Below are 54,656 nucleotides of genomic sequence, written 5' to 3' on the forward strand. Positions count from 1 at the left end.
ACCGCAGCAAAGACGCGGGCTTGATGATCTTGTTTTTGGCTGATCGAGCGCGGTGGTGCGAGCCGGGGATGCGTGGGGTATTCCTGGCGCAGGCGAGGACTGTCCGAGCCCGAAGGGTGAGTTCCGCAGCCTGCAGAAGGAATGCCCCATGCAGCCACGGCGGCGTCTTCTCGCGTGGCTGCAGGAGCGGACACCCGCGGTGGCGATCGGTGCGATGTTGCGCTGTGTGATCACCATCCGCATGCTCCCTTTAGACCAGTCTTACTTCCCGCCCTTGGCCCACGAATCCTTCAGCGTGACCGTGCGGTTGAACACCGGCGCGCCGGGTTTCGAGTCCACGCGGTCGGCGACGAAGTAGCCGTGGCGTTCGAACTGGAAGCGGTCCTCGGCGCGGGCGTCCTTGAGCGCGGGCTCGAGGTAGGCGGTGATGACGCGCTTGCTGTCCGGGTTGATGTCGTCGAGGAAGTCGCGCTCGGCGTCCGGCGCGTCGCCCTCGCGGCGCTGGCCGGGATGGGGATGGGCGAAGAGGCGGTCGTAGATGCGGACCTCGGCTTCGTAGCCGTGCGCCACCGACACCCAGTGCAGGTTGCCCTTGACCTTGTAGTTGTCGGCGCCGGGAGTGCCGGACTTGGAGTCGGGCATGTGTTCGGCCAGCACCGCGGTGATGTTGCCCGCAGCATCCTTCTCGCATCCGGTGCATTTCACCACGAAGCCGTAGCGCAGCCGCACCATGTTGCCCGGGTAGAGGCGGTGGAAGCCCTTGACCGGCTCCTCCATGAAGTCCTCGCGCTCGATCCACAGCTCGCGGCCGAAGGGCATGTCGCGCTTGCCCAGTTCGGGCTTGAGCGGATGGTTAGGCGCCTGGCACAGCTCGGAGGCGCCTTCGGCGTAGTTGGTGATGACGAGCTTCAACGGGTCGAGCACCGCGACGCGGCGTTCGGCGGCTTCGTTGAGGTCGTCGCGCATGCATTCTTCCAGCACGCTCATGTCGATCCACGAGTCGGCCTTGGAGACGCCGATGCGTTCGGCGAAGCGGCGGAAACCGGCGGCGGTGAAGCCGCGGCGGCGGGCGCCGACAAGGGTGGGCAGGCGCGGGTCGTCCCAGCCGGCGACGTGGCCTTCATTGACGAGCTGGATCAGCTTGCGCTTGGAGAGCACCACGTAGGTGAGGTTGAGGCGGGCGAACTCGATCTGCTGCGGCAGCGGGCGCGGGAAGTGGCCCTCGGTGGCGAGCGCATCCAGCAGCCAGTCGTAGAACGGACGCTGATCCTCGAACTCCAGTGTGCACACCGAGTGGGTGATGTTCTCGATCGCATCCTCGATCGGATGGGCGAAGGTGTACATCGGGTAGATGCACCAGGCGTCGCCCGTGCGATGGTGCGCAGCGTGGCGGATGCGGTAAATGGCCGGGTCGCGCAGGTTGATGTTGGGGCTCGCCATGTCGATCCTGGCACGCAGGATGTGCGTGCCCTCGGCGAACTCGCCGGCGCGCATGCGGGCGAAGAGGTCGAGGTTCTCCTCGACGCTGCGATTGCGATACGGGCTGTCCTTGCCCGGCTCGGTCAGCGTGCCGCGGTTGGCGCGCATTTCCTCGGCCGACTGCGAGTCGACATAGGCCTTGCCGGCCTTGATCAGGCTGACCGCGCAGGCATGCATGCGGTCGAAATAGTCGGAGGCGAAGTAAAGGTGTTCGCCCCACTCGAAGCCGAGCCACTTCACCGCCTCGAGGATAGCATCGACGTACTCCTGCTCTTCCTTCTCGGGGTTGGTGTCGTCGAAGCGCATGTGGCAGACGCCGCCATAGGCTTCGGCGAGACCGAAGTTCAGGCAGATCGACTTGGCGTGGCCATAGTGCAGGTAGCCGTTGGGCTCGGGCGGGAAGCGCGTCTCGACGCGACCGCCCCATTTCGCCGTGCGGATGTCCTCGTCAATGATGTTGCGGATGAAGTTGGAGGCGACGGGGGCTTCGGTGGCGGAGTTCTTTTCGGATTTCATCGGGCGGAGATCTGCGTGGGCCACGGACGGGCCGGTTTTCAATTGGCGCGATTGTAGCCGATCCCGGTCATGCGCCTTGCTTGCCGAGGCCATGGGCGCAGGGCAATCCGCGAACAGCCGCCACGCCTCGGCCGGTAGAATCGGGGGCTGCCGAACCAACGAGAGGATGCCGATGCCCGATACGGAAGCGCTTGACTGGGTGGAACCGATGCTCGACCGCATGACCGGCGGGGACCACACGCTGACGTTGATCCTGCAACTCTTTCTCGTCGTGCTGGCGGTTGTTGTCACCAATTTCTTTCTGCGCCGCACGCTGGCCAGGCTCGAGGCGCGCACGCGCAACACGCCGACGCCGTGGGACTTCGCGCTGGTGTCCGCGGCGCGCAAGCCGCTGACAGTGGTGGCGTGGCTTGTCGGCCTCACTTTCGCGGCGCGAATCCTGCAGACGGAAACTGAGACAGACGCCGCCCTGTTCGAGGCCATCGAACCGGTCCGCACCGTGGGCGTGATTGCCTGTCTGGCGTGGTTCCTGGTGCGCTTCGTCGGCAATGTCCAGGACGGGATCATGGCGCAGCGCCTGCGTCGGGGCGAGTCGATCGATCGCACCACTGTCGATGCAATTGGAAAGCTGCTGCGGGTGTCGGTGATCATCACGGCAGTGCTGGTCGCCTTGCAGAGCCTGGGATTCTCGATCTCCGGCGTGCTCGCCTTCGGCGGCATCGGCGGCATTGCGGTCGGTTTTGCCGCGAAGGACCTGCTCGCCAACTTCTTTGGCGGACTGATGGTGTACCTCGACCGGCCTTTCGTCGTCGGTGACTGGGTGCGGTCGCCCGACAAGCAGATCGAAGGCACTGTGGAGGAGATCGGCTGGCGCCTCACACGCATCCGCACCTTCGACAAACGACCCTTGTACGTGCCCAATGCGGTATTCACGCAGATCACGGTGGAGAATCCGTCGCGCATGACGAACCGGCGCATCAACGAGGTGGTCGGCGTGCGCTACGATGACGTCGGAAAGGTGGCTGCGATCGTCGATGACATCAAGGCGATGCTGCGCGGGCACGAGGAAATCGACCAGGATCAGACCATGATCGTCAATCTCAACCAGTTCGGTCCGTCCTCCCTCGACATCATGATCTACACCTTCACCCGCACTACCGCCTGGGTGCGCTTCCACGAGATCAAGCAAGACGTGATGCTTAAGGTGGCCGACATTGTCGCGTCGCATGGGGCCGAGATCGCGTTTCCGACGCGGACACTGCATCTTGCCGGCGCCGCACAGGCGCCCGGGCACGAGCATGTATTGGAGGGCGCAGCGCAATGAATCTTGCGGCGTTCGTGGCCGTGGGGGCCGGGGCAGCGTGCGGGGCCTGGCTACGCTGGGGTCTGGGGCTGTGGCTCAACCCGGCCTTCGTCTTCGTGCCATTGGGGACGCTGGTTGCCAACCTGGTGGGCGGCTTGCTGATGGGGCTTGCGCTTGCGCTGATCCAGGCCTGGCCGGCGATGAGCCCGGCCCTGAAGCTGCTGCTGACCACAGGGCTGTTGGGTGGGCTGACGACCTTCTCGACCTTTTCGGCGGAGGCTTTCCATCTGCTGCAGCGCGGTGCGCTGGGCTGGCTGACGCTGCACCTCACCCTCCACGTCGGCGGATCGGTGTTGATGACCTGGGCGGGTTACTCGATCTTCAACGCGCTGCGCGGCTGATCGCGTTATCCCTGATCGGCCGTCGTCATGCTTTGTTGCACACTGCCACAGGCGTGGAGTTGGGGCTCGCGCCCATAATCGACTGGCCTGTTACAAATCCGGAGGCTGAGAACCATGAACAAGATCGTCGTTTCCCTGACTGCGCTTACCGTTGCCGCGAGCGGCCTGGTGGGCTGCGCGAACATGAGCGAGACCCAGCGCGACACGAGTATCGGTGCCGGCATCGGTGCCGTGACGGGTGCGGTCATCGGCCGTGCGACTGCGGGCGGCAACAAGACCAAGAGCACGGCGACGGGCGCTGCCGTCGGTGCCGCGATCGGTGCGGCGGGCGGCTACCTGTGGTCGCAGAACATGCAGAAGCAGAAGGCCGAGATGGAGCAGGCCACGGCGGGCACCGGCATCGGCGTCAGCCAGACCGCCGACAACCAGTTGAAGGTCGATATTCCGAGCGACATCTCCTTCGATACCGGCCGTTACGACATCAAGCCGAACATGCGCCCGGTACTCGACAGCCTGGCGAGCAGCCTCAACCAGCATCCGGTCACGACGATCACCATCATCGGTCACACCGACAGCACGGGCACCGACGCGATCAACAACCCGCTGTCGGTCAACCGCGCCGCCGCGGTACGCGACTATCTGGTGGCGCGCGGCGTGTCCTCGCAGCGCATCGCCATCGACGGCCGCGGCTCGCGCCAGCCGATCGCCGACAACGCGACTGCGTCGGGCCGCGCGATGAACCGCCGCGTCGAAATTTTCGTCGCGGAACAGGCGCGCTGAGTCCCGTCTGAACCGGCCGGCATCGCCGTCGGCCTTCGCAGAAAAACGCCCGCCGGGATGCCATCCCGGCGGGCGTTTTGTCATCCGGCTGTTGCAGGGGTCAGACGTTGCGATAGACCTCGGCGCCGCTCTTCACGAACTCCACCGCCTTCACCTCCATGCCCTTCCTCAGCGCCTCGGCTTCATCCAGGCCCTGCTGCGCGGCGAAGTCGCGCACGTCCTGGGTGATCTTCATCGAGCAGAAATGCGGGCCGCACATCGAGCAGAAGTGGGCGACCTTGGCGGAGTCCTTGGGTAGGGTCTCGTCGTGGAATTCCTTGGCCTTGTCCGGGTCGAGACCGAGGTTGAACTGGTCTTCCCAGCGGAACTCGAAGCGCGCCTTGGAGAGCGCGTTGTCTCGGATCTGGGCGCCCGGGTGGCCCTTGGCGAGGTCGGCGGCGTGCGCGGCCAGCTTGTAGGTGATGATGCCTTCCTTGACGTCCTGCTTGTTGGGCAGGCCCAGATGTTCCTTGGGCGTGACGTAGCACAGCATCGCGGTGCCGTACCAGCCGATGGTGGCCGCGCCGATGCCGCTGGTGATGTGGTCGTAGCCCGGGGCGATGTCGGTGGTGAGCGGCCCCAGGGTGTAGAAGGGCGCTTCCTTGCATTGCTCGAGCTGCAGGTCCATGTTCTCGCGGATCATGTGCAGCGGCACGTGGCCGGGGCCTTCGATCATCACCTGCACGTCGTGCTTCCAGGCGATATCGGTGAGTTCGCCCAGGGTCTTCAGCTCGCCCAGTTGTGCCTCGTCGTTGGCGTCGTAGATCGAACCGGGACGCAGGCCGTCACCCAGGCTGAAGGCCACATCGTAGGCCTTCATGATTTCGCAGATGTCCTCGAAGTGAGTGTAGAGGAAGCTCTCCTTGTGATGCGCCAGGCACCACTTGGCCATGATCGAGCCGCCACGGCTGACGATGCCGGTCATGCGGTTGGCGGTCAGCGGGACGTAGCGCAGCAGCACGCCGGCGTGAATGGTGAAGTAGTCCACGCCCTGCTCGGCCTGTTCGATCAGGGTGTCGCGGAAGATCTCCCAGGTGAGTTCCTCGGCCTTGCCGTCGACCTTTTCCAGCGCCTGATAGATCGGCACCGTGCCGATCGGCACCGGGCTGTTGCGGATGATCCATTCGCGCGTCTCGTGGATGTTCTTGCCGGTCGACAGGTCCATCACCGTGTCGCCGCCCCAGCGGATCGACCAGGTCATCTTGTCGACCTCCTCGGAGATCGAGGAGGTGACCGCGGAGTTGCCGATGTTGGCGTTGATCTTCACCAGGAAGTTGCGGCCGATGATCATCGGCTCGGATTCGGGGTGGTTGATGTTGTTCGGGATGATGGCGCGGCCGCGGGCGACCTCGTCACGCACGAACTCCGGGGTGATCACCGCCGGCAGGCTGGCGCCGAAGCTCTGGCCGGGGTGCTGGCGCAGCATCATGTCGGCCATCTTCTGGCCCCTGGGGCCGGTGGCGCGCAGCGACTCGATGTACTTCTCGCGGTTCAGGTTCTCGCGGATGGCGATGTATTCCATCTCGGGCGTGATGATGCCGCGGCGCGCGTAGTGCATCTGGGTCACGTTCATGCCCGCCTTGGCGCGGCGCGGCTTGCGGTGCAGGCCGGGGAAGCGCAGTTCGTCGAGCGCCTTGTCGGCGGCGCGCTGGCGGCCGTATTCGGACGACAGGCCGGGCAGCACCTCGGTGTCGCTGCGCTCCTCGATCCAGCGCTGGCGCAGCGCCGGCAGGCCGGAGCGGATGTCGATCTTCGTCGCGGGGTCGGTGTAGGGGCCCGAACAGTCATAGACGAAGATCGGCGGGTTGGGCTCGGCGCCGAAGGAGGCCGGGGTGTCCGACTGGGTGATCTCGCGCATCGGCACGCGGATGTCGGGGCGCGAACCCTCGACGTAGATCTTGCGCGAGTTGGGCAGCGGGGCGATCGCGGCTTCATCGACCTGTGCCTTGGCGGCGATGAATTTCTCGTTGGCGTTCATGGGCTGTGTCTCCTGGGGGCAGATGTGCTTATGCGTGAGCGGGCGAAGGCCGCGCCAGGTTGGGGCGGCCGCGGAAGGGGGTCAGGACGACGCCTGCGGGCGCCGCCACAGGGCGTGGAAATGATGGATCGGTCCGTGACCGCTGCCGACGCCGAGTTCGCCCGAATGCGCGATGGCGCCCAGCAGCCACTGGCGTGCCTCGCGCACGGCCGACTCGACCGGGCGGAAGCCGCCTGCCCGCTGCGGTAGCAGGGCGGCGATGGCGGACGACAGGCTGCAGCCGGTGCCGTGCGTGTTCCTGGTTTCGATGCGCGGCGCCGGCAGTTCGACCATGCGGTCACCATCGAACAGCAGGTCGACCAGATCGTTGCCCGGGAGGTGGCCGCCCTTGAGCAGCACCCAGCGCTCGCTCGATGTCGGCAGCAGTTCGCGCAGACGTTCGGCGGCGCGGTACATCTCCTTGACCGTATCGGGCGCGCGCTGCTCGAGCAGTACGCCCGCCTCGGGCAGGTTGGGCGTGATCAGGAAGGCCTGGGGGAACAGGGCCTCGCGCATCATCGAGATCGCGCTCTTCGCCAGCAGGCTGTCACCGCTCTTGGCGACCATCACCGGGTCGAGCACGACGTTGGCCGCCTTCCAGTGGGCCAGGCGGTCGGCCACGGTGGCGGTGACTTCGGCGCTGCCGAGCATGCCGATCTTGGTCGCGTGGATCGCGACGTCGGCGAACAGAGTGTCGATCTGCAGGCGCAGGAAATCGGTCGGCGGTACATGCACGCCGGTGACTCCCCGGGTGTTCTGGGCCGTCAGTGCGGCGATGACGCCGCAGCCATAGGCGCCGAGCGCGGAGAAGGCCTTGAGGTCGGCAAGCACGCCAGCGCCACCACTCGGATCTACGCCGGCGATCGAGACTACATTGGCAATACGGGACTCGCTGCCGGTGGCGGCAGCGGATGAAGCGGTCGAACTCATGTTTACGTTTCCCTACGCCGGTGCGAGCCGGATCAGGTTCCAAGGGTCTTTCTCAGCCCGTGCGCGGCGGGCACCCCCAACGAGAACTGCGGACGATACTGGATGCCCCCGTGCGTGGCAAGGTGCTCAAGATTTCCGCGCGCACGCCGTATAGGATTCCATTACCGCCCCGTTTCCCGAGCCGATGAGACTCTCCCGCCTGGCCCTTGTGGCCCTGATGATCGCAAGCCCGCTGCAGGTCGCGCTCGCCGCCGACTGGCAGCTGGTGCTGAGCGATCGCAACCGCCGGGTGGAGATCGACCGCGGCAGCATCCTGACCTCGGACCGCGGCACCAAGGTGTCGTGGGGGCGGGTGGTGTTGGCCAACAACGAAGTCGCTGCAGCAGGTTACGCGACGATCAAGGCGCTGAACCGTTACGACTGCCAGAACCGGACCTTCTCCACCATCAAGCGTGTCTATCTGGATGCGGATGAGAATCTGGTGCGCGAGGAAACCGTCGAGGACCAGACCCCGCTGCGGGTGACGCCGAACTCGGTCGACGAGCGCATGTGGCGCGAGGTGTGCGGCCCGCCGTCGGTGGCCGACCTGCAGAAGGTGGCGGACGAAGTGCAGAAGCTGGCCGATACGATGCAGCCCAAGCTGGAAGCCGCCGCGCCCGCAGCGCCCAGGGTGCCCGCACCGGCCCCGGCGAAGACCGAGCCGCCCTCGAAACCGGCGGCAGCCCAGCCGGCCCGCCCGGCGCCGATCGAAACCGGCCCGGCTGCGGCGCAGGCTGTGCGGGCCGCAGAGCCGCCCAAGTCGGCGGATGGGGCGCCTGCGAAAGACGCAGCGGAAAATGGCGGCAAGAAGCTCGCCCTGCCGCCGCTTCCCAACATCCGGCCCGCCAAGCCCGATCCCGAGACGGTCGAGCGTGAGGCGCCCAAGCCCGGACCTGCCGAGCCGGCGCGCAAGGCCGAGAAAGCGCCGCCGCCGGCGCGGACGAGCCCGGCGCGCAGGTCGGAACCGCCGCGTGCCGTCGTGCGTGAGACGCCGCGGCCGCAGCCCCCGGCCCCTGTGGCCCTGGCCCGACCGCAGGTCAAGGCTCCGGCAGCGCCGGCGGCTCAGGCCGCGGTCGATCCCGTCGAGGCGCTGCTTCGCGCCAAACGCGACAACCCGTTCGACCCCGGCTGGCGCTATGAAGGGGAACTGGGGCCGGATGCCTGGGGACGCCTGCGTCCCGACTGGCGTCTGTGCAGCGAGGGCACACGCCAGTCGCCGATCGACCTCCGCGACGGCGTGGCGGTGGACCTGGCGCCGGTCAAGTTCCATTACCGCAGCACCGGTTTTCGCATCCGCGACACCGGCAACACACTGCAGATCGACGTCGGCGAAGGCATGGGGGTCGAGATCCGCAGCACGCGCTACGAACTCGAACGCTTCACCCTGCATCGTCCATCGCAGGAGCGTGTCGGCGGCATGGCCTATGACATGGCCGCCTATCTCGAACACCGCAGCGCCGACGGCCGGACGGCGATCGTCTCGATCCTGCTCCAGGCGGGCGGCGCGCCGAACGCCTTGCTGCAGACCTTGTGGAACAACCTGCCGCTCGATCGCGGGCGCGAGTTCGTTCCGGATGCCGTGATCGACCTGCGCGGTTTTGTCCCCGACAATCCGGCGCACTTCCTCTATCTCGGCTCGCTGCCGGTGCCACCCTGCACCGAGGACGTCACCTGGGTGGTGATGAAGACACCGGTGCCGATGGCCGACGACCAGTTGGCCGTGTTCGGGCGCCTCTATCCGCGCAACACCCGCCCGATCCAGCCGGCCAACGGTCGCCTGGTGCTCGAGTCGCGCTGACCCCCGAACTCCCTTGCGGCCTGGTCCGCCCTCATGTGCGAGCCCCCGGCGCACCGCCGGTTCGCGCACGCGGATGCGGTTGCTCGCCATCCTCGCTTCCCCCGTTCACAGGCACCGCGTCGCGCCATCGCAGCGCAGCAACTGCGCTAGAATGACGCGGTTTTGCCGTAACGGACGACGCTATTAATTAGCGTGTGCTAATATTTCGCCAGGAGCTCCTGATGAATTTCGAGAAAGCGCGCTTCAACATGGTCGAGCAACAGATCCGCCCCTGGGAGGTGCTGGATCAGAACGTGCTCGACCTCCTGATGACCGTCAAGCGCGAGGAGTTCGTGCCCGCGAGCGCGCGGGCGCTGGCTTTCGCCGACGTCGAGATCCCGATCGGCTGCGGTCAGGTGATGCTGAAGCCGGTCATCGAGGGCAAGGTGCTGCAGGCTCTGCAAGTGGCGAAGTCCGATTCCGTGCTCGAGATCGGCACCGGTTCCGGCTTCTTCGCCGCGCTGCTGGCGGCGCGCGCGGAGTGGGTGCGTACGATGGAAATCGAGTCCGAACTGGTGAAATTCGCCTCGGACAACCTGGCGCGCAACGGTGTCGAGAACGTCGTGGTGGCGCAGGGTGACGGCATGGCTGGCTGGGCCGAGCGTGCGCCGTACGACGTCATCGTGCTGTCGGGGAGCGTGCCCTTCGTGCCGCAGGAACTGCTCGAGCAGCTCAAGGTGGGTGGTCGTCTGTTCGCCTTCGTGGGCGAGGCGCCGGTCATGAAGGCGCGCCTGATCACCTGCGAGGCCGAGGGGCGTTTCCGCACCGAGGATATCTTCGAGACCGTCGTGCCCATGCTGCGCAACGCGCCGCGCCACGACGCGTTCAGCTTCTGAGCGGACGACGATGCGCCAGATCAGCCCTCGCGAGCTTGCCGACCGCCTGAACGACGCCGGAGGCGACAAGCCCTTGCTGCTTGACGTGCGCGAACCCTGGGAGTTCGGGATCTGTCACATCGACGGTTCGGTGCCGATGCCCATGGGCAGCGTCCCCGCGCGCTACACGGAACTCGACCGCAAAGCCGAGATCGTGGTGGTCTGCCACCATGGCGGGCGCAGCGCGCAGGTCTGCATGTTCCTTGAGCATCAGGGCTTCGGTAACGTGATCAATCTGGCCGGCGGCGTCGCCGGCTGGGCGGCGCAGGTCGACCCGAAGATGCCGCAGTACTGACGCGGCAGCATTTCCCGGAGGACGTAATGAAGCGAGCGATAGCACTCTGTGTGGCAGGCCTGTTCTCGAGCGGCGCGTGGGCTGCCGACCTGATGCAGGTCTATCAGGAGGCGCTCGCGAACGATGCGAAGTTCTCCGCGGCACGGGCCGAGTTCGAGGCCGGCCAGGAAAAAGTGGTGCAAGGGCGTTCCGGCCTGCTGCCGCAGATCGGACTGAGCGCGGAAACGCGCTGGAACGACACGGAAGTGCGGATGAGCTCCAGTCCGCGCCCGCAGGATTACTCCTACAACAGCAATGGCTACGGCGTGCAGCTGACTCAGCCGCTGTTCCGCTGGCAGAACTGGGTGCAGTTCAAGCAGGGTGAACTGCAGACCGCGCTGGCCGAGGCGCAGTTCGGCGTGGCGCGGCAGGATCTGGTGCTGCGGGTCGCCGAGGCCTATTTCAACGTCCTCAACGCGCAGGACGCGCTCGAGGCGGTCACGCAGCTGCGCACGGCGGCCGGCGAGCAGCTCGAGCTGGCGAAGACCAGTTTCGAGGTCGGGACTGTCACGATCACCGACGTGCATGAGGCTCAGTCGCGCTTCGACCTGGCCTCGGCGCAGGAGATCGCGGCACAGAACCAACTCGAGGTTGCGCGCCAGACGCTGGCGCAGATCATCGGCAAGCAGCCCGAAGCGCTGGCCGGCCTGCGCGAAGGGGTGCAGCTGCAACGCCCGCAACCGGACAACATCGCGGACTGGGTGACTGCGGCCGAGGCGGGCAGTTTCGGCGTGCAGGCGCAGCAGCTCGCGCGCGAGATCGCCGCGCGCGAGGTCGAGCGTGCGCGAGCGGGTCACCTGCCGACAGTCGACATCGTCGCGACGCATGGCGTGAACAACCGGCCGCAGGTGGCGACCGACCGCAGCGAGGCGACGACGATCGGCCTGCAGCTCAATCTGCCGCTTTATGCGGGTGGGCGTGTTTCCTCTGTGTCGCGTGAAGCCGCGGCGCTGCGCATGAAGGCCGATGCCGATCTCGAGGATGCGCGTCGCAATGCGGCGCTGGCGGCGCGCCAGTCATGGCTGGGCGTGACCAGCGGCATGGCGCAGGTGAAGGCGCTGGAGGCGGCGAAGGTGTCTTCGACCTCCGCGCTCGAAGCCAACAAGCTCGGCTATGAAGTGGGCGTGCGCATCAACATCGACGTGCTCAATGCCCAGACGCAGCTGGCCGACACGCTGCAGCAGCTGTCGCGTGCGCGCTACGACACCCTGCTGGCCCAGCTGCGCCTGAAGGCCGCTGCCGGCACGCTCGGCGAGAGCGACGTGCGCGAGATCAACGCGCTGCTGGCGCCCTGAGCGCGATTCCTTCCAGCAGTTCCAGCGTCCGCGCGGTGGCGCCGCGGTCGGCTTCGGCGAAGCGCCGACCGGCCTCGGCCATGTCGCCGTGGCGCCTTGAGTCCTCCAGCAGTTCCAGGGCGGCGCCAACGCCCGCGTCGACAGTCTCGACCCGCAGTGCCGCGCCCGCCGCGACAGCTTGTTCCGCCACCGCGGCGAAGTTGAAGGTGTGGGGGCCGACCACCACCGGCGTGCCGACCGCGCACGCCTCGATCAGGTTCTGGCCGCCGAAGGGCAACCAGCTGCCGCCGATCAGCGCCACGTCGGCGCTGGCGTAGTAGGAGAACATCTCCCCCATCGAATCCCCGAGCCAGACGCGGGTCTGCGCCGCGACCCGCTGATCGTCCGAGCGGCGCTGCAACGTGAGGCCCCGTGCCGCGACGAGCCTGGCCACCTCGTCGAAGCGCTGGGGGTGGCGCGGTACCAGGGCGAGCATGACCTCGGGTGGTGCGAGGCGGGCGAAGGCGTCGAGCAGCAGGGCCTCTTCGCCATCACGGGTGCTGGCCGCAAGCAGCACCTTGCGCGGGCCGATGTGTGCCCGGAACAGGCTGGCGCGGGCCTCGGTGTCCTCGGGGGGCGCGATGTCGAACTTGATGTTGCCGGTAACCATCACCCGGCGCGCGCCGAGCGCCGACAGCCGTGCCGCGTCGGCCGCGGTCTGCGCGCCGATGGCGCTCAGCGCGCCCATCGTCAATGCGGTCAATGCCGGCAGGCGGGCATAGCGTCGCGCCGAGCGCTCCGACAGGCGCGCGTTGGCCAGCATCACCGGCACGCCGCGCCGGCGGCAGGCTGCGAGCAGGTTCGGCCACAGCTCCGTCTCCATGATCACGCCGAACTGCGGGCGGAAGTGACGCAGGAAGGCGCCCGCGAAGCAGCCGAGGTCGTAGGGCAGGTAGCAGCGCAGCACGCGCGAGTCGCCGTTGAACAGCGCCTTCGAGGTCTCGCGGCCGGTGGGCGTCATGTGCGTGAGCAGGACCGTGTGTTCGGGCCAGCGCTTCAGCAAGGCCTTGACCAGCGGTTCGGCGGCGCGGGTCTCGCCTACGGACACCGCATGCACCCAGATGACCCGCACCGGTGCGCGCATCCGGTAGCGGCCGAAGCGCTCGCCGAGGTGTTTCAGGTAGCCCGGCTGGCGTCGTCCGCGCCACAGCAGGCGCAACACGACGAAGGGCAGGGCGAAGATCCACAACAGGGTGTAGGGCAGGCGGGTGAGCATCAAGGCGGATCAGCGGGCGACCGCGCAAGTATAAGCAAGGATCGAAGGGGTGGGACTGTCATACGCCGCCGGTGCTCGCATGCGATAATCCGGCGTCTTCGATTCTCCCAACCCGACATCGTCATGAAAATCCTCGTCACTGGCGCCGCCGGCTTCATCGGCATGCATACGTCCCAACGTCTCCTCGCGCGCGGGGACCAGGTGGTCGGTCTCGACAATCTCAATGACTACTACGACCCGACGCTGAAGGAAGCACGCCTGGCGCGGCTGACGCCGCATGAGGGCTTCCGCTTCGTGAAGATGGATGTCGCCGACCGTGCCGGCATGGAGCGTCTGTTCGCCGAGGAAAAGTTCGACCGCGTCATTCATCTGGCGGCGCAGGCCGGGGTGCGCTACTCGCTGCAGAACCCGCATGCCTACATCGACAGCAACCTGGTCGGTTTCATGAATATCCTGGAAGGTTGCCGGCACGCGAAGGTGCAGCATCTGGTGTATGCGTCGAGCTCCAGCGTGTATGGCGGCAACACCAAGATGCCGTTCTCGGAGCGCGACAGCGTCGATCACCCGGTGAGCATCTACGCCGCGACGAAGAAGGCGAACGAACTGATGGCGCACACCTACAGCCATCTCTACGGCCTGCCGACGACCGGCCTGCGCTTCTTCACCGTGTATGGCCCCTGGGGGCGGCCGGACATGGCGTTGTTCCTGTTCACCAAGGCCATCCTCGAAGGGCGCCCGATCGACGTCTTCAACCATGGCAAGATGAAGCGCGACTTCACCTTCGTGGATGACATCGTCGAAGGCGTGATCCGCACGCTCGACCGCACGGCGGCGCCCGATGCCGCCTTCGATTCGGACAACCCCGATCCCGGCCGCAGCAATGCGCCCTACCGTGTGTTCAACATCGGCAACCACAACCCGGTGGAGTTGATGGCTTTCGTGTCGGCTATCGAGGAAACCCTGGGTGTGACCGCGCAGAAGAACTTCATGCCGCTGCAGGATGGCGACGTACCGGCGACCTACGCCGATACCGAGGCGTTGAACGCCTGGACCGGCTTTGCGCCGGCAACCAGCGTGAAGGACGGCGTCGCGCGCTTCGTCGCCTGGTATCGCGACTACTACCGCGTCTGAGCGCGGCGGACGCCCCCGCGCGCGGCGGCGGGGGCGGTTCCGATAGGGCTTACTTGCTCTTGATCATCGTGCCGACGCCGTGGTCGGTGAGGATCTCGAGCAACAGGCAGTGTTCGACGCGGCCGTCGATGATGTGCACCGACTTCACGCCGTTACGTGCGGCGTCCAGCGCCGAACCGATCTTGGGCAGCATGCCGCCTGACAGTGTGCCGTCGGCGACCAGTTCGTCGATCTCGCGCGGGGTGAGGCCAGTGAGCAGCTTGCCGGACTTGTCCAGCACGCCCGGTGTGTTGGTCAGCAGCACGAGCTTCTCCGCCTTCAGGATCTCGGCCAGCTTTCCGGCGACGACATCGGCGTTGATGTTGTAGGTCTCGCCGTCCTCGCCCACGCCGATCGGCGCGATCACCGGGATGAAGTCGCCCTTGTCAAGGAAGGCGATCAGGCTGGGGTCGATGCTGGTGATCTCGCCCACCTGGCCGACGTCGATCAGATCGCCCGCCGGCGCGTCGAGCTTCTGCATCAGCAGCTTCTTGGCGCGAATGAAGCTCGCGTCCTTACCGGTGAGGCCCACGGCCTTGCCGCCCGCCTGGTTGATCAGGTTCACGATTTCCTTGTTCACCTGGCCGCCGAGCACCATTTCAACCACTTCCATTGTCTCGGCATCGGTGACGCGCATGCCTTGGATGAACTCGCCCTTCTTGCCGACGCGCGTCAGCAGGGTCTCGATCTGCGGGCCGCCGCCATGCACGACCACCGGGTTGAGGCCGACCAGCTTGAGCAGTACGACGTCGCGTGCGAAGCAGTCCTTCAGGTGCGGGTCGGTCATCGCGTTGCCGCCGTACTTGATGACGATGGTCTTGTCGAAGAAACGCTTGATATAGGGCAGGGCCTCGGCCAGGATCTCGGCCTTGCGGGCAGGCGTGACGGCGTCGGCGGGGCGGGTGTCGGTCATGGGGTGTCCTTTGTTGCGGTGCGGATAGACAGCGCGCAGTTTACTGCGAGCGTCCCGGTTGTGGGCGTATTGCCGTCCCGTGATTCTGTCACCGGGCATGTTACGGTCCGCCGCGCACGAAAAAGCCCGCATCCTGCAAGCAGGCATGCGGGCTGGTATGTGTGTGCGCGATCGATCAGTCGATCGTCAGGCGCTTGGCCTGGGCTTCGGCCTTTTTCGGCAGGGACAGCTCGAGCACGCCGTCCTTGAATTTGGCGGCCGCCTTGGCTTCGTCGATTTCCTGGCCGAGCTGGAAGCTGCGCGACACCTTGCCGAAGTAGCGCTCGGTGCGCAGCACCTTTTCGCCGTCCTTCACTTCCCTTTCCTGCTTGCGCTCGGCACTGATCGACACCACCGGGCCGTCGATGTGGACGTGGATGTCCTCCTTCTTCATGCCGGGCAACTCGGCATGGACTTCATAGCCTTCGCTGGTTTCCTTGACGTCGACACGCATCTGCGGGGCCTCGGCGCCGACACTGGCAAGCGGACCGCCACCGAAGTCCACGGGGCGTACGAAGAAGCCGCGGAAGAAGTCATCCAGGGGGTCGGTACGACGGGTGAGATTGTTGCTCATGTCCTGATCTCCTCTTGTCCAAAGCCTGCCGGCAGGAATCCGGCCTCAGACAAAATATAGGTCCGGCAGGCGGGGATTCAAGGGCAAGGCCGCAGGCGTCTATCATCGGGGGCTCCACAATCGAGGAAACCGACCCATCATGAACCCGTCAGTGCCGGATGTGACTCCGACCAACTTCTGTCCGCGCTGCGGCGTCGCCTTCACCTGTGGCATGCGGGCCGGCGAGGCGGCCTGCTGGTGCGCCGCGTACCCGGCCGCCTTCGCCGTGCCGGCAGCGGAATCCGTGCCCGACAGCGGGGCGTGTTACTGCCCGACGTGCCTCGCCGAACTCATTGAGGCACGTCGCGCGGCGAGCGGTCGCTAGCGGAAGGCATGGCGTCTTCCATGACCTCGACGCTGAAACCGATGCCAGCCTCTGCCCAGCAGTGGCGGGCGTCGTCGAGGATGTCGAGTGTGGTGGCCAGTACGTCCGGGTGCATCGTCCACAGGGCCGACGGGTTGCACAGGAGCACGCGGTAGGCTGGCGCAGGCAGCCACGACAGATCCGTGAGGCAGTCGGCCAGGGCATCCCAGTTGTGTCCGAACCAGTCCGGAAAGCGGAAGGCCTCGGCGAAACGCCTGAGCAGTTCGGCCTTGTCGGTGCAGTCGGCGAGTTCGACGCGCACGTCCAGGGTGGAATTGGAAGGGCTCGGGTTCATCGGCGTGGCTCCACCTGGCGAAAGCTCCGGTAGTGGTCGTGGGTGTAGTAGAAGACCTCGGGCGGCTTGCCGCCGGTGACGATGCGGCGCGCGCCACGGTCGCGTGAGCCGGGCGTCGGTACCGTGTATTCGCGGTAGTAGCCGCGCGGCTTCTGTGGCAGCAGGCCCTCGCGGTTCTGGAACACCGTGCCGTCCTTGCGGTAAGGGAAAGGCCCGCCCTTCTGGATCAGGGCGATGGTTTCGATTGCCTCGGGCGGCAGACCGGCGAGCGAGTCATGTTCCGGGTCGGCCGGTGTGCAGCCGGCAAGCAGGACGACGACGAGCGTTAGGCGGAACAGCAGGGCGCGAAACATAGCGGCGATCAAGCGCGTTCAGAAGGTCCGTACGGGGCGGGCCATGACCTTTTCCGGGCGGATGCCGTAGCGCTTGATGAGCGCGTGCATGAATTCGGTGATCGCGGCCAGCCGCGGATTGGCGGGAGACAGGCGTTGGGCGCGCTGGATCAGGCCGTGCGCCTGGGAGGCAAAGGCGTCGTTCCAGCCCCGGTTCTCGATGTGGCGCAGCAGGGCGAGGGCAGCGTTGAACAGCACGTGAGGATTGCCCGGGAGCTTGCGTGCCGCGCTCATCATCTCGGCCACGGCGCCGTCGAAGTCGCCCGCGCGGGCTTTCTCGGCGCCGGTGGTGACGAGCGACTTGACCTCGGTCTGGATGCGCGCCTCGATCTGTTCGGACAGGTGCCCGAGTCCGCGCTGGTCGAGCACCGCGCGCGTGGTCTCGATGGTGCGTTCGTCAGCCGAACTGCGCAGCAAGTCGGTGACGAGCTCGCTCGCCTGCTCCTGCATGTCCTGGTCGAAGCAGGCCTTGATCAGGTCCTGGCGCAGTCCGACCGAGAGCTCGCGCACGGTACCGCCGGCCTGCGCCGCAGCCTTCAGCGCGGCCTGTGCGCGGGCGCGATCATTATTGTGGGCGTGCACCAGGGCCGAGCAGACAGCCTTGCAGACTTCGCCCTTGGGCTGTCGTCCCATGCTGCGGTCGAGGTCGGCGATGGTGCCCTGGGCGTCCTGCACCTTGTCCTGCGCAAGCTGCGCCTGCACGAGGCGGACGTGGTCTTCAGGGTCGCGGAACTCGGAGTACTTTCCTTTGCGGACGACCTCGGCAAGTGCCTCTTCCGCGCCGGCAGGGTTGCCAATGGCGAGCGAAAGCGTACCGAGGTGCCTCAGGCGCGCCACACGGTGCGGCGATTTCTCCGCTGCGGCGTCGAGGGTGGCGCAGGCTTCGTCCGGTCGCCCGGTTTCCTCGCGCAGCTGGGCAAGCAATTCATAGGCGGCGATGAAGCGCTCATGGCGCGCAACCAGGCCCACCAGGATGTCCTCGGCGTCGACGTAACGCTTCTTGAGCACCAGCAGGCGTGCAAGCTCGAGTTCGGCCCAAGGGATGCTGCGCGACCCGAGGATCTCACGATAGAGCGACTCCGCCTCGTCGAGCTGGCCGATGCTCGCATGCAGCTGCGCCTGCAGTCGCAGCAGGTCGGTCAGGTGTTGCGGGTTCTCGTCACGCGCAATGCGGCAATACTCGATGGCGCCTACCGGGTCGCCAAGCCGCATCAGTTGCCATGCCGGCAGGAAGATGTCGCGCTTCTGGAAGGCGCGCAGCAGTCGCACGCGCAGCGTCTCGGCGTTGAGCGGCTTGAGGATGTAGTCGTTGGGCGAGAGCTCGCAGGCGCTGGTGACGCGTTCGTAGTTGCGTTCGGCTGTGATCATCACGAACACGGTATCGAGCGGGATGATGCCGTGCGCGTGCAGGTCCTCGAGCAGGTGCTGGCCGTCCTGCCCTTCGCCGAGGTTGTATTCGCACAGGATCAGGTCGTAGCGATGCTCGCGCAGTCGCTTCATCGCGGCAGTGGCGGAAACAGCGTACTGGGCGTTCTCGATGCCGATCGAGGCCAGCATCGTGCGCAGTTGCGCACGCATGTTGGACTGGCTTTCGACGACGAGGACTTCAAGCTCGTTCGGCAGGAGCATCTGTGATGGCGCCATATGCACGCAGGGGCGTGCCTCAGGAGAAGATTACGGCATCCCGATCGAAATCTGAAAGGGGAGCGCCCGGCTCGCTTCGAACCCCAAACGATTCGGGCTTCACGGCACCCGCACATCCAAACGGATGCGGGGCGCGGTGAAGCCCGTTCGCGAGCGGTGGTTTAGGCTCAGGCCTTGCCGACTTCGACCTGGGTCTCGACCTTCTGGCGCAGGCGGATGTGCAGTTCGCGCAGCTGCTTCTCGTCCACTTCACCCGGGGCGTTGGTCAGCAGGCACTGGGCGCGTTGGGTCTTGGGGAAGGCGATGACGTCGCGGATCGACTCGGCGCCAGTCATCATGGTGACGATGCGGTCGAGGCCGAAGGCCAGGCCGCCGTGCGGCGGGGCACCGTACTTCAGTGCGTCGAGCAGGAAGCCAAACTTCAGTTGCTGCTCCTCGGGGCCGATGTTGAGCGCATCGAACACCTTGGCCTGCACGTCGGCGCGGTGGATACGCACCGAGCCGCCGCCGATCTCCCAGCCGTTCAGCGCCAGGTCGTAGGCCTTGGCGAGACACTCGCCCGGGTTGGTGGCGAGCAGGTCCAGATGCTCGTCCTTCGGGCTGGTGAACGGGTGGTGGCAGGCGACCCAGCGCTTGTCGTCCTCGTCGTACTCGAACATCGGGAAGTCGACCACCCACAGCGGGCACCAGGCCTCGCCCGTGACGTAGCCCTTTTCATGGCCGAGCTTGATACGCAGCGCGCCCATGGCGTCATTGACCACCTTGGTCTTGTCGGCGCCGAAGAAGATCAGGTCGCCTGACTGGGCACCGGTGCGTTCGAGGATGGTGCGCAGCGCGGTTTCGTGCAGGTTCTTGACGATCGGCGACTGCAGGCCCTGCTCGTTGGGCTGGGTGACATCGTTGACCTTGATGTAGGCCAGGCCCTTGGCGCCGTAGATGCCGACGAACTTGGTGTACTCGTCGATCTCGCCGCGGGTCAGGCTGTTGCCGCCCGGCACGCGCATCGCGGCGACGCGACCGCCCGAGGTGGCGGGGCCGCTGAACACCTTGAAGGCGACGTCCTGCACTGCGTCGGTGACGTCGGTGAGTTCCAGCGTGACGCGCAGGTCGGGCTTGTCCGAGCCGTAACGGCGCATCGCTTCGGCATAGGTCATGCGCGGGAAGGGGGCGGGCAGCTCCGCCGCCATCGCTTCCTTGAACACGAAGCGGATCATCTCTTCGACCAGCGCGGTGATCTCGGTCTCGTTCATGAACGAGGTCTCGAGGTCGACCTGGGTGAACTCGGGCTGGCGGTCGGCGCGCAGGTCCTCGTCACGGAAGCACTTGACGATCTGGTAGTAGCGGTCGTAGCCGGCCACCATCAGCAGCTGCTTGAAGAGCTGCGGCGACTGCGGCAACGCGAAGAACTGGCCCGGGTGCACGCGTGAGGGTACGAGGTAGTCGCGCGCGCCCTCGGGCGTGCTCTTGGTCAGCATCGGCGTCTCGACGTCGATGAAGCCGGCCGCGTCGAGGAAACGGCGGAAGGCCATCGTCGTCTTGTAGCGCAGCATCAGGTTCTTTTGCATCTGCGGGCGGCGCAGGTCGATGACGCGGTTGGTCAGGCGCACCGTTTCGGACAGGTTCTCGTCATCCACCTGGAACGGGGGCGTGGCCGCCGCGTTCAGCACCTCGATCTCGTGGCACAGAATCTCGATCTCGCCCGAAGTCAGGTTGGCGTTCTCGGTACCGGCCGGGCGGCGGCGGACCTTGCCGCTCATCTTCAGCACGAACTCGCTGCGCACCGACTCCGCGATCTTGAACATCTCTGGGCGGTCGGGGTCGCACACGACCTGCACCAGGCCTTCACGGTCGCGCAGGTCGATGAAGATCACGCCACCGTGGTCGCGGCGACGATGCACCCAGCCACAAATGGTGACGATCTGGTCGAGGTCGGCGGCGGTGACTTGTCCGCAATAGTGAGTTCGCATGGCAGGGTTCCGGCAGGTCTGGTGGGCGACGACGATACGCCGCACTTCGGTCTTGAAAGGGATGCTGCTTATTCGTTGAGCAGCGCCGGGCGTTCGGCGCGGCGGCTGGGTGGTGCGACGACGCCCATCGAAATGATGTATTTCAACGCTTCATCGACGCTCATGTCGAGTTCGATCACGTCTTCCCGCGGCATCATCAGGAAAAAGCCCGAGGTCGGGTTGGGCGTGGTGGGAACATAGACGCTGACGTAGTCGCCAATGAGGTGGTGGGCCGCCTCCCCGCCAGGCTTGCCGGTGAGGAAGGCGATGGTCCATGCACCCTGGCGCGGGTACTGGACGAGCAGCGCCTTGCGGAAGGCCTGGCCGCTGCTCGAAAACAACGTGTCCGATACCTGCTTGACGCTGTAATAGATCGACTTCACGACCGGGATGCGGGCGAGGACGGCCTCCCAGATGGCAACGATCTTCTGGCCGAGCACGTTCGCGGCCACGAGGCCGGTCGCAAGCACGATCAGCAGCGTCATCAGCACGCCGATGCCCGGAATGTTGAATCCAAGAACAGCCTGAGGCTGCGCCCCGTTGGGCAGCCAGAGGAGGATCTGGTCGAGCGTGTTGACGATCCACGCGAGCACCATGAAGGTGATCGCCAGCGGGATCCAGATCAGCAAGCCGGTGATGAAGTATTTCTTCACGGAGTCTTCTTGCAAGGCCTGCACAGGGCAGGCCGGTCAATTGTGTGTGCTGCGGACTCAGTGGCAGGCACAGCCGCCGCCAGCGCAAGCAGGGGCGGACGACGGGCTGCTGTCGGTCGAGGACGCGGTGCTGCCGCCCTTGAAGTCGGTGGCGTACCAACCGGTGCCCTTCAGCTGGAAGCCGGCGGCCGACAGCAGCTTGGCGTAACCGGTGGCGCCGCAGGACGGGCAGGTGGACAGCGGTTCATCGCTCATTTTCTGCAGGTGTTCCTTCTGGAACCCGCAGCTCGGGCAACGGTATTCGTAGATGGGCATGGCAAGCTCCCGAAAACAAGTGCGCAAGTCTAACGCAATGCAGCATAAGGAAAAAGGCGCGCACCGGAACGGCGCGCAGGCTGCATAGATATGGGTGAGACTTGCCGAGTTCAAGCCGAGAGCGCCTGGCTTGAAAAACTGGCCTGTCAGAGCAGACCGAGGTAGCGGGAAGTCAGGTCTTCGCCCCAGAACAGGGCGATGATGCCGGCAGCGGCCAGATACGGACCAAAAGGGATGGGCACGTTGCGGCCGTGGCGTGCCAGCACGATGAGGGCGATGCCGACCACTGCGCCGACGAGCGACGACAGCAGGATCGTCAGCGGCAGCAGCTGCCAGCCCAGCCAGGCGCCAATGGCCCCAAGCAGCTTGAAGTCGCCATAGCCCATGCCTTCCTTGCCGGTGACGAGCTTGAACAGCCAATACACCGACCACAGCGCAAGGTACCCCGCCATGGCGCCGATCACTGCACTGTGCAAGTCGGTAAAGGTGCCGATCAGGTTGAACAGCAGGCCAAGCCAGAGCAGGGGAAGCGTCAGGTCGTCGGGCAGCAACTGCGTATCGACGTCGATGAAGGCGAGCGTAACCATGGTCCAGATGAAGAGCAGTGCGCCGGCGGCCGCAACCCCGAAACCGAAGTGCCAGGCGGCGTAGCCCGAAAGCAGGGCAGTGAAGGCCTCGACGATCGGGTAGCGCATGCTGATCCCGGCGCCGCAGTGACCGCAGCGCCCCCGCAGCACGAGGTAGCTTAGGACCGGGATGTTCTCGAGCGCACCGATGAGGTGGCCGCAGTGCGGGCAGCGCGAGCGCGGCGTCGCGAGATTGAAGCGCTCGGCCGGCTCGACCGGCTCACCCCTCAGCTCGGCAGCTTGCGCGTGCCAGTCGCGCTCCATCATCCTTGGCAGGCGATGGATCACGACGTTCAGGAAGCTGCCGACGAACAAGCCCAGCAGGGCGCCCACGCCGGTGAAGGCGATCGGGTCGTGCAAGAGCGCCAGCATGAATCAGACGATCGAGCCGAGCTTGAAGATCGGAAGGTACATGGCGATCACCAGGCCGCCGATGACGGTGCCAAGGAACACCATGATGATCGGCTCGAGCAGTTGCGACAGCCCGGATACGGCTTCGTCGACTTCCTGCTCGAAGAAGTCCGCAACCTTGCCCAGCATGGCGTCCAGCTGGCCCGACTCCTCGCCAATCGACACCATCTGCACGACCATGGTCGGGAATACGTTGGCGTTCTGCATGGCGACGGTCAGGCTCGTGCCGGTACTCACGTCGCTCTGGATCTGGCGCGTGGCTGTCAGGTAGATGTGGTTGCCCGACGCGCCACCGACCGAATCCAGCGCCTCGACCAGCGGAACGCCTGCAGCGAACATGGTCGACAGCGTGCGGGTCCAGCGTGCCACCGTCGCCTTGCGGATGATGTCGCCAATGACGGGCAGTTTGAGGACGAGCCGATCGATCGCGATCTGCATCGCCACCGAGCGTTTGTAGATCCAGCTGATGGCCATGATCGCGACGATCGGGATGCCGAGCACGATGTACCAGAACTCGACGAAGAAGTCGGAGATCCCGATGACGATCATCGTCGGTGCGGGAAGCTCCGCGCCGAAGCCCGAGAAGACGCTCTTGAACTCGGGAATCACGAACAGCATCATCACCGAGATAACCAGCGCGGCGACCACGATGACCGCGATCGGATAGAACAGCGCTGACTTGATCTTGCCCTTGATGGCAAGAATCTTTTCCTTGTAGGTGGCAATCCGGTCGAGCAGGCTGTCCAGAATGCCCGCCTGTTCGCCGGCAGCGACGAGGTTGGTGAACAGGCGGTCGAAATGCACAGGATGCTTGCCGAAGGCCTGCGACAGGCTCGAGCCGGTCTCGACGTCGTTCCGGACCTCGTTCAGCAGGCGTGCCAAGGCGGGGTTGCCCGATCCCTTGATGCCGATGTCGAAGGCCTGCAGCAGCGGTACGCCCGATTTCATCATCGTCGCCAGCTGACGGGTAAACAGCGCGATGTCCTTCTCGCTGATCTTCCCGCCGCGCGAAAGCTTTTGTTTCTTGACCTTGGTGACCAGGATGCCCTGGCGGCGCAGCATGGCCTTGACGACGGCGTCACCGGAAGCCCTGACTTCGCCGCGAACGATCTTGCCGGACTTGTCCTTGCCTTCCCAGTTGTACAGATCTTCCTGGGGGCCTGCGGGGCGAATTGCGCGGCTAGCCGTTGCCATGTGATCGAGCTTCCTTTGCCTTATTCGTTGGTTGTCGCCAGCACTTCCTCGAGCGAGGTCATGCCTTGTTTGACCTTAAGCAGGCCGGACTTGCGCAAATCGCGCACGCCTTCGCTTTCTGCCTGGGCGGCAATGTCCATCGAATTGCCGCCAGTCATTATGATATGCGCAATTTCTTCCGAGATCGGCATCACCTGATAAATACCCACGCGCCCCTTGTATCCGCTGCCTTTGCAGCGGTCGCATCCGCCGGGACCGTAAGGCTGCCAGCTACCATCGAGCTCGTCGGGGCTGAAGCCCGCTTCGAGCAAGGCTTCGAGAGGTATGTCAACCGGTTTCTTGCATGAGCATAACCGCCGAGCCAGTCGCTGCGCCGTGATCAGGATCACTGATGACGCTATGTTGAACGGCGCGACGCCCATGTTCTTGAGGCGTTCGAGCGTCGTAGGCGCGTCGTTGGTGTGCAGAGTTGATAGCACCAGGTGGCCCGTCTGCGCCGCTTTGACCGAGATCTCCGCCGTGTCGAGGTCGCGGATTTCACCGACCATGATCACGTCCGGATCCTGACGCAGGAAGGAACGGAGGGCGGCCGAGAAGGTGAGGCCGGCCTTTTCGTTGACGTTGACCTGGTTGATGCCGGGCAGGTTGATTTCGGCCGGGTCTTCGGCAGTCGAGATGTTGACGCCGGCCTTGTTCAGCAAATTCAGACAGGTGTAGAGCGACACCGTCTTCCCCGAGCCGGTCGGCCCGGTAACGAGGATCATGCCGTAAGGCCGCTCGATTGCTTCCATCAGCGCCTTTTTCTGGTCCGGCTCATAACCGAGCGCATCAATGCCGAGCATTGCCGAGCTCGGATCGAGAATGCGCATCACGATTTTCTCGCCGTGCAGCGTCGGCAGGGTCGACACGCGGAAGTCGATCGCCTTGTTCTTCGACAGCACGAGCTTCATCCGCCCGTCCTGGGGAATGCGCTTTTCCGAGATATCGAGTCGCGAGATGACCTTGATCCGAGCAGCGATCTTTTCCTTTAGCACCAGCGGCGGCTGCGCGATCTCGCGCAGGACGCCGTCGGTACGCACCCGGATGCGGTAGTACTTCTCGTAGGGCTCGAAATGGATGTCGGATGCGCCTTCGTTGATGGCGTCGATCAGCACCTTCTGGATGAACTTGACGACCGGCGCGTCATCGACGTCACTGGTATCCTCTTCCTTGCTCTCCGAAGGCGCATCGTCCTTCAGGAGATCCATGTCGAACTCGTCGCCTGTCAGTTCCTTCAGCGTCTGCTCGGTCGACTCGTTCTGCGCATCGGCAATGCGCTTGAGCTTGTCGGCCTCGGCGATCACGAGGTCGAGCTGCATGCCGGTCTGGAAGCGGATCTCGTCCAGCGCGCGCATGTTGGAAGGATCTGCGATGACCAGCGTGACGCGGTTCTGCCGCTTGGCGAGTGCGAGCACCTGGTGCTTCTGCATCAGCTTGCGGTCGACCGCATCGCTGGCAAACATCGACTTGTCGAAGGCGGCGATGTCGAGCAGGGGATAGCCGAAGGTGTCGGCCGCGAAGCGGGCAATGGCGGCGGTCGACATCAGGCCGCGCGTCGCGACCTCCAGGATGAATGCGTTGGTGCCGTCGCTGGCCTGTGCGGTACATGCGAGCGCGTCGGCTTCGGACAGCCGTCCATGCTGAATGAGGGCCCGAGCGAAACCGCTCAGGGCAGGTTGGGGATTCGCCGCCATGCCTTGCCTTGGACTGAAGTGCGGCGATGTTGCACGCCGCGTAAAACCTTGTAAAGACCCTGCCGGCCGACGGCGCTGTTTATGACACCGGCGGTGTGGACTATTACCTCTTCGGCATCAACCGGCGCGCTGCAAGACGACCTCGATGACGAAACGGCTCCCGACGTAGGCCAGCATGAGGGCGATGAAGCCCGCAAGCGTCCAGCGCAGGGCGACACGGCCTCGCCAGCCCCACAGGTGGCGCCCGACCAAGAGGGCGCCGAACAGCAACCAGGAAACAAGCGCGAAGAGCGTCTTGTGCTCGAGGCGGAAAGCCTGGCCGAAGAGGGTCTCGGAGAACATCACGCCGCTGATCAGGGTCAGCGTCAGCAGGATGAAGGCAATGCCGATGAGGCGGAACAGGAGCGCCTCCATCGTAAGCAGCGGCGGCAGGCCTGCCAGCAGTCGGCTGAAACGTGCATTGTGCAACTGGCGGCCTGCGACGGACATCAGCATTGCATGCAGCGCCGCGAGGGTGAACAGGCTGTAGGCCAGCATCGCAATCACGAAGTGGGCCCGGAATGCGGGCGAGGTTGCGTTGGCGAGCACGTGTTCGCCCGGGAAGAACAGGGGCAGGAGGCTGGCGAGTGCGCCGGCCGGCATCACGACTGCGTGCAACCCCTCGAGGCGGGTATAGAGGGTCTCGACCCAGTAGAAGCAGATTGCCAGCCAGACCATCAGCGAGATGGCGACGCCGAAACCGAAGCGCATCTGGTCGGCGGGGAAGATGGACGCATGCAGCGCGACGCCGTGCGCGAGCATCGCAACGAGCAGGAGCAGGCGCTCCCGCGTCGGCATGCAAATCCCCTTTGCTGCGCCAGCTGGGCGCGCAATGCAACTGCGCCAGAAAGCCACGCCGAGTGCGGCGTAAAGCGAGGCGGGAACCAGATGAAGTAGAATTGTACGCATACGGAACAGAAGTTTACTCCAAGTCACCCCCCGACGAAGGCACTCTCTCACATGCTCGACAATCTCACCCAGCGCCTGTCAAAGGTCGTCAAGACCCTGCGTGGTCAGGCGCGCCTGACGGAAGACAACATCCAGGAGGCGATGCGCGAGGTGCGCATGGCGCTGCTGGAGGCTGACGTTGCCCTGCCGGTGGTGAAGGATTTCATTGCCAAGGTCAAGGAGAAGGCTGTCGGCCAGGAGGTCATCGGCTCGCTGACCCCGGGTCAGGCCCTGGTCGGTGTGGTGCACGACGAGCTGCGCAACCTGATGGGAACGGTCCATGAGGGGCTGAACCTTGCCACTCAGCCGCCGGCGGTCGTGCTGATGGCTGGCCTGCAGGGGGCGGGCAAGACCACCACGACCGGCAAGCTTGCCAAGCTGCTGCACGAGCAGCAGAAGAAGAAGGTGCTGGTGGTGTCGACCGACGTGTATCGTCCGGCGGCGATCGAGCAGCTGAAGACCGTCGCTGCGCAGGCGGGCGTGGGGTTCTTCCCCTCCGCCACGCAGCAGAAGCCGGTGGATATCGCGCTGGCTGCGCTCGACTATGCACGCAAGCACCACATCGACGTGCTGCTGGTCGATACCGCGGGGCGTCTGGCCATCGATGAAGCCATGATGGCCGAGATCCGGGACCTGCATGCCGCCGTGCAGCCGGTCGAGACTCTGTTCGTGGTCGATGCGATGCTGGGGCAGGATGCGGTGAATACCGCGCGCGCCTTCAACGAGGCGCTGCCCCTGACGGGCGTGGTGCTGACCAAGCTCGACGGCGACTCGCGCGGCGGTGCCGCACTGTCGGTACGCCACGTCACCGGCAAGCCGCTGAAGTTCGCCGGCGTCGGCGAGAAACTCTCCGGGCTCGAGCCCTTCCACCCTGACCGCATGGCCAGCCGCATCCTGGGCATGGGCGACATCCTCGGCCTGGTGGAAGAGGCACGTCGTGGCGTCGATGAGGAGAAGGCGCGGGTCTTCGCGCAGAAGCTCAAGAGCGGCAAGGGTTTCGACCTGAACGACTTCAAGGAGCAGATCGCCCAGATGCGCAAGATGGGCGGGCTGGCGTCGATGATGGACAAGCTGCCGGCGCAGTTTGCGCAGGCCGCAGGCCAGCTGCAGGGCGGTGCCGAGGAGAAGGCGATTGGCCGCATCGAGGGCATCATCAACTCGATGACGCCGCTCGAGCGCGCCAAGCCCGAACTCCTGAAGGCCAGCCGCAAGCGGCGGATTGCCGCCGGCGCCGGTGTGACGGTGCAGGAGGTCAATCGCCTGCTCAACCAGTTCGAGCAGACACAGAAGGTCATGAAGCAGTTCTCGAAGGGGGGCATGCACAAGATGATGCGCGCGATGAAGGGCATGATGCCGGGCGGCCTGCCCGGGATGCCGCGCTGAGGAACGACGCTCGATGAAGGACATCCTCGTCGCTTTCGGTCGCGCCACGCGCAGCCTGTTCCGGCGCGATATCTTCTGGCACCTTGTGTGGCCAGGGCTGGTGTCGATGCTGGTGTGGACTGTCGTCGCCATCCTGGCGTGGGTACCGGTCACCGACTGGGTGTTCGCCTGGGTAGGTGGGTGGAGCTTCGTCGGTAGCTGGATTTCGGCCTCGGACGCTGCTGCTGCCGTTACCCTGGTGTTGATCAAGATCGCCGTGGCGCTCGCCTTCGTGCCGCTTGTCTATGTCACGGCTGCGCTCATCGTCGCGGCGATTGCGTTGCCCTTGATGCTCGAGCGGGTAGGGCGCAGCGACTATACGGATCTGGAACAGCGGCGCGGCGGGTCGAACCTGGGCAGCGCAGTCAACTCCGTCGTGGCCGGCCTGCTCTTCATCGTTCTCCTGATCCTGTCGCTGCCCTTCTGGTTGATCCCCGGGGTAGGCCTGCTTGCATCGGTCGTGCTGACCGGCTGGCTGAACCAGCGCGCCTTTGGCTACGACGCACTGATGCTGCATGCCGACCCTGAGGAGCTGGACCGTCTGCGTCGTGACTGGCGCCCGCAGATGCTGCTGCTCGGCGGCGGCGGCGCGCTGCTTGCCTACGTGCCCGTGGTGAACCTCATCGCGCCTGCCTACGCGGGTCTGGCCTTCGTCCATTACCTCCTCGAGCGCCTGCGCCACGACCGCCATGTGCGTGGCGTGACGCTGCTCGATGCCGAACCTCGCGACTCACAGCAGACTACACAATGAACTTCGGTGCCCTGATCATCGGTGACGAGATCCTTTCCGGTCGTAGAAGCGACAAACATCTCGCCAAGCTCATCGAGCTGCTCGGCGCGCGCGGACTCAAGCTGTCGTGGGCGCGTTATTGCGGTGACGATTTTGGACGCCTGACCGAGACGCTGCGCCAGACCTTCGCCAGCGGGGACGTGGTGTTCAGCTTTGGCGGCATCGGCGCCACGCCGGACGATCTGACGCGCGAGGCGGCTGGTGCGGCGCTTGGTCTTGAGCTGGCCCTGCATCCCGAGGCAGAAGCCGAGATTAGGGCCCGCTTCGGTGACGAGATCACCCCCGAGCGCCTGCAGATGGGTGTCTATCCGGTCGGCAGCGAGATCATCCCGAATGGCTACAACCGCATCCCGGGCTTTTCCATTCGTCAGCATTACTTCACGCCGGGCTTTCCGGTCATGGCCTGGCCGATGGTCGAATGGGTGCTGGACACGAAATACGCGCACCTGCACCACGCGGAGGATTACGTCGAGCAGGCCATCACCGTGTGGGACGCCTACGAAGGCCAGCTGATCGGCCTGATGCGTCAGATCACGGCGGACTTCCCCGATGCCACGCTGTTCAGCCTGCCCACGCTGGCTGCCGAAGGGCAGCGCCGATCGCTGGAGTTGGGTATGAAGGGCAAGGCGGCGCGCGTGGCCGAGGCCATGGCGCGCATCCGGGCAGACATGGATGCGCGTGGCCTGGAGTGGCAGGAAAAGGCTTGAACCTCGCGCGCAGGGGCGGCACGCCAGCGAGCGAGGAACCTCATCACCTCGACATCGAAGGCACATGGGTTCAGCTGGTGCTGCGGCGCTCGGCGCGGCGCTCCTTTGCGTTGCAGGTGGATCATCGTGGGGCTCGCGTTTCGGTGCCTTTGCGCACGCCAATGGTGGAAGTCGAACGCTTCGTGCGCGGCCATGGTGCCTGGCTGCTCGACCGCCTGCGGCGTTCGGCAGATCGCCCGCAGGCGCCGACGCTGGTGCCGGCCGACGGGGTGGAGCTGCCGCTGTTCGGTCGGCCCTTGCGCCTGCGGCACGTCGATGCGCGCCGCGCTCAATGGCGGCTTGCGGCGGATGGGGTCGAGGAACTGCATCTGCCGTCGGCAGTCGATGCCACGCTAGCGGTGCGCAAGGCCCTGCAGGCGCGCGCGCTGGCCTGGTATCGCGGTCGGGTGGAGGAGTTCTGTCATCGCCTGGGTCTGCCGGTGCCGCCAGTCCGCCTGTCGAGTGCCCGCACGCGCTGGGGAAGCTGCAGCAGCCTGTCGGGTATTCGCCTGCACTGGCGGCTCATCCACCTCGTGCCGGAACTGATCGACTACGTGGTGGCGCACGAGGTGGCGCACCTGCGCGAGATGAATCACTCGCCGCGCTTCTGGGCGGTGGTGGAGTCGGTTTACCCGGCTTGGCGCGAGGCGCGGGCGCGGTTGCGGGCGGCTGCACTCACCCTGCCGGTGATCGGTGCGGCCGAGGCGGCCGATGCCGGTTTCATCGATTCGGAAGACTGAGGATTCGCCGGACGTGGCGAATCGAACACAAAGGAAGACTGACCATGCGAATTCTTCACACCATGCTGCGTGTCGGCGATCTCGACCGCTCGATCGCGTTCTACACCGAGGTGCTGGGCATGCGCCTGCTGCGCCGGCACGACTATCCGGACGGCAAGTTCACGCTGGCCTTCGTTGGCTATCAGGACGAGAAAGATGGCGCCGTACTGGAGCTGACCTACAACTGGGGTGTCGACAAGTACGAACTCGGCACTGCCTATGGGCACATCGCCCTCGAGGTGCCGGACGCGAAGAAGGCCTGTGACGAGATCCGCGCGCGGGGCGGCAAGGTCGTGCGCGAGGCGGGGCCGATGAAGCATGGCACGACGGTGATCGCATTCGTCGAGGACCCGGACGGCTACAAGGTCGAGCTGATCGAACGCCACACCTTCTGACGGCGCGCAGCCGTAAGGGACGAAAAAAGGGCGACCCCGCGGGGCCGCCCTTTTGCGTTGCACCGTTCAGGCCGGCAAGGCAACCTTGTTGTCGGTGCTGAACTGGTAGTCGCGGAAGACGTGTTCGGCCGACAGGATGCGGTAATCGCCATTCTCCTCGCGTACCGTGGTGTCCTTGAGCCGGTAAGTGTAGTGCCCACAGGTCCAGCAATCGAAGTTGCGCATGTGGGTGCACAGGCAGGTCTTGTCGAACACCTTGATCTTCTTGGCGTCCGGATGCGCCGCCACCTCGCGGTTGTAGGCCTCGATGTACTGACAGTTGCCGCTGGCGTCGAGCAGATAGCCGTAGGCTTCGCAGTTGGGGCGGATGCCGCTGCCGATCGCCGGGCTGCTCTTGAGCATCCGCATCGGATAACCGGTGGGCGAGATCTGATTCACCTCGATCTCGTCCTCGCTGGCCTTGAAGTAATGCTGTTGCACATCGGCGGGCAGGCCGCATTCCTCGGTTACCGTGAAGCGCGTTGCCACCTGCACGGCCGCTGCGCCCATTTCGAGGAAGTTGACCGCGTCGGTGCCGGTGAAGATGCCGCCGGCCGGGATCAGCGGAATGTCGAACTGCTGTTCCTTCAGCCAGTCACGAATCTCGACCACGATGGTGGCGAGGTCGTACTGTGCCCAGTCCAGGCCAAAGCCCAGGTGACCACCAGCAAGCGGGCCTTCGACCACGACATAGTCGGGCAGGCGGCCGGTGCGGGCGCTCTTCTTCAGGAAGAGCTGCAGTGCGCGCAGCGAGCTGACGATGATGCCGAGCTGTACGTCGCGGAAGCGCGGGTGGTCCTCGATGAGCGCGAATGAACCCAGGTGCAGGCCCGCGGCGAGCGTGATGCCGTCGATGCCGTTGTCCATGGCTGCCCTCAAGCGCACTCGAAGTGTTTCCTTCGGGGCGTTCATGGTGAGCTTTTCCATGCAGTTGATGAACACCTGGCCCGAGCCGCGCTTGCGCTCCATCGTGCGGCTGACATGGGTGGCCGTGGCTTCGGCGATCAGCCCCAGGTCGAACTGCACGACCGATTTGTCGGCGTTGGCGACGTTGAACTTGTACTGCTGCAGCTTGTTCTTGACGTACTTGGTGTTGTAGCGACGGTCCGACACGGTCGGCAGCATTGCGTCCGAAATATGCCCGACGCCCCCCAGGCGAGCAGCTTCGAGGGCGAGGTCGGACGTCGAGATATCGACACCCATCCCCCCGACCATGATCGGTACCAACTCGTGTGATCCGAGTTTCAGGCGAAAATCGTCAACGCGCTTCATCACTTCCAGTCCGTAAGTTCGGCAGTCCGACATTATCACCCGAGACAGGGGCTTCGGCCCAGTCCCGTCGCGTGTCGCACGCATCGGTTACCATCTTCGGACCAATACGTAGATGCGGCCCGTCGGGGCCATGGAGGACGACACGATGTTCAAGGCGGTCTTGATCGAGAAGGACGATGCCGGCTACCGCGCCGGCCTGTGCGAGCTGGACGATGCGGCGTTGCCCGAGGGTGACGTCACGGTGAGGGTCGAGTATTCGACGCTCAACTACAAGGATGGTCTCGCGATCACCGGCAGGGGGCCGGTCGTGCGCAAGTTCCCGATGGTGCCGGGCATCGACCTTGCGGGCACGGTCGAGGCGAGCAGTCACCCGGGCATTGCGGTGGGCGATCGTGTGCTGCTCAACGGCTGGGGCGTGGGCGAGGGCCACTGGGGCGGCCTGGCGCAACGTGCGCGGCTCAAGGGTGAATGGCTTGTGCCCTTGCCGGCGGCCTTCACGGCCCGCCAGGCGATGGCCATCGGCACGGCAGGCTACACCGCGATGCTGTGCGTCATGGCGCTCGAGCGCCACGGCGTGACGCCCGACAAGGGCGAGGTGCTGGTAACCGGCGCGAACGGCGGTGTCGGCAGCGTCGCAGTAGCCTTGCTCGCCAGGTTGGGCTACACGGTCGTGGCGTCGACTGGGCGCCCAGACGAAGCGGATTACCTCAAGGCGCTGGGGGCGGCGGAGATCGTCGATCGCGCTCAGTTTGCCGCGCCGGGCAAGCCGCTGGCGCGCGAACGCTGGGCGGGGGCGGTCGACACCGTCGGCAGCCACACGCTCGCCAACGTCTGCGCAAGCACCAGGTATCGCGGCACGGTCGCGGCCTGCGGCCTCGCGCAGGGCATGGAGCTGCCGGCCACGGTCGCCCCCTTCATCCTGCGGGGCGTGACACTGGTGGGCATCGACAGCGTGATGGCGCCGCGCGAGGAACGCATCGAAGCCTGGCGCCGCCTCGCGCGCGACCTCGATCCCGCCAGGCTGGAACTCATGACCCGTGAGATCGGGCTGGGCGAGGCCATCGACACCGCTGCTGCGTTGCTCGAAGGCAAGGTGCGTGGTCGTGTCGTGGTCGACGTGAATCGCTGACGAACTTCAATCCCGCGGTGGCGCGCTGCCCGCCGCCGCGCATCGACATCACTGAGGAGACGCTTCACATGACCGACCGTATCAGCCGCTTTGCCATCCCCGATCTAGCCGACGTGCCCGAGGACGTGCGCAACCGCATCCTCGCCGTGCAGGAAAAGGCGGGATTCGTGCCCAACGTGTTCCTGATGCTGGCTCACCGGCCGGCGGAGTTCCGTGCCTTCTTCGACTACCACGACGCGCTGATGGAAAAGGACGTCGGCCTGACCAAGGCCGAGCGCGAGATGATCGTCGTCGCCACCTCCGCCGCCGGTCAGTGCCTCTACTGCGTCATCGCCCACGGCGCGGTGCTGCGCATCCGCGCCAAGAACCCGCGCATCGCCGATCAGCTCGCCACCAACTATCGCAAGGCCGAGATCACCCCGCGCCAGCGCGCCATGCTCGACTTCGCCGTCAAGCTCTCCACGCGGGGCGGCGAGATCGAGGACGCCGACCTTGCCGTGCTGCGCGAACACGGCTTCGACGACGAGGCCATCTGGGATATCGGCGCCATCGCCGCCTTCTTCGCGATGAGCAACCGCCTCGTGCACCTCACCGGCACGCCGCCCAACGAGCCCTTCTACCTGATGGGCCGCGTCCCCAAGAGCTAAGCCTGGGGCGGGGCGACAGACCTGCTTACAACTGAATGACCGGCCCGGCGCCCCAAGGCATTGAATGCCGGGCCGTCAGTGCGTAACATGGCGCCCATGGTTGTAATCCCGGCAATCTGGAGGCGTTCTGGACAGGGGTTCGATTCCCCTCACCTCCACCCAAGGGCATTCGGGAGTGCGTTTGGGTGGGGGTGTACTGGTTTCGACAGGGCGGGCAAAGGTGAGCAGGCAACCCGAGAGGCGACGGACGTAATCCGCGCAAAACCACAAACGCCAACGATGAGCGTTTCGCACTGGCCGCTTAAGGCCTATGCCGAGGCTGCTTGAGCCTTGTTACCAAAGAAAAGCCGGTGGGGACTTCGGTCCCCATCGTCACGTCTACGGCCCGCGTTCGTCGGGTCAGTAATCCGTCTCGATGCGTTCGCCGGTCTTGCGGTGGATGTACCAACCCTTGCGCAGTACGTTGCCGTTGTAGATGTAGGCCTCCTAGAAATCGCCCCCGGCTGGTGGTGGTCGGGCATCTCTATGGTGCAATCGGTCCGTCTATAGGTGACGCTACAGCAACGTCGAGCGCCCTGCGTGCGCAGTCGAGCCAACCCCGGCGCTGGTGGCCGAGGCTCGGCTTTCTGCTCTCTCAGAGGTAGTAGCCCACTGTCGTCCGCAACTGGTCGGCGAAGTTGTAGATGTCGTCGACTGACTCGATCGGGTTCCGAGTCTCGTTCTTCTCTTGGTCGAAGGTCCCGAGGTACTTCTGGCCGCGGTTGAAGTGCAGGCGGCAGATCGGCTTCCGGTTGTTGTCATCGAGGATCACACCGCAGTAGCTCTGGGTGTCCCGCATGACGATTCGCTTCACATCAACTGCAGACCTGACGATCGCTTTCACGATATGGAAGCCCTCCATCTCCTCGATGGTGGTGGTGACCTTGTCCTCGGGCTCGTCCTTGGTCGCTTCGTTACCTGCTTCCGCGGGGCTGTCGGTGGCCGGCACGGTGACCGGCTTGGTGCCGCTGATCGCGGATTTCAGGCGCTCGTTCACTTGATCGCTCAGGTACTGCGCGGTCGCCTTCTTGGTGAGTTCGGCGAACTGCTCGCGCACCTTCTGCGTGATCGTCCCCTCATAAACGTGGGTTGCGATGAACCGGACGAAGTCGTCGCTCGGCGTCGAGAACTCGCTCGCGATGAGCCGCTTGATCTGGCCGATGAACTTCAGTTCACCAGCGGCGCTGATGATCGACTCGACGTCGAACGCGACCTTCGTGAGCTTCGCCAGCTCGGGCACGACGTGCTCGTCTATATCGAGCAGGTCCAGCTCGAGGAACGGCTTCTCGTCCATCTTGTTCGGCTGGTCGAGGTCGGTGAAGAACTTGTAGACCTGCCCGTTCGTAAGGATGGCGATGCGGGCGCTCGTGACGTGGAAGTAACGGAAGAGCTGGCCTGCGTGATTAACGTTCAGTGGCTCGCCGAGCTTCTTGCACTCGAAGAGGATTTGGACCTCGCTCGACTTCAGGATCGCGTAGTCGATCTTCTCGCCCTTCTTGGTGCCGACGTCGCAGACGAACTCCGGCATGACCTCAGTCGGGTCGAAAACGTCGTACCCGAGCACGGTCGCAATGAACGGCATGATGAAGGCGTTCTTCGTCGCTTCCTCGGTCTGGATCGCGGCGCCCTGCTGGCGAATCTTCGACGCAAGGTTATTCAGCTTCTCTACGAGTTCCATGCCGTCCTCTTATCGGTATCGAATCTGCGCATGCTAGAGCGGATCACCAGTTTCGGGCAACAAACGTGCCCCTCATTGATTGCTGGGCGGTACCGGCGCTCAGGAACGTTTGCGCCAGTCCCACGGAGCGGTCGGGCTCCGATCCGCCCATAGTCCGCGGCCGCTGCTGCGCGCCTCGTCCTGCAGGCGGTACAGAGTCCTGTCCTTCGCGTAGCGGTCATACACCCACGCCATGCCTCGGCGTATCTGGGCGGCGTTCGCATCCACGCCATCGCAGGACACACGGCCGACGATGCGCTTGTAGCGATCGACGTCGATCACTCGTACCTCGGCACGCTTCTCATGGCACAACTCGCCCAACGACTGCCTGGAGCGGGTGCCGAAGGCCTGCTTCTTCTCCGGGGCGTCGATCTCCGCGAGCCGCACCTTCACCTGTTGAAAGTCCTCGTTTAGGACGGTCAGCGTGTCGCCGTCGGCGATAGCGACGACGAGGCCGACAATGAGCGCTGCGGTTCCTGGCACTACTTGGCCTCGCCTTGGGCGGCCTTGGCCTTCTTCTTTGGGTTCCCGAGTGTGCGCAGCTCGCCGAAGATCGCCGCGGCCTTGGCGTCGGTACCGAAGGCGATGTTCAGGAGCACCTGGACGGGGTCGGGGATCTCGCGGCCAGACTCGTACCGGCTGCCGCCGCTCTGAGTGGTCTGGAAGGGAGTCCAGAAGTCGGACTGATTGAGGTGCAGCTTGCGGCGGAGTTCGCGGACCTCGGCGCCGGTGTAGATCTTGATTTTCATTGGGCAGGTATTCCTTTGATTCCAGCGGTCATATTCTAGCGGGGTCGGGTGGGCATTCCGCCCGCAGGAGAAACCGGCGGTCGCCTTGACGAGGGTGGGGGGTGTGGGCGTACTTTGAATATGGCAAAGAATCGCTGCTCAGGCCGGTTAACGCTACCCGCGGCGCGATGTTCCTTGCTTGACTGTGACTGCTGGGAGGCGGGGAGATATGGACGCAATCGAAGTGACGACCATGCTGCTGGCCCAACCAAGACGTGCACTGACCGGGATCAGTCTGCCCGACGTGTCTGGGGTGTACGCATGGTGGTTCGCGGGCGCCTCAAAGGGGGGTGGCACACTTCAGTTTCAAGAAGCTTGCCCGCTCTATGTTGGGCTCGCGCGCAATCTGGCGGCTCGCGAGATGAAGCAGCATCTAAGTGACACGGGTACGAGTTCCTCGACTCTGCGGCGCTCGCTTGGGGCGCTCTTCAAGGACGAGTGGCAGCTTGTTGTTTACCCTCGCGGCCGAGGAGCGGCTCGTCGCGACTTCTCGCACTATCGTTTCGACGAGGCGGGGGAAAAGCGCCTTACGCAGTGGATGCGCGAAAACCTCTCCGTTTCAATCCTTCCGCTAGACCATCCTGGTCGCTACGAGGGTTATCTCATCAGAGCACTTTCGCCTCGCCTCAATCTGACCGGCTATCAAAACCCTTACGGTGCATTGATTCGGGCAGCTCGGAGAAGTTGTGCTGAAGAGGCGCGAGCTCGGGGCCGCGAGGAGTAGATCTGTGTGCGGTCGCTATGCTCTGTATGGCCCTCATTCGCGCCTGCGGGAACAGTTCGGCGTCGAGTCTGCTGACCTCGAGGAGCGCTACAACATCGCGCCGTCGCAGGACGCGCCGATCGTGCGCTGCGGCGCCGACGGAGAGCGCGAGCTGATCTCCGCACGCTGGGGCTTGCTACCGTCCTGGGTGAAGGAGCCTGGAAAGCTCGCCCAGCCCATAAACGCGAAGGTCGAGACCGCGGGCGAGAAGCCGATGTTCAGGCACGCGTTCAAGCGGTCGCGCGTGCTCGTACCGGCGTCGGGGTTCTACGAGTGGGTGCCAGTCGCTGGGTACAAGCAGCCGTACTTCATCCGGCCCGTCGGCGGTGAGGCTCTGTTCGGCTTCGGCGGTCTCGTCGAGCACTGGGACGGCCCCGAGGGGCAGGTTCTCACCTTCGCGATTCTGACAGCAGCGGCGAACGATCTGGTGCGACCGATCCACGATCGGATGCCGGTCATCATTCGTCCCGAGGACTACGCTGCCTGGCTGGATCACGATGTCACCGATGGGCTCGTGGTGCGCGAGCTCGCCGGCGAGTATCCATCCGACGAGATGGAGGCCTATCAGGTTAGTCGAGCGGTTGGAAGCCCCCGGTCGCAGGGTCCGGAGTTGGTCGAGCCGATCGGCTGAAAATGGCTACACCCTGGCTACACAGCCTCTGAAAAGCAAAACGCCAGCCCCGAAGGACTGGCGTAAGTGCTTGATGTTGCTGGTGGGCCCCCTGGGAGTCGAACCCAGCACCAACGGATTATGAGTCCGCTGCTCTAACCAGGCATGAGCTAGAGGCCCGGTGAGGCTTTACTGGTCGCTATCCAGGAAGCTGCGGAGCTTCTCCGAGCGGCTCGGGTGGCGCAGCTTGCGCAGGGCCTTGGCCTCGATCTGGCGGATGCGCTCGCGGGTGACGTCGAACTGCTTGCCGACTTCTTCCAGCGTGTGGTCCGTGTTCATCTCGATGCCGAAGCGCATGCGCAGCACCTTCGCTTCGCGCGGGGTGAGCGAGTCGAGCACTTCGCCGGTGGCGTCGCGCAGGCCGGAGTACATCGCCGCCTCGGCCGGTGCGAGGGTCGCGGTGTCCTCGATGAAGTCGCCCAGATGCGAGTCGTCGTCGTCGCCAATCGGCGTCTCCATGGAGATGGGCTCCTTGGAGATCTTCATGATCTTGCGGATCTTCTCCTCGGGCATCTCCATCTTCTCGGCCAGCGTGGCGGGATCCGGCTCCTGGCCGGTCTCCTGCAGGATCTGGCGGCTGATGCGGTTCATCTTGTTGATCGTCTCGATCATGTGCACCGGGATGCGGATGGTGCGCGCCTGGTCGGCGATCGAGCGCGTGATGGCCTGGCGGATCCACCACGTGGCGTAGGTCGAGAACTTGTAGCCGCGGCGGTATTCGAACTTGTCCACCGCCTTCATCAGGCCGATGTTGCCTTCCTGGATCAGGTCGAGGAACTGCAGGCCGCGGTTGGTGTACTTCTTGGCGATCGAGATCACGAGGCGCAGGTTGGCCTCGGTCATCTCGCGCTTGGCGCGGCGCATCTTGGCTTCGCCGGTAGACATCTGACGGTTGATGTCCTTCAGTTCCTTCAGCGGAATGCCGAGCTTGTCCTGCAGGTCGATGAGCTTCTGCTGCTCTTCCAGCACCGCCGGGTGGATGCGCATCAGGCCTTCGGCGTAGTTCTTGCCGGTGGCGATCTCGTCCTTGAGCCAGTCGAGGTTGGCTTCCTGACCCGGGAAGACCTTGATGAAGTGGGTCCGCGGCATGCCGGCACGATCGACGCACAGTTGCAGGATCTGGCGCTCGTGGCCGCGTACCTGCTCGACCATGTGGCGCACCGAGTCGCACAGCTTCTCGATGGCCTTGGCGGTGAAGCGGATGTTCAGCAGTTCGTCCGAGATCTGCTGCTGCAGCAGCAGGTAGTGGGTGTCCTGCGAGCCGCGCTTCTGCAGGGCGTCCATCTGCTTGGCGTAGAGCTCGCGGATGGCGGCGAAGCGGGCGAGGGCGTCGTTCTTGAGCTGCAGCAGCGAGGCCGCGTTGGCGCTCTCGGCGCTGGCGCCGTCGTCGTCTTCGTCTTCGTCGGCCTCGTCCTCTTCGGCTTCCTCGTCGGCCGCGGCGCTGGTGTCCTCGACGTCGCTGTCGGCAGCGGCTTCGGCTCCCTCGCTGGCGTTGGGGTCGATCAGGCCGTCGACCAGCTCGTCGATCTTGGCTTCATCGGCGGCGATCCGGTCGACGATCGCGAGCATCTCGGCGATCGTGGTGGGGCAGGCGGAGATGGCCTGCACCATGTGCTTGAGGCCGTCTTCGATGCGCTTGGCGATCTCGATCTCGCCTTCGCGGGTCAGCAGCTCGACCGTGCCCATCTCGCGCATGTACATGCGCACGGGGTCGGTGGTGCGGCCGAACTCGGAGTCGACCGAGGACAGGGCCTGTTCGGCTTCCTCTTCGGCGACGTCTTCATCGACGTTGGTCGCGACGCTGTCCGACATGAGCAGGTCTTCGGCGGCGGGAGCCTCGTCGTAGACCTGGATGCCCATGTTGTTGAAGGTGGCGATGATGCCTTCGATCTGTTCGGCGTCGGCGACATCGTCGGGCAGGTGGTCGCTGATCTCGGCGTACGTGAGATAGCCGCGCTCCTTGCCGAGCGTGATCAGCGTCTTCAGCCGCGTGCGGCGCACTTCTGCGTCAAGCGGTGCTGCGACGGGGCTTTCGACGACCTGTGCGGCCTTGTCCTTCGCTTTGGAGGTCCGGCCTTTCGGGCTGGCCTTGCGCGGCGAATCCTTGGCTGTTTCGCGTGCCATAGCACTCCTCAGGTGAGGGTGTAAGAAAATGGGAAACCGAAAATTGTACTATAAATCTGAGACTTTCGACGCATTCGAGAGTTCGCGCTTCTCCAGAAGCAGCTCGGCCAGACGATGGCGCCCGGCCGGGTCGAGACCGTGTTCGCGGTCCCGCTGCAGCAGCGCGGCGATCTCGCTGGCGAGGCTGTCGGCATGCAGTTTTCTCAGGCTGTCCTCGAACAGGATCTCGACAATCGCCTCGTCGAATTCGGCGTCGACGAGTTCTGCTGCGACGCGCGACAGCGTTTCGCCGTGCGGGGTGTCGCGGAAGCGTTCGATGAGGGCGCCGAGTCCGCCCGCCGGGACGGGCTCGCCCAGGCTCAGCAGGTCGATGATGGCGATGAGCGCAAGGCCTTCCGGGCTGTCGGACGGGACCAGGTCGACCGGCAGGCGTGCGGCCCAGGTCGGGTGCTGGAGTACCAGTCGCAGCAGTGTGCCCGCGGTCGAAGGCGGCTTGCGTCTGCCGACGGGGCGCGGGCGAAACGCGCCTTCCCGTCTGCGCTTGCCGGCGAAGGGCGGGCGGGGCGCGTCATCAAAGGGCGGGCTGGCTTGCGGTTCGGTGCGTCGGGGTTGTCGATCCCGCTTGGCAGGTGCCGAGAGGCCGAGGGCGTGCTCGACCTCCGCTTGCGTCAGTCCGCTTTCTTCGGCCACCGACTTGATGACCTGCAGCCGCAGCAGGGGCGCGCCGATGCGATTGACGAGCGGCGTCGCCTCGTGCACGAAGGCGGCGCGGCCCTCGGCGGCGTCCATGTCGTGACGACTGCGCAACTCCTCGATCAGGAAGCGTGCCAGCGGCTTTGCGGCAGTGGCCGCCTTGCGGAAGGCGTCGGCCCCTTCCGCGCGTACGAAGGAGTCGGGGTCATGCTCGGTCGGCAGGAACAGGAAAGCCAGTGTCGCGTCGTCACGCAGGGATTCCAGTGCATTCTCCAGCGCGCGCCACGCGGCGCGGCGACCTGCGGCGTCGCCGTCGAAGCAGAACACGACGCGGTCCGTCTGGCGCAGCAGGGTGTGAACGTGTTGCGGCGTGGTCGCCGTGCCGAGCGTGGCGACGGCATTGGCGATGCCGTATTGCGCGAGCGCGACCACGTCCATGTAGCCTTCGACCACGACGGCAAAGCCCTCGTCGCGGATCGGTTTCTGTGCCAGGTAAAGGCCGTAGAGCTCGCGGCCCTTCTCGAACAGCGGTGTCTCGGGGGAGTTGAGGTACTTCGGCTCTCCCTTGTCCAGGATGCGTCCGCCGAAGGCGATGATGCGCCCGCGACGGTCGTGGATCGGGAAGATGATGCGGTCGCGGAAGCGGTCGTAGCGGCGGCCCTGGTCGTTGTCGATGACCAGGCCGGCGTCGGCGAGGGTCTTTGCCTGATAGTCGGGGAAGACTTTCTGCAGGGCCTGCCAATCGTCAGGCGCGTAGCCGAGGCCGAAGCGTGCGGCGATCTCGCCCGACAGGCCGCGGCGCTTCAGGTAATCGATTGCGTGGCGGGCGGGCTTCAGTTGTTCGCGGTAGAAGCGCGCAGCGAGGCCCATCGCCTCGTACAGGCGTTCGCTGGTGTCGTCCTGCGGACTGGCGCTGCGCCCGTCGTCGGGGACCTGCAGGCCGACCTGTGCGGCCAGTTCCTTGACTGCGTCGACGAAGCCGAGTCCGCTGTATTCCATCAGAAAGCCGAGGGCGCTGCCGTGCACGCCGCAACCGAAGCAGTGGTAGAACTGCTTGGATGGACTGACCGAGAACGAAGCGGACTTCTCGCCGTGGAAGGGGCAGCAGGCGAAGTAGTTTGCGCCGCTCTTCTTTAGTGGCACATAGCGTTCGATGACGTCGACGATGTCGACGCGCGACAGCAGTTCCTGAACGAAGGACTGAGGGATCATCGTACGCGGGCGAGCGGGGCTGGCGGGCCGTCGTGATGACGGGCCGGAACTGACGCGGGAAAAGCATCACGCCGGGCGAAGGTCGAGTGACCTTCGCCCGGCGTGCGGGCAACCGGAAAACCGGATACGGAGTGTATCAGTACAGCTTCGGCGGCAGCATCTGGCTGCGCAGGCGCTTGTGATTGCGCTTCACTGCGGCGGCCAGCTTGCGCTTGCGCTCGGCGGTGGGCTTCTCGTAGAACTCGCGCGAGCGCAGTTCGGTCAGCACACCGGTCTTTTCGATGGTGCGCTTGAAGCGGCGGATCGCAACTTCAAACGGCTCGTTTTCCTTGACGCGGATACCGGGCATTGCGGACTTCCTTGGGTGTCTGGTGGGCAGAAAGACGGCGAATATAAACCACGCGCCAGGCGATGGCAAGCACCCCGTGCGCAGAAGATGCAGGTCGCGGGTTAAAATGCGGCATCGAATCAAACGGATGCAAGCAATGAAAGTGTTGGGGATCGAGACTTCCTGCGATGAGACCGGTGTGGCGATATACGACACCGAGGCAGGCTTGCTGGCTCATTGCCTGCACTCGCAGATCGACCTGCACGCGGCCTACGGCGGCGTCGTGCCCGAACTGGCGTCGCGAGACCACATCCGGCGCTTGCCGGTCCTGCTGAAGCAGACGCTGGAAGCGGCGGGGCTCGATGGCGGCGAACTGGACGCCGTCGCCTATACGTCCGGGCCTGGCCTCGCGGGGGCGCTGCTCGTCGGAGCCAGCGTTGCCGAATCCTTCGCGATGGCGCGCGGCATCCCTGCGCTGCCAGTGCATCACCTCGAAGGACACTTGCTGTCGCCGCTGCTGTCGGACGATCCCCCGGCGTTTCCCTTTGTCGCCCTGCTGGTCTCGGGCGGCCACACGCAACTGATGCGGGTGCGCGGTGTGGGCGACTATGCCTTGCTGGGCGAATCCGTCGACGACGCCGCCGGCGAGGCCTTCGACAAGACGGCGAAACTGCTGGGGCTCGGTTATCCGGGTGGGCCGCAACTGGCGCAGCTGGCGGCGCAGGGCGTGGCCGGGCGTTTCCGTTTGCCGCGGCCGATGCTGCACTCCGGCGATCTCGACTTCAGCTTTTCCGGTCTCAAGACGGCGGTGCTGAACGTGGTGTCCGGGCCGGACTGGGATCCAGCGAGGATGGCGGACCTCGCCGCCGAATTCCAGGAGGCGGTGGTCGAGGTGCTGTGCGTGAAGGCGCTCGCCGCGCTGAAGAAGGTGGGCCTCAAGACCTTGGTCGTGGCCGGCGGCGTGGGGGCGAACCGCAGATTGCGCGAGGTGCTCGATGCTGCGCTGGCCAAGCGCGGCGGCCGCGTGCATTACCCCGAGCCGGCCCTCTGCACGGACAACGGCGCGATGATCGCGTTTGCCGGCGCAATGCGACTGGCGGCGGGCGAGCGTGGGCGTGGCGAGCCAGCCGTGCGCATTCGGCCGCGCTGGCCGTTGGTGGAATTGCAGCCGCCGCAGGGCGCAGCGGTCTGATCAGCCCGCGGCGGGAAGCCTCAGTCGGCCTTTGGTTTCTTTCCGCCGCCGATCTTGCCCTCGGTGCCGGCGCGAAGGCGCTGGATGTTGGGTGCGTGGCGCCACACCAACACGGCAGCCATGACCAGAAGCACGATCACGCTGGCCTGCGGCCCGAGGAAGAGGAGGCCGGCCAGCGGGGCGGCTACGGCTGCCGACAGCGCGGCGGCTGACGAGTAGCGGGTGGTGAAGGCGACCGCCAGCCACACCAGCGCGCACAGGATCGCGATGCGGCCGTCCACGCCTGCCAGCACCCCGAGCGCCGTTGCCACACCCTTGCCGCCGTTGAAGCGCAGGAAGATGGTGAATACGTGGCCGAGGAAGGCGGCCAGTCCGGCCAGGGCCGCTTCCGTGGGGCTGAAGCCCATCCGCGATGCGGCCCACACGGCCAGCCAGCCCTTCAGGCAGTCGCCGACCAGCGTCAAAACGGCCGCGCCCTTGTTGCCGCTACGCAGCACGTTGGTGGCGCCCGGATTTCCCGAGCCGTACTTGCGGGGGTCTTCCAGCCCGAACAGCTTGCTGGTGACGATGGCGAAAGGAATCGAGCCGAGCAGATAGGCGGCGACCAGCAGGACAAGCAGGGACATCATTGCTCCACGTCTCCCGACCTGGCGGAAGACGAATGCAGAAAAGGTTCGGCGTGGGGGCGTGGGCAGCGCTGTCGGCAGGCCCGCGCAGGATAGAATCGCAGCGATTCTAAACGGGAACCAGCATGGATTTCATCTTCATCGAGGAACTGCGCGTAAAGGCCTGGGTCGGCATTTACGCCCGTGAGAAGACCGGGCCGCAGACGGTCGAGCTCAATCTCACCTTCGGTGTTCCCGACGCCGCCGCCGAGCATGACGATATTGCCGACACGATCGACTATGCGGTGGTAACGCAGCGCATTCGCGAGGAACTGGGGCAGCGCCATTTCAACCTGATCGAAAGCCTGGGCGAATTCGTCGTGCGCATGCTGTTCGATGAATTTGGCGCGCCCTGGGTCAAGCTGAAGGTGGCCAAGATTGGGGTGATGAAGGACGTGCGCCGAGTCGGGGTATTCATTCAGCGCGGACGGGACGGCAGCTTGCCGCCGCATACCGGCTGAGCCAGATGAAAAACGCCGGATGGAGCCCGTGGCTTCCATCCGGCGATTCGATCAGGCGGTGCGAAATCAGGCGGCCAGATCTTCCATTGCCTTGCCCTGCGCGACCCAGTCGAGGACCCACTGCGGGCGACGGCCATGGCCGCTCCAGCCCTGTGCCGGGTTGGCGGGATTGCGATACTTCACCACCGGGGCGGCCTTGGCCTTCTTGGCGCCGGCACGGCGACGCGTGCCCTTGGGCGCAGCCTTCGTATCGGATGCGGCGGCCGGGGTTTCGAGCAGGTCGTCGAGCGTCAGGCCTTCTTCGGCGGCCATCTTCTGCACTCGCTTCAGCAGGTTGCGGCGCGTGGTGTCGCTGCGGCGGCGGATTTCGTTTTCAATCTTCGCCGCCAGACGGCGCAATTCGGGAAGCGAGTAATTCGACAGATCCATCATTTCTCCTTTGTGCATTTGTATTCGTGTGTCTGTCCGCGATCTCGTCGCCGTAGATGCAGCACTCGATGCACAGCAACGGGAAATCACGTTCCGGATTCTGCCAGCAATTCAAGAGAAGGCGGATGATTTTTATTTGTCAGGGCAATTGTCCGTGGATATTGCGTGACCATTTTCTCAATTGGCCACTTCGACCAGTGTGGGTTTCAGTACCCGAAGAATGTCGTGCGGGTGAAGGCCAACCAGGAAGCCACGGCGCCCGCCGTTGATGTAGACCAGCGGCAGATCCAGAATCGTCCGTTCCATATACACCGGCATCGTCTTGCGCGTGGCAAACGGCGACGTGCCACCCACCAGGTAGCCCGTATGGCGATTGGCGACTTCGGGTTTGCAGGGCTCGACATGCTTGCAGCTGATCTGGCGTGCGAGTTCCTTGGTCGATACCTTCCGGTCGCCGTGCATCAATACGACCAGGGGTCGTGCATTCTCGTCTTCCATGATCAAGGTCTTGACCACGGCGTGCTCGCTGACATTGAGTTCACGCGATGAGACGGTGGTGCCGCCGTGTTCCTCGTATTCGTAAAGATGGTTCGAATGGGCGACGCCATGCTGGCGCAGGAAGCGGGTGGCCGGCGTTTCCGGCGCGTGGGTGTTCTGTCGGCTCATGGTGAATTTCCAAATGGACCATTGACGCGCGCCAATTGAATTTGGCGTTCAGTCAGGCGCGCGGGTGATGTCTCGCATGCAGTTGCTTCAGACGCTCGCGGGCAACGTGGGTATAGACCTGTGTCGTCGAAATGTCGGCGTGGCCGAGCAGCAACTGGACCACGCGCAAGTCGGCGCCGTGATTGAGCAAATGAGTCGCGAATGCATGGCGCAGCGTGTGTGGTGAAATGCGCTCGGCGGGAATGCCGGCAATTGCGGCGTTTTGCTTGATGATGCGCCAGAACATTTGCCTTGTCATGCCTGCGCCTAGGCGGGTCACGAATACTTCATCGCATTGCCGTCCCGCGAGCAGGGCGGGACGGGCTTCGCGCACATAGCGCACGATCCAGTCCGCGGCGATTTCGCCCAGCGGCACGAGGCGTTCCTTGCTGCCTTTGCCCATTACCCTGACCACGCCCTGATCGAGACTGACGGCAAAGAGCTTGAGCCCGATCAGCTCGGAAACGCGCAGGCCTGCGGCGTAGATCACCTCGAGCATGCAACGGTCGCGCAGGCCCTGCGGCGTGTCGACGTCGGGCGCAGCCAGCAATGACTCGACCTGGGCTTCGCTCAGCGTCTTCGGAAAGCGCTGTCCGGGCAGTGGCGGGTCGAGCACCAGGGTCGGGTCTTCCGCGATCTCGCGGTTGGCGAGCAGGTGGCGGTAGTAGCGCCGCCAGGCGGCCAGCAGGCGGCGCTGGCTCGCGGGCTTTGCGTGCAGGCTGAATTCCGCCAGATAGGCGGCCAGATCGGCTGCCTGCGCTGCCGGCAGTGCTGTGCCGCGCGTGTCCAGCCAGGCGGCAAAATGGGCGAGGTCGCTGCGATAGCCTGACAGCGTGTTGCGTGCCAGACCGTGCTCCAGCCAGAGACTGTCGGTGAAACGGTCGAGTTCCGCGCGGGTGTGGGCGGGCAGCCTTTCCTCGGCCGAGGTCGGCCGACTGCTCACAGGGCGCCCTCGTGCCGCAGCAGCCAGCGCTTGACCTCGAGCAGCCAGCCGTCGCTTGCGTTGGCGAAGCCGCCAAGCCCCGCGGCCGAGGTGACGCGGTGGCAGGGTACGACCAGCGGATAGGGGTTGGCGCCGCAGGCCTGACCCACGGCACGCGCGGCACTGCCAAGAACTTGGGCGAGGTCGCCGTAGCGGCGCGTCTGCCCGGCCGGGATGGCCGAGATCTCCGCCCAGACCCGGCGCTGGAATGCCGTGCCGCGCGACCTCAGTGGCAGCGGGAAGATGCGGCCTGGGTCATCGATCCAGTCCCGCAGCGCTTGCGCTGCCGCGCCCGCCGAGTCGTTCGCGGGCGGCTGCAGCGGCGAGTCCGGCGGCAGGAACACCAGTTCGCTGACCGTGCCATCCGCGGCGCGGATGCCGAACGGCCCGAAAGGCAGCGCAATCACTGCGTCGAACGGCTGCATCCGGACCTCGGCAGGCGTCCCTGTCACCGCCTTACTTCTTGCGCTTGAGCAGGTCTTCCTTGAGGTCGGAGTCTGCGGGGCGTTCGCCGATCCAGATCCGCAGCAAGGCGGGGTAGAGGGCCGGGTCGGCGATGTCGCTCCGCACTTGACCGTTGATCAGCAGGCGGGTCGAGCCGTCGGCGAGCTGATCGAGGATGAGCTCGGTGCCCGACTTGGCCTCGCCGCCGCCCAGTACGGCGGCCAGCAGCGCATCGGTGGAAGGCTTGAGGGTGGCCAGCGTGGCGGCATCGTGGTTGCGCTCGAGGCCGGCGCGCAAGGCATCGGCGAACTGCTTCGCCTCCAGGTCGCGGATCATGACGATTCGGATCCGCTTTTCGCCCGTGTCCTGCAGCAGGGCTGTGGCGTCGGTGGCCGGAGTGCGCACGTAGAGCCCCATAGCATAGACCTTGAAGGTCAGCCGGGTACGCAGGCCGGCGCCGTTGAGTTCGAGCGCGCCGTTCTCGAGCGCCTCCTGGGACTTGAAACCGATGCCGGCGACTTCGATGGCGGCGTGGGCGATGCTGGCCGACATCAGGGCGGCGGCCAGCAGGGTGCGAGCGAATGGCTTCATGTGGCGAGGGTCGGGTTGGGGAGAGGGGAGGTCAGCGACGGATTTCGCCGTTGCCGAAAACGATCCATTTCTGGCTGGTCAGTCCTTCTAGGCCGACCGGGCCGCGGGCGTGGATCTTGTCGGTGGAGATGCCGATCTCGGCGCCCAGGCCGTACTCGAACCCGTCGGCAAAGCGGGTCGAGGCATTCACCATCACCGAGGACGAATCCACCTCGCGCAGGAAGCGCATTGCGTGGGTGTAGTTCTCGGTGACGATGGCTTCGGTGTGGCCGGAACTGTAGGCGTTGATGTGGGCGATCGCGTCGTCCAGACCGTCCACAAGTTTCACGGCGATGATCGGCGCGAGGTACTCCTCGCGCCAGTCGTCCTCGGTGGCGGCGACGAGCTTACCGGAATCAATGCCGGCGTCCTTTAGCAGGGCGAGCGAATCGGCGCAGCAGCGCATCTCCACGCCCTTGCCAGCGAGCATGCGGCCGATCTCGGGCAGGTAGATGTCGGCGACGTTACGCGCGACCAGCAGCGATTCGGCGGTGTTGCAGGTGCCGTAGCGCTGGGTCTTGGCGTTCTCGACGATGGGCACCGCCTTGGCAGGATCGGCCTCGTCGTCGATATAGACGTGGCAGTTGCCGTCGAGGTGCTTGATCACCGGCACGCGTGCGTCCTTCGAGATGCGTTCGATCAGGCCCTTGCCGCCGCGCGGCACGATCACGTCGACGTACTCGGGCATCGTGATCAGTGCGCCGACGGCTTCGCGGTCGGTGGTCTCGACCACCTGCACTGCGTGCTCGGGCAGCCCGGCTGCGATGAGGCCGGCGCGCACGCAGGCGGCGATGGCGCGGTTGGCGTTGATCGCTTCCCTGCCGCCGCGCAGGATTGCGGCGTTGCCGGACTTCAGGCACAGCGCGGCAGCGTCCGCGGTGACGTTGGGGCGGGCCTCATAGATGATGCCGATCACGCCCAGCGGCACGCGCATCTTGCCGAGCTGGATGCCGGAGGGGCGGCGCTTGATGTCGGTCATCTCGCCCACCGGGTCGGGCAGGGCGGCAACCTGTTCGAGACCGATTGCCATCGCTTCCACGCCCTTGTCGTTGAGTGTCAGGCGGTCGATCAGTGCAGGCTCGAGGCCGGCTGCGCGTGCATCGGCGAGGTCCTGCACGTTGGCCGCGAGCAGTTCGCTGCGACGGGCGCGGATCTCGGCGGCCATCGCCAGCAGCGCGGCATTCTTGGCTTCGGTCGAGGCGGCGGCCAGCACGCGCGAGGCGGCGCGGGCCTGGCGGCCGAGGGTCTGCATGTAGTTCTGGATATCCATCGCGGTGTCGGGGGTGTCGAGCCAAAAAGCAATTAAAACACCGAACGCCGCGCCGGGGCTATGGGCGCTGCGCCAGTCGCAGCGCGAGCTGCAGGAACTCGTCCCACACGTCGCCCGGCACCAGTCCCTTGATCATGCGGTCGATGCGCGCGGCGTGCATCAGCGCGGCGCGCAGCGCACCCTGGCTGAGCCGGCCGAGCGCACGGCCGACGGCCTGCTGGCGGCGCGGGTCGAAGATGCGCTCGGCCTTGAGCAGCGCGGGCAGCGGCTGGCCGGCGTCGCGCCCGGCGCACAGGTTGGCGAGGCTGCGTGTCTCGTTGGCCAAGGCCCACAGCACCAGCGGTGGCGCCGCGCCTTCGCCCTTCAGTCCGTAGAGCAGGCGGGCGCAGCGCGCGGGGTCGCCTTCGACGACGGCCTGGCGCAGCTTGTCGATGTCGAAGCGCGCGACGTTGAGCACGGCGTCCTGCACCTGATCGAGCGTCAGCGCGCCTTCGGGGTGCAGCAGACCGAGCTTCAGGATCTCCTGGTGCGCGGCGAGCAGGTTGCCTTCGACATGGTCCGCGATGAAGGCGAGCGCATCGGCGCTGGCGGTCTGCTTCTGCGCCGCCAGCCGACGCCCGATCCACTCGGGCAGGCGCTCGCGTTCCGGGGCGTTGAGCTCGATGCAGTTGCCGGCTTCGGACACGGCCTTGAACCAGCTCGTCTTGCGCGCCTGCCAGTCGAGCTCGGGCAGGGTGATCAGGGTCAGCGTCTGCATCGGCAGGCTGGCGACATAGCGTTGCAGTGCGTCGCCGCCGTCGCGGCCGGGCTTGCCCGTCGGGATGCGCAGGTCGATGAGTTTGGCGCCGCCGAACAGCGACAGGTTGCCTGCCGCCAGCGTCAGCGCGTCCCATTTGAAACCCTGGCCGACGACCAGGGTTTCACGTTCCTCGAAGCCCTGCCGCCGGGCGGCGGCACGGATCGCATCGGCGGCCTCGAGTACCAGCAGCGGCTCGTTGCCGTGCAGCAGCCAGAGCGGCGCCAGCGGCTTGTCGAGCAGGGCGGGGAGCTGGTCGGGGCGCAGGTTCAAGGGACGAGGTGGCGTCGGTCGGGCGTCGTCAGCTGGCGCGCTCGGCAGCGGCGAGACGGCGCATCATCTGCTGCAGCAGGTCCTTCTGCATGTCCTCGTAGAGCAGGGTTTCCTCCTGCGCCTTGCCGAGGACCTGGGAGTCGTCGAAAGTGTATTCGCGCGACGCGGACATCGAGGTGGGCGGGATCACGGCCTTGCCGCTCTTGTCGAGCAGCTGGAAGCGCAGCGTCTGCCGGAGCTGGTATTCGCGCACCTTGCCGGCGCCGGTGAGGCTCAGGATCTCGCGTCCGCGATCGATGCCGAGGATCTGCAGCCGGGCGTCGGCCTGCGCGGCATCCTCGACAATGGTCGTGCTGCCGGTCGTGGCGATCAGGCGTCGAATGCTGGCGCCGAGTTCGGTGAGCTCGCCGACGTTGACGTGCAGTGTGGCGAAGTCCAGGCGCTGCGGTCCGCGCAGCCGGAAGCCGCAGCCCGACAGCAGCAGGCCCGCCAGGCCGGCGCCGCCGAGCAGCAGGCGCCGCCGCGCCGGTGAGGCGATTGCGGTCGTGTCACCGGCCGGCAGGACGGCATGCTTGCGGCTGTGCATGGTGCAGTCCTCAGGCGACGATGTTGACCAAGCGACCTGGCACGACGACGACCTTCTTCGCCGGCCTGCCTTCCATGAACTTCTGCGCGGCTTCCGAGGCCAGCGCCAGCGCCTCGATGTCCGCCTTCGCCGCATCGGCGGCGACCTTGATGCTGCCACGCAGCTTGCCGTTGACTTGGACCATCAGCTCGATCTCGTCCTGCTTGAGCGCGTCTTCGCTGACTTCGGGCCACTGCGCGACCAGGATGTCGGCGCCGAAGCCGCAGTCCTTCCACAGTGCGTGGCAGATGTGCGGGGTGATCGGCGACAGCAGGCGCAGCAGGATGGAGAAACCTTCGTCGGCCACTTCAGCGTGTGCAGCGGGCTCGCTTCCGGCCAGATCCTTGTGCGCCTTCTCTAGCGCATTGAGGATCTTCATCGCCGCCGACACCACGGTGTTGAACTGGTGCTTGCCGAAGTCGTAGCTCGCCTGCTTGAGATGGGTGTGGATTTCGCGGCGCACGTCGGCCGCCGCCGCGGGCAGCGTGTTGGCAGCGAGCTTGCGCTCGCTCGGCAGCGCGGCGCGCGTCTCGCTGGCAAAGGCGTGGCCGTAGTTCCAGACCCGGCGCAGGAAGCGCGAGGCGCCCTCGACGCCGGAGTCGGACCACTCGAGCTGCTGGTCGGGCGGGGCGGCGAAGATGATGAACAGGCGCGCGGTGTCGGCGCCGTACTGGTCCACCAGCGACTGCGGGTCGACACCGTTGTTCTTCGACTTCGACATCTTCTCGGTGCCGCCGATGACGACCGGCAGGCCGTCGGACTCGAGCTTGGCGGCGACGATGCGGCCGCGCTCGTCACGCTCGACCACCACGTCGGCCGGATTGATCCACTGCTTCTTGCCGCCGTCGAGCTCGCGGTAATAGGTCTCGGCCACCACCATGCCCTGGGTGAGCAGGGCGCTGAAGGGCTCGGAGACATTGACCAGACCGCAGTCGCGCATCGCGCGGGTGAAGAAGCGCGAGTAGAGCAGGTGCAGGATGGCGTGCTCGATGCCGCCGATGTACTGGTCGACCGGCGCCCAGTAATTGACGCGCTCGTCCACCATCGCGCTCGTGCTGTCGGCGCAGGCGTAGCGCAGGAAGTACCAGGACGACTCGACGAAGGTGTCCATGGTGTCGGTTTCGCGCTTGGCCGGCTTGCCGCACTTGGGGCAGGCGCATTCGTAGAATTCGGGCATCTTGGCCAGCGGAGAGCCGCGACCGGTGACCTCGACGTTCTCGGGCAGCACCACCGGCAGTTGCTCGTCCGGCACCGGCACGTCGCCGCAGTCGGCGCAGTGGATCATCGGGATCGGGCAGCCCCAGTAGCGCTGGCGCGAGATGCCCCAGTCGCGCAGGCGGTACTGCACGCGCTTGGCACCCAGGCCCTTGGCAGCGAGGTCGGCGGCGATCGCATCGACCGCGCCCTGGAAATCCAGGCCGTCGTACTTGCCGGAGTTCACCAGATGGCCGTATTCGGCGTAGGCGTCCTGCCAGGGCGCGACGGTGTCGGTGTAGGCGTCCGAGCCCACCACCATGCGGATCGGCAGTTCGTACTTGGTGGCGAAGGCGAAGTCGCGCTCGTCGTGCGCCGGCACCGCCATCACCGCACCTTCGCCGTAGCCCATCAGCACATAGTTGGCGACCCAGACCTCGAGCGGCTCATCGCTGAGCGGGTGGCGCACCTTGAGGCCGGTGGGCATGCCCTTCTTTTCCATCGTGGCGATGTCGGCTTCGGCGACGCCGCCGCGCTTGCATTCCTCGATGAACTCGGCGAGCGCCGGGTTGCTGGTGGCGGCCTGGGTGGCAAGCGGATGCTCGGCGGCCACGGCAACGTAGGTCGCGCCCATCAGGGTGTCCGCACGGGTGGTGAACACCTTCAGCGCGCCTTCGTGGCCGATGCTGGAGAGGTCGTACGGGAAGCTGATCTCCACCCCTTCCGAGCGCCCGATCCAATTCTTCTGCATCAGCTTGACCTGTTCGGGCCAGTTCGGCAGATCGTCGAGTGCGGACAGCAGTTCGTCCGCGTAGGCGGTGATCTTCATGTAGTACATGGGGATCTCGCGCTTCTCGACCAGCGCGCCCGAGCGCCAGCCGCGGCCGTCGATGACCTGCTCGTTGGCGAGCACGGTCTCGTCGACCGGGTCCCAGTTCACCGTGCCGAGGCGCTTGTAGATCAGGCCCTTCTCGAACAGGCGGGTGAACAGCCACTGCTCCCAGCGGTAGTACTCGGGGGTGCAGGTGGCGAGCTCGCGCGACCAGTCGATGGCGAAGCCGAGGCGCTTGAGTTGCGCCTTCATGTACTCGATGTTGGCGTAGGTCCACTTCGCCGGCGGCACGTTGTTCTGGATCGCGGCGTTTTCGGCGGGCATGCCGAAGGCGTCCCAGCCCATCGGCTGCAGCACGTTGAAGCCCTTCATGCGGTGGAAGCGCGCGAGCACGTCACCGATGGTGTAGTTGCGCACGTGCCCCATGTGCAGTTTGCCCGAGGGGTAGGGGAACATCGACAGGCAGTAGTACTTGGGCTTGCTCGCGTCTTCCGTCACTCGAAAGGCGTCGGTGGAGTCCCAGTGCTGCTGGGCGGCCGTCTCGACGGCGGCGGGCTGGTATTTGTCCTGCATGAGCGTGCGCGTGGGGCTGAAAGCGTTGAAAACGCGCGAGTATACCGCGAAGCCGGCAACCGCCGTGCAGGCGTGCTCAGGAAGTGATGACCGGCGCTCCGTCGGGCGTGGACAAAAAAATGGCACCCCGCCGCGAGGCGGGATGCCAAATCTCCATTGAAGGAGAGGGAGGGAGACCTGGGCGCGCAGCCATGGGCTGTGCGCCGCAATTCGGGTCTGGCGCTTGCTCTGGTGGGCAGGCTGCCGGGTGTGAGGACAGCGTCGCTTCAGGCAGCCTTGCGCGGAACGCCCAGGTTGCGTTGCCAGTTGGCGTTGATGGCCGAGAAGACGTCTTCCATCGCCAGCAGCGGCAGGCGCCACATGCGAGCCTGGCTTTGCACGAAGGGCAGGACCTTGGGGGCGCACAGGGTGTTGCGCTCCTCATCGAGCAGGCGGACAAAGACGTCCATGCAGGCGCCCCAGTATTCCGAGTTGCCGACCCAGCCGGTTTCGGCGGTGGCTTCGCGTACTGCCTTGCGCCACAGCGCTTCAGCACGTTCGGTCGAAATTCCCGCTTTGCGGGCATGCCAAGGAAGCAGTTTCGGCGTTTTCATGATCTGTTCTCCGTTGGGGCGATGATCGGGCCCCGTTCCCTGCGCAAGCCTTCTGGGCTACGCAAACCGAGGGATTATGGTGTGCCGCAATATCAGGTGGCGGCATCTCTGTTGGGACTGATTCTACGGTTGTTTAGGGTAGGAAACCGTGAATTCGTTCCGCATCAACTCAAACAAAATGTTGCTATGCACAACATCAAGTTAGCTGCCAGAGCAGGGCGTGGCAAGTCACATGTTGTTGCGACGCAACAAAAACCATTCGCATATTATGCGTCTCGCTTCGTGGAAGCCCGCAAATCCGGCTGCGTCGTGCCGGTCTACAATGCGGTCCTCACGAAGGAACGCCGATGTCCAACCTCCTCGCCAATCTCAATACCGAACAACTGCAGGCCGTCACCCTGCCGCCGCAACATGCGCTGATCCTCGCCGGCGCCGGCTCGGGCAAGACGCGCGTGCTGACGACCCGCATCGCCTGGCTCATCCAGTCCGGCCAGGTCGACCCGGCCGGCATCCTCGCGGTCACCTTCACCAACAAGGCGGCCAAGGAAATGCTCGCCCGCCTCGCCACGATGCTGCCGGTGAGTACCCGCGGCATGTGGATCGGCACCTTCCACGGCCTGGCCAACCGCCTGCTGCGCGCCCACCACCGCGATGCGGGCTTGCCGCAGCTGTTCCAGATTCTCGATTCGGGCGACCAGCTCGCCGCCATCAAGCGCCTGCTGAAGACGCTCAACGTCGACGACGAGAAGTTCCCGCCGCGCGAACTGCAGCACTTCATCAACGGCCAGAAGGAGGCCGGCAACCGGCCGCATGCGGTCGAGGCCTGGGACGACTACACCCGCCAGCGCGTTCAGCTCTACCAGGAGTATGAAACACAGTGCCAGCGCGAGTCTGTTGTGGATTTTGCGGAGTTGCTGCTGCGCAGCTACGAGCTGCTCGAGCGCAACGAACCCCTGCGCCGCCACTACCAGCGCCGCTTCCGCC

Annotated in this window: 55 protein-coding genes, 1 tRNA gene, 1 other RNA gene and 1 riboswitch (1 of these 58 only partly in view); of the genes, 22 read left to right on the top strand and 35 right to left on the bottom strand. The window is 65.4% G+C overall.

The genetic code is table 11. The features are described 5' to 3' along the window. Positions 1-261 precede the first annotated feature (261 nt). Positions 262-1,995 (bottom strand): glutamine--tRNA ligase/YqeY domain fusion protein, encoded by a 1,734-nt coding sequence (locus CGK74_RS09375; protein ID WP_094268227.1) that lies wholly within the window; start codon positions 1,993-1,995, stop codon positions 262-264. Here CGK74_RS09375 and CGK74_RS09380 point away from each other — a divergent pair. The 3 genes from CGK74_RS09380 to CGK74_RS19385 all read left to right on the top strand — a co-directional run bounded on the left by CGK74_RS09380 (position 1,931) and on the right by CGK74_RS19385 (position 4,479). Next, a complete protein-coding gene (locus CGK74_RS09380) occupies positions 1,931-3,319 on the top strand; it encodes a mechanosensitive ion channel family protein (protein ID WP_206186227.1) in 1,389 nt (462 codons plus the stop codon). The two genes, CGK74_RS09375 and CGK74_RS09380, sit on opposite strands and share 65 nt — an antisense overlap. Then, positions 3,316-3,699 (top strand): fluoride efflux transporter CrcB, encoded by a 384-nt coding sequence (gene crcB / locus CGK74_RS09385; RefSeq protein ID WP_094268228.1) that lies wholly within the window; start codon positions 3,316-3,318, stop codon positions 3,697-3,699. Before CGK74_RS09380 ends, crcB begins: the two co-directional genes overlap by 4 nt. Before the next feature lie 114 nt (positions 3,700-3,813). Then, positions 3,814-4,479 carry a YiaD family glycine zipper/OmpA-like lipoprotein gene (locus CGK74_RS19385; RefSeq protein WP_094268229.1) on the top strand — a complete coding sequence of 222 codons (666 nt, stop codon included), beginning with the start codon at positions 3,814-3,816 and terminating at the stop codon, positions 4,477-4,479. 100 nt (positions 4,480-4,579) lie between these two features. Here the strand turns inward: CGK74_RS19385 and thiC are convergent, their stop codons facing one another. After that, the gene (gene thiC, locus CGK74_RS09395; RefSeq protein ID WP_094268230.1) at positions 4,580-6,496 is read right to left on the bottom strand and encodes a phosphomethylpyrimidine synthase ThiC; all 1,917 of its coding nucleotides are present in this window, start codon (positions 6,494-6,496) and stop codon (positions 4,580-4,582) included. Positions 6,497-6,577: 81 nt separating this feature from the next. Then, a complete protein-coding gene (gene thiD / locus CGK74_RS09400; RefSeq protein ID WP_094268231.1) occupies positions 6,578-7,465 on the bottom strand; it encodes a bifunctional hydroxymethylpyrimidine kinase/phosphomethylpyrimidine kinase in 888 nt (295 codons plus the stop codon). Next, positions 7,458-7,553, bottom strand: a riboswitch (TPP riboswitch). Its footprint overlaps the gene before it by 8 nt. Positions 7,554-7,649: 96 nt before the next feature. Here thiD and CGK74_RS09405 point away from each other — a divergent pair. From CGK74_RS09405 to CGK74_RS09420, 4 genes are all read left to right on the top strand, one after another. Continuing rightward, positions 7,650-9,302 (top strand): surface-adhesin E family protein, encoded by a 1,653-nt coding sequence (locus CGK74_RS09405; RefSeq protein ID WP_094268232.1) that lies wholly within the window; start codon positions 7,650-7,652, stop codon positions 9,300-9,302. 221 nt (positions 9,303-9,523) lie between these two features. Then, positions 9,524-10,177 (top strand): protein-L-isoaspartate O-methyltransferase family protein, encoded by a 654-nt coding sequence (locus CGK74_RS09410; protein ID WP_094268233.1) that lies wholly within the window; start codon positions 9,524-9,526, stop codon positions 10,175-10,177. 10 nt (positions 10,178-10,187) lie between these two features. Then, positions 10,188-10,511, top strand: coding sequence for a rhodanese-like domain-containing protein (locus CGK74_RS09415; RefSeq protein ID WP_094268234.1), 324 nt, complete (start codon positions 10,188-10,190; stop codon positions 10,509-10,511). Positions 10,512-10,537: 26 nt separating this feature from the next. After that, on the top strand, positions 10,538-11,845 hold the full coding sequence (locus CGK74_RS09420; protein ID WP_094268235.1) for a TolC family outer membrane protein: 1,308 nt from the start codon (positions 10,538-10,540) through the stop codon (positions 11,843-11,845). Here CGK74_RS09420 and waaA read toward each other — a convergent pair. Then, complete coding sequence (gene waaA / locus CGK74_RS09425; RefSeq protein WP_094268236.1) at positions 11,823-13,100, bottom strand: lipid IV(A) 3-deoxy-D-manno-octulosonic acid transferase; 1,278 nt, start codon at positions 13,098-13,100, stop codon at positions 11,823-11,825. The two genes, CGK74_RS09420 and waaA, sit on opposite strands and share 23 nt — an antisense overlap. A gap of 123 nt (positions 13,101-13,223) precedes the next feature. On the opposite strand from waaA, the gene CGK74_RS09430 reads away from it, so the two are divergent. Further along, positions 13,224-14,231, top strand: coding sequence for an NAD-dependent epimerase (locus CGK74_RS09430; RefSeq protein WP_094268237.1), 1,008 nt, complete (start codon positions 13,224-13,226; stop codon positions 14,229-14,231). Between the two features lie 49 nt (positions 14,232-14,280). Here CGK74_RS09430 and argB read toward each other — a convergent pair whose 3' ends face one another. Together argB and CGK74_RS09440 are read right to left on the bottom strand one after the other, a co-directional pair. Next, the gene (argB, locus tag CGK74_RS09435) at positions 14,281-15,183 is read right to left on the bottom strand and encodes an acetylglutamate kinase (RefSeq protein WP_094268238.1); all 903 of its coding nucleotides are present in this window, start codon (positions 15,181-15,183) and stop codon (positions 14,281-14,283) included. 175 nt (positions 15,184-15,358) lie between these two features. Continuing rightward, positions 15,359-15,796: an Hsp20/alpha crystallin family protein gene (locus CGK74_RS09440; RefSeq protein WP_094268239.1), complete on the bottom strand. Its 438-nt coding sequence runs from the start codon at positions 15,794-15,796 to the stop codon at positions 15,359-15,361. 139 nt (positions 15,797-15,935) lie between these two features. Between CGK74_RS09440 and CGK74_RS09445 the strand changes: the two genes are divergently transcribed. After that, entirely contained in the window at positions 15,936-16,160 is a 225-nt protein-coding gene (locus CGK74_RS09445) for a cysteine-rich CWC family protein (protein WP_094268240.1), read from the top strand. Here the strand turns inward: CGK74_RS09445 and CGK74_RS09450 are convergent. From CGK74_RS09450 to CGK74_RS09495, 10 genes are all read right to left on the bottom strand, one after another. Beyond that, positions 16,126-16,494, bottom strand: coding sequence for a barstar family protein (locus CGK74_RS09450; protein WP_094268241.1), 369 nt, complete (start codon positions 16,492-16,494; stop codon positions 16,126-16,128). The genes CGK74_RS09445 and CGK74_RS09450 overlap by 35 nt on opposite strands. Beyond that, a complete protein-coding gene (locus CGK74_RS09455) occupies positions 16,491-16,847 on the bottom strand; it encodes a guanyl-specific ribonuclease (RefSeq protein WP_094268242.1) in 357 nt (118 codons plus the stop codon). Before CGK74_RS09455 ends, CGK74_RS09450 begins: the two co-directional genes overlap by 4 nt. Positions 16,848-16,865: 18 nt before the next feature. Then, positions 16,866-18,515: a response regulator gene (locus CGK74_RS09460; RefSeq protein ID WP_094268243.1), complete on the bottom strand. Its 1,650-nt coding sequence runs from the start codon at positions 18,513-18,515 to the stop codon at positions 16,866-16,868. 182 nt (positions 18,516-18,697) lie between these two features. Then, positions 18,698-20,497 (bottom strand): aspartate--tRNA ligase, encoded by a 1,800-nt coding sequence (gene aspS / locus CGK74_RS09465; protein ID WP_094268244.1) that lies wholly within the window; start codon positions 20,495-20,497, stop codon positions 18,698-18,700. A 68-nt stretch (positions 20,498-20,565) separates the two neighbouring features. Continuing rightward, on the bottom strand, positions 20,566-21,189 hold the full coding sequence (locus tag CGK74_RS09470) for a DUF502 domain-containing protein (protein ID WP_094268293.1): 624 nt from the start codon (positions 21,187-21,189) through the stop codon (positions 20,566-20,568). A 57-nt stretch (positions 21,190-21,246) separates the two neighbouring features. Then, positions 21,247-21,504: an FmdB family zinc ribbon protein gene (locus CGK74_RS09475; protein WP_094268245.1), complete on the bottom strand. Its 258-nt coding sequence runs from the start codon at positions 21,502-21,504 to the stop codon at positions 21,247-21,249. Positions 21,505-21,650: 146 nt separating this feature from the next. Continuing rightward, complete coding sequence (locus tag CGK74_RS09480; RefSeq protein WP_094268246.1) at positions 21,651-22,502, bottom strand: prepilin peptidase; 852 nt, start codon at positions 22,500-22,502, stop codon at positions 21,651-21,653. A gap of 3 nt (positions 22,503-22,505) precedes the next feature. Next, the gene (locus tag CGK74_RS09485) at positions 22,506-23,735 is read right to left on the bottom strand and encodes a type II secretion system F family protein (protein WP_094268247.1); all 1,230 of its coding nucleotides are present in this window, start codon (positions 23,733-23,735) and stop codon (positions 22,506-22,508) included. A 20-nt stretch (positions 23,736-23,755) separates the two neighbouring features. Further along, positions 23,756-25,468 carry a type IV-A pilus assembly ATPase PilB gene (pilB, locus tag CGK74_RS09490; protein WP_094268248.1) on the bottom strand — a complete coding sequence of 571 codons (1,713 nt, stop codon included), beginning with the start codon at positions 25,466-25,468 and terminating at the stop codon, positions 23,756-23,758. A 117-nt stretch (positions 25,469-25,585) separates the two neighbouring features. Further along, positions 25,586-26,416: a cytochrome C assembly family protein gene (locus CGK74_RS09495; protein WP_094268249.1), complete on the bottom strand. Its 831-nt coding sequence runs from the start codon at positions 26,414-26,416 to the stop codon at positions 25,586-25,588. Between the two features lie 51 nt (positions 26,417-26,467). Here CGK74_RS09495 and ffh point away from each other — a divergent pair, with 51 nt between their 5' ends. Genes ffh through gloA form a run of 5 tightly spaced genes read left to right on the top strand, consistent with a single transcriptional unit; the run spans position 26,468 to position 30,587 of the window. Further along, on the top strand, positions 26,468-27,838 hold the full coding sequence (ffh, locus tag CGK74_RS09500; protein WP_094268250.1) for a signal recognition particle protein: 1,371 nt from the start codon (positions 26,468-26,470) through the stop codon (positions 27,836-27,838). 13 nt (positions 27,839-27,851) lie between these two features. Beyond that, positions 27,852-28,628: an EI24 domain-containing protein gene (locus CGK74_RS09505; protein WP_094268251.1), complete on the top strand. Its 777-nt coding sequence runs from the start codon at positions 27,852-27,854 to the stop codon at positions 28,626-28,628. Further along, positions 28,625-29,374: a competence/damage-inducible protein A gene (locus tag CGK74_RS09510; RefSeq protein ID WP_094268252.1), complete on the top strand. Its 750-nt coding sequence runs from the start codon at positions 28,625-28,627 to the stop codon at positions 29,372-29,374. The genes CGK74_RS09505 and CGK74_RS09510 overlap by 4 nt, the downstream gene beginning before the upstream one ends. Continuing rightward, a complete protein-coding gene (locus CGK74_RS09515; protein WP_094268253.1) occupies positions 29,371-30,153 on the top strand; it encodes a M48 family metallopeptidase in 783 nt (260 codons plus the stop codon). Before CGK74_RS09510 ends, CGK74_RS09515 begins: the two co-directional genes overlap by 4 nt. A 44-nt stretch (positions 30,154-30,197) precedes the next feature. Next, on the top strand, positions 30,198-30,587 hold the full coding sequence (gene gloA, locus CGK74_RS09520; RefSeq protein WP_094268254.1) for a lactoylglutathione lyase: 390 nt from the start codon (positions 30,198-30,200) through the stop codon (positions 30,585-30,587). Between the two features lie 66 nt (positions 30,588-30,653). On the opposite strand, the gene CGK74_RS09525 is transcribed toward gloA, so the two are convergent. Then, positions 30,654-31,898 carry a nitronate monooxygenase gene (locus CGK74_RS09525; protein WP_094268255.1) on the bottom strand — a complete coding sequence of 415 codons (1,245 nt, stop codon included), beginning with the start codon at positions 31,896-31,898 and terminating at the stop codon, positions 30,654-30,656. Between the two features lie 145 nt (positions 31,899-32,043). On the opposite strand from CGK74_RS09525, the gene acuI reads away from it, so the two are divergent. From acuI to ssrA, 3 genes are all read left to right on the top strand, one after another. Then, positions 32,044-33,027, top strand: coding sequence for an acrylyl-CoA reductase (NADPH) (acuI, locus tag CGK74_RS09530; protein ID WP_094268294.1), 984 nt, complete (start codon positions 32,044-32,046; stop codon positions 33,025-33,027). A 68-nt stretch (positions 33,028-33,095) separates the two neighbouring features. After that, complete coding sequence (locus tag CGK74_RS09535) at positions 33,096-33,674, top strand: peroxidase-related enzyme (RefSeq protein ID WP_094268295.1); 579 nt, start codon at positions 33,096-33,098, stop codon at positions 33,672-33,674. A 47-nt stretch (positions 33,675-33,721) separates the two neighbouring features. Continuing rightward, positions 33,722-34,049: a transfer-messenger RNA gene (gene ssrA / locus CGK74_RS09540) on the top strand. Between the two features lie 259 nt (positions 34,050-34,308). Here ssrA and CGK74_RS09545 read toward each other — a convergent pair. From CGK74_RS09545 to CGK74_RS09555, 3 genes are all read right to left on the bottom strand, one after another. After that, positions 34,309-35,391, bottom strand: a complete 1,083-nt coding sequence (locus CGK74_RS09545; protein ID WP_094268256.1) for a type I restriction endonuclease — start codon at positions 35,389-35,391, stop codon at positions 34,309-34,311. Positions 35,392-35,490: 99 nt separating this feature from the next. After that, complete coding sequence (locus CGK74_RS09550) at positions 35,491-35,913, bottom strand: thermonuclease family protein (protein WP_094268257.1); 423 nt, start codon at positions 35,911-35,913, stop codon at positions 35,491-35,493. Then, positions 35,913-36,179, bottom strand: a complete 267-nt coding sequence (locus CGK74_RS09555; RefSeq protein WP_094268258.1) for a helix-turn-helix domain-containing protein — start codon at positions 36,177-36,179, stop codon at positions 35,913-35,915. The genes CGK74_RS09550 and CGK74_RS09555 overlap by 1 nt, the downstream gene beginning before the upstream one ends. 208 nt (positions 36,180-36,387) lie before the next feature. On the opposite strand from CGK74_RS09555, the gene CGK74_RS18770 reads away from it, so the two are divergent. Next, entirely contained in the window at positions 36,388-36,942 is a 555-nt protein-coding gene (locus CGK74_RS18770) for a GIY-YIG nuclease family protein (RefSeq protein ID WP_133091821.1), read from the top strand. 4 nt (positions 36,943-36,946) lie between these two features. Continuing rightward, positions 36,947-37,612: an SOS response-associated peptidase gene (locus tag CGK74_RS09560; RefSeq protein ID WP_094268296.1), complete on the top strand. Its 666-nt coding sequence runs from the start codon at positions 36,947-36,949 to the stop codon at positions 37,610-37,612. An 80-nt stretch (positions 37,613-37,692) separates the two neighbouring features. On the opposite strand, the gene CGK74_RS09565 is transcribed toward CGK74_RS09560, so the two are convergent. The 4 genes from CGK74_RS09565 to rpsU form a co-directional block, all read right to left on the bottom strand. After that, positions 37,693-37,771: transfer RNA gene (locus CGK74_RS09565), tRNA-Ile, on the bottom strand. 9 nt (positions 37,772-37,780) lie between these two features. Beyond that, the gene (gene rpoD / locus CGK74_RS09570; RefSeq protein WP_094268259.1) at positions 37,781-39,775 is read right to left on the bottom strand and encodes an RNA polymerase sigma factor RpoD; all 1,995 of its coding nucleotides are present in this window, start codon (positions 39,773-39,775) and stop codon (positions 37,781-37,783) included. Positions 39,776-39,823: 48 nt separating this feature from the next. Further along, a complete protein-coding gene (gene dnaG / locus CGK74_RS09575) occupies positions 39,824-41,680 on the bottom strand; it encodes a DNA primase (RefSeq protein WP_094268260.1) in 1,857 nt (618 codons plus the stop codon). Between the two features lie 136 nt (positions 41,681-41,816). Further along, positions 41,817-42,029: a 30S ribosomal protein S21 gene (gene rpsU / locus CGK74_RS09580; protein WP_004260978.1), complete on the bottom strand. Its 213-nt coding sequence runs from the start codon at positions 42,027-42,029 to the stop codon at positions 41,817-41,819. A 136-nt stretch (positions 42,030-42,165) separates the two neighbouring features. On the opposite strand from rpsU, the gene tsaD reads away from it, so the two are divergent. Next, positions 42,166-43,200: a tRNA (adenosine(37)-N6)-threonylcarbamoyltransferase complex transferase subunit TsaD gene (gene tsaD / locus CGK74_RS09585; RefSeq protein WP_094268261.1), complete on the top strand. Its 1,035-nt coding sequence runs from the start codon at positions 42,166-42,168 to the stop codon at positions 43,198-43,200. Positions 43,201-43,220: 20 nt separating this feature from the next. Here the strand turns inward: tsaD and plsY are convergent, their stop codons facing one another. Continuing rightward, a complete protein-coding gene (gene plsY / locus CGK74_RS09590) occupies positions 43,221-43,826 on the bottom strand; it encodes a glycerol-3-phosphate 1-O-acyltransferase PlsY (protein ID WP_206186228.1) in 606 nt (201 codons plus the stop codon). A 125-nt stretch (positions 43,827-43,951) separates the two neighbouring features. On the opposite strand from plsY, the gene CGK74_RS09595 reads away from it, so the two are divergent. Continuing rightward, complete coding sequence (locus tag CGK74_RS09595) at positions 43,952-44,326, top strand: dihydroneopterin aldolase (RefSeq protein ID WP_004260958.1); 375 nt, start codon at positions 43,952-43,954, stop codon at positions 44,324-44,326. A 66-nt stretch (positions 44,327-44,392) separates the two neighbouring features. Here CGK74_RS09595 and CGK74_RS09600 read toward each other — a convergent pair whose 3' ends face one another. The 10 genes from CGK74_RS09600 to CGK74_RS09645 form a co-directional block, all read right to left on the bottom strand. Continuing rightward, positions 44,393-44,755, bottom strand: a complete 363-nt coding sequence (locus CGK74_RS09600; protein ID WP_094268297.1) for an H-NS histone family protein — start codon at positions 44,753-44,755, stop codon at positions 44,393-44,395. A gap of 177 nt (positions 44,756-44,932) precedes the next feature. Continuing rightward, entirely contained in the window at positions 44,933-45,421 is a 489-nt protein-coding gene (ybaK, locus tag CGK74_RS09605; RefSeq protein ID WP_094268263.1) for a Cys-tRNA(Pro) deacylase, read from the bottom strand. Between the two features lie 52 nt (positions 45,422-45,473). Then, on the bottom strand, positions 45,474-46,403 hold the full coding sequence (gene xerD, locus CGK74_RS09610) for a site-specific tyrosine recombinase XerD (RefSeq protein ID WP_094268264.1): 930 nt from the start codon (positions 46,401-46,403) through the stop codon (positions 45,474-45,476). Continuing rightward, positions 46,400-46,867 carry a methylated-DNA--[protein]-cysteine S-methyltransferase gene (locus CGK74_RS09615; RefSeq protein WP_094268265.1) on the bottom strand — a complete coding sequence of 156 codons (468 nt, stop codon included), beginning with the start codon at positions 46,865-46,867 and terminating at the stop codon, positions 46,400-46,402. Before CGK74_RS09615 ends, xerD begins: the two co-directional genes overlap by 4 nt. Before the next feature lie 31 nt (positions 46,868-46,898). Next, a complete protein-coding gene (locus CGK74_RS09620; protein WP_094268266.1) occupies positions 46,899-47,477 on the bottom strand; it encodes a chalcone isomerase family protein in 579 nt (192 codons plus the stop codon). A 31-nt stretch (positions 47,478-47,508) separates the two neighbouring features. Next, entirely contained in the window at positions 47,509-48,786 is a 1,278-nt protein-coding gene (locus CGK74_RS09625) for a glutamate-5-semialdehyde dehydrogenase (RefSeq protein ID WP_094268267.1), read from the bottom strand. 58 nt (positions 48,787-48,844) lie between these two features. Further along, complete coding sequence (holA, locus tag CGK74_RS09630; RefSeq protein WP_094268268.1) at positions 48,845-49,855, bottom strand: DNA polymerase III subunit delta; 1,011 nt, start codon at positions 49,853-49,855, stop codon at positions 48,845-48,847. Positions 49,856-49,883: 28 nt separating this feature from the next. Next, positions 49,884-50,441: an LPS-assembly lipoprotein LptE gene (locus tag CGK74_RS09635; RefSeq protein ID WP_094268269.1), complete on the bottom strand. Its 558-nt coding sequence runs from the start codon at positions 50,439-50,441 to the stop codon at positions 49,884-49,886. Positions 50,442-50,451: 10 nt separating this feature from the next. Beyond that, positions 50,452-53,079 carry a leucine--tRNA ligase gene (gene leuS / locus CGK74_RS09640; protein ID WP_094268270.1) on the bottom strand — a complete coding sequence of 876 codons (2,628 nt, stop codon included), beginning with the start codon at positions 53,077-53,079 and terminating at the stop codon, positions 50,452-50,454. Positions 53,080-53,345: 266 nt separating this feature from the next. Further along, positions 53,346-53,672 (bottom strand): hypothetical protein, encoded by a 327-nt coding sequence (locus CGK74_RS09645; RefSeq protein WP_094268271.1) that lies wholly within the window; start codon positions 53,670-53,672, stop codon positions 53,346-53,348. A 347-nt stretch (positions 53,673-54,019) separates the two neighbouring features. On the opposite strand from CGK74_RS09645, the gene CGK74_RS09650 reads away from it, so the two are divergent. After that, a protein-coding gene (locus CGK74_RS09650; protein ID WP_094268272.1) for a UvrD-helicase domain-containing protein crosses the window boundary here: on the top strand, positions 54,020-54,656 show its 5' portion. It continues 1,577 nt past the right edge of the window; only the first 637 of its 2,214 coding nucleotides appear in the window; it begins with the start codon at positions 54,020-54,022; its stop codon lies off the right edge, out of view.

Origin of the sequence: Thauera propionica, from assembly GCF_002245655.1 — a bacterium.
In the GTDB taxonomy this organism is placed as follows: Bacteria; Pseudomonadota; Gammaproteobacteria; order Burkholderiales; family Rhodocyclaceae; genus Thauera; species Thauera propionica.

What these genes read in the sequence shown, in the direction of transcription:
- CGK74_RS09505 (WP_094268251.1), top strand. Translation starts at nt 27,852, where the DNA reads ATGAAGGACATCCTCGTCGCTTTCGGTCGCGCCACGCGCAGCCTGTTC.
- CGK74_RS09420 (WP_094268235.1), top strand. Translation starts at nt 10,538, where the DNA reads ATGAAGCGAGCGATAGCACTCTGTGTGGCAGGCCTGTTCTCGAGCGGC.
- CGK74_RS09625 (WP_094268267.1), bottom strand. Translation starts at nt 48,786, where the DNA reads ATGGATATCCAGAACTACATGCAGACCCTCGGCCGCCAGGCCCGCGCC.
- CGK74_RS09405 (WP_094268232.1), top strand. Translation starts at nt 7,650, where the DNA reads ATGAGACTCTCCCGCCTGGCCCTTGTGGCCCTGATGATCGCAAGCCCG.
- thiC (WP_094268230.1), bottom strand. Translation starts at nt 6,496, where the DNA reads ATGAACGCCAACGAGAAATTCATCGCCGCCAAGGCACAGGTCGATGAA.
- CGK74_RS09440 (WP_094268239.1), bottom strand. Translation starts at nt 15,796, where the DNA reads ATGAGCAACAATCTCACCCGTCGTACCGACCCCCTGGATGACTTCTTC.
- crcB (WP_094268228.1), top strand. Translation starts at nt 3,316, where the DNA reads ATGAATCTTGCGGCGTTCGTGGCCGTGGGGGCCGGGGCAGCGTGCGGG.
- CGK74_RS09645 (WP_094268271.1), bottom strand. Translation starts at nt 53,672, where the DNA reads ATGAAAACGCCGAAACTGCTTCCTTGGCATGCCCGCAAAGCGGGAATT.
- CGK74_RS09595 (WP_004260958.1), top strand. Translation starts at nt 43,952, where the DNA reads ATGGATTTCATCTTCATCGAGGAACTGCGCGTAAAGGCCTGGGTCGGC.
- acuI (WP_094268294.1), top strand. Translation starts at nt 32,044, where the DNA reads ATGTTCAAGGCGGTCTTGATCGAGAAGGACGATGCCGGCTACCGCGCC.
- rpoD (WP_094268259.1), bottom strand. Translation starts at nt 39,775, where the DNA reads ATGGCACGCGAAACAGCCAAGGATTCGCCGCGCAAGGCCAGCCCGAAA.
- ffh (WP_094268250.1), top strand. Translation starts at nt 26,468, where the DNA reads ATGCTCGACAATCTCACCCAGCGCCTGTCAAAGGTCGTCAAGACCCTG.
- CGK74_RS09485 (WP_094268247.1), bottom strand. Translation starts at nt 23,735, where the DNA reads ATGGCAACGGCTAGCCGCGCAATTCGCCCCGCAGGCCCCCAGGAAGAT.
- CGK74_RS09450 (WP_094268241.1), bottom strand. Translation starts at nt 16,494, where the DNA reads ATGAACCCGAGCCCTTCCAATTCCACCCTGGACGTGCGCGTCGAACTC.
- CGK74_RS09475 (WP_094268245.1), bottom strand. Translation starts at nt 21,504, where the DNA reads ATGCCCATCTACGAATACCGTTGCCCGAGCTGCGGGTTCCAGAAGGAA.
- plsY (WP_206186228.1), bottom strand. Translation starts at nt 43,826, where the DNA reads ATGTCCCTGCTTGTCCTGCTGGTCGCCGCCTATCTGCTCGGCTCGATT.
- CGK74_RS19385 (WP_094268229.1), top strand. Translation starts at nt 3,814, where the DNA reads ATGAACAAGATCGTCGTTTCCCTGACTGCGCTTACCGTTGCCGCGAGC.
- CGK74_RS09525 (WP_094268255.1), bottom strand. Translation starts at nt 31,898, where the DNA reads ATGAAGCGCGTTGACGATTTTCGCCTGAAACTCGGATCACACGAGTTG.
- CGK74_RS09375 (WP_094268227.1), bottom strand. Translation starts at nt 1,995, where the DNA reads ATGAAATCCGAAAAGAACTCCGCCACCGAAGCCCCCGTCGCCTCCAAC.
- CGK74_RS09430 (WP_094268237.1), top strand. Translation starts at nt 13,224, where the DNA reads ATGAAAATCCTCGTCACTGGCGCCGCCGGCTTCATCGGCATGCATACG.
- gloA (WP_094268254.1), top strand. Translation starts at nt 30,198, where the DNA reads ATGCGAATTCTTCACACCATGCTGCGTGTCGGCGATCTCGACCGCTCG.
- leuS (WP_094268270.1), bottom strand. Translation starts at nt 53,079, where the DNA reads ATGCAGGACAAATACCAGCCCGCCGCCGTCGAGACGGCCGCCCAGCAG.
- CGK74_RS18770 (WP_133091821.1), top strand. Translation starts at nt 36,388, where the DNA reads ATGGACGCAATCGAAGTGACGACCATGCTGCTGGCCCAACCAAGACGT.
- CGK74_RS09380 (WP_206186227.1), top strand. Translation starts at nt 1,931, where the DNA reads ATGATGTTGCGGATGAAGTTGGAGGCGACGGGGGCTTCGGTGGCGGAG.
- CGK74_RS09495 (WP_094268249.1), bottom strand. Translation starts at nt 26,416, where the DNA reads ATGCGTACAATTCTACTTCATCTGGTTCCCGCCTCGCTTTACGCCGCA.
- CGK74_RS09635 (WP_094268269.1), bottom strand. Translation starts at nt 50,441, where the DNA reads ATGCACAGCCGCAAGCATGCCGTCCTGCCGGCCGGTGACACGACCGCA.
- waaA (WP_094268236.1), bottom strand. Translation starts at nt 13,100, where the DNA reads ATGCTCACCCGCCTGCCCTACACCCTGTTGTGGATCTTCGCCCTGCCC.
- CGK74_RS09555 (WP_094268258.1), bottom strand. Translation starts at nt 36,179, where the DNA reads ATGAAAATCAAGATCTACACCGGCGCCGAGGTCCGCGAACTCCGCCGC.
- CGK74_RS09480 (WP_094268246.1), bottom strand. Translation starts at nt 22,502, where the DNA reads ATGCTGGCGCTCTTGCACGACCCGATCGCCTTCACCGGCGTGGGCGCC.
- tsaD (WP_094268261.1), top strand. Translation starts at nt 42,166, where the DNA reads ATGAAAGTGTTGGGGATCGAGACTTCCTGCGATGAGACCGGTGTGGCG.
- rpsU (WP_004260978.1), bottom strand. Translation starts at nt 42,029, where the DNA reads ATGCCCGGTATCCGCGTCAAGGAAAACGAGCCGTTTGAAGTTGCGATC.
- CGK74_RS09510 (WP_094268252.1), top strand. Translation starts at nt 28,625, where the DNA reads ATGAACTTCGGTGCCCTGATCATCGGTGACGAGATCCTTTCCGGTCGT.
- ybaK (WP_094268263.1), bottom strand. Translation starts at nt 45,421, where the DNA reads ATGAGCCGACAGAACACCCACGCGCCGGAAACGCCGGCCACCCGCTTC.
- CGK74_RS09415 (WP_094268234.1), top strand. Translation starts at nt 10,188, where the DNA reads ATGCGCCAGATCAGCCCTCGCGAGCTTGCCGACCGCCTGAACGACGCC.
- aspS (WP_094268244.1), bottom strand. Translation starts at nt 20,497, where the DNA reads ATGCGAACTCACTATTGCGGACAAGTCACCGCCGCCGACCTCGACCAG.
- CGK74_RS09535 (WP_094268295.1), top strand. Translation starts at nt 33,096, where the DNA reads ATGACCGACCGTATCAGCCGCTTTGCCATCCCCGATCTAGCCGACGTG.
- CGK74_RS09620 (WP_094268266.1), bottom strand. Translation starts at nt 47,477, where the DNA reads ATGAAGCCATTCGCTCGCACCCTGCTGGCCGCCGCCCTGATGTCGGCC.
- thiD (WP_094268231.1), bottom strand. Translation starts at nt 7,465, where the DNA reads ATGAGTTCGACCGCTTCATCCGCTGCCGCCACCGGCAGCGAGTCCCGT.
- CGK74_RS09545 (WP_094268256.1), bottom strand. Translation starts at nt 35,391, where the DNA reads ATGGAACTCGTAGAGAAGCTGAATAACCTTGCGTCGAAGATTCGCCAG.
- CGK74_RS09600 (WP_094268297.1), bottom strand. Translation starts at nt 44,755, where the DNA reads ATGGATCTGTCGAATTACTCGCTTCCCGAATTGCGCCGTCTGGCGGCG.
- CGK74_RS09455 (WP_094268242.1), bottom strand. Translation starts at nt 16,847, where the DNA reads ATGTTTCGCGCCCTGCTGTTCCGCCTAACGCTCGTCGTCGTCCTGCTT.
- CGK74_RS09460 (WP_094268243.1), bottom strand. Translation starts at nt 18,515, where the DNA reads ATGCTCCTGCCGAACGAGCTTGAAGTCCTCGTCGTCGAAAGCCAGTCC.
- CGK74_RS09445 (WP_094268240.1), top strand. Translation starts at nt 15,936, where the DNA reads ATGAACCCGTCAGTGCCGGATGTGACTCCGACCAACTTCTGTCCGCGC.
- dnaG (WP_094268260.1), bottom strand. Translation starts at nt 41,680, where the DNA reads ATGATCCCTCAGTCCTTCGTTCAGGAACTGCTGTCGCGCGTCGACATC.
- pilB (WP_094268248.1), bottom strand. Translation starts at nt 25,468, where the DNA reads ATGGCGGCGAATCCCCAACCTGCCCTGAGCGGTTTCGCTCGGGCCCTC.
- argB (WP_094268238.1), bottom strand. Translation starts at nt 15,183, where the DNA reads ATGACCGACACCCGCCCCGCCGACGCCGTCACGCCTGCCCGCAAGGCC.
- CGK74_RS09410 (WP_094268233.1), top strand. Translation starts at nt 9,524, where the DNA reads ATGAATTTCGAGAAAGCGCGCTTCAACATGGTCGAGCAACAGATCCGC.
- CGK74_RS09615 (WP_094268265.1), bottom strand. Translation starts at nt 46,867, where the DNA reads ATGCAGCCGTTCGACGCAGTGATTGCGCTGCCTTTCGGGCCGTTCGGC.